The sequence below is a fragment of the Photobacterium ganghwense genome (assembly GCF_003025595.1).
GTDB classification, from domain to species: domain Bacteria; phylum Pseudomonadota; class Gammaproteobacteria; order Enterobacterales; family Vibrionaceae; genus Photobacterium; species Photobacterium ganghwense.
This window is the reverse complement of the sequence record NZ_PYMI01000004.1, coordinates 1-57,671: the sequence shown is the minus strand read 5'-3', so window position 1 is coordinate 57,671 and position 57,671 is coordinate 1. Positions and strand designations below refer to the sequence as shown.

The window sequence follows — 57,671 nt, the reverse complement described above, 5'->3', positions numbered from 1 at the left end:
TAAAAAATCTGGGCAGCAAGAAAAGTTTTAAGTTTACACCTTTTCTATCAATCGGTTATCACTCACGGTTGTGACCTATATCTCGACAAATTGTTAAATGCACTCTTGTTAATATGCTCTTTAATGAATATTGTTATTTGCCTGCTTCGTAAATGTCACCGGGTTGTTCAATCCTGATGTAATCCGATGAAAAAACAGATACCGAGCGAATCGATTAGTTGATGATTCTGACCCTGTCGTCAGGATTGTTTGGTTTGAGTTTGCGGTAAATATGCAATTGAAAGATTTCTGCCATCTTGATGACGGTATCAGTCGTCGATTTGGAACGTGGATGACGCAATACCATTACGTTTCCCTTATTTTTGTTCTGAGTATCGCGTTTGCCTGTTCCTTGTTTAATGGTTATGCCTCAAGGCAATATGTTCGATATTTAGTTGCTTCTGATGTGGAACAGACCTTAAGTTATTATTCCAGCCAGATTACTCACTATCCTGAAAAGCTCAGTCAATTAGCCTCCGTCTTTGAATTTAATTGCCTTGAGCAGGATCGTCGCCAACTTCAGCAATTAACCTATCACGATTATTTGATTCGCCGGATGCGTTTACAGTTGCCGGATGGCCGTCATTGCAACAGCATGGAAAGTATTGAACCGGAAAGACAACTACTTCCTTTGGTGTCTCCGCTCAGAGAGGGCGTTGGGTTGTGGGTGGCGAACGAAGCCCACAGTAACGAACAGTTGCTGGTCGTAGAGAAGCACGTTGAGATAGGCAAGTTGTTGGTATATCTCGAACCGCTGATCTCAGATTCACTCCGAGATAAGTACTGTACCAGTTGTTTGCTGGTGGCGGTGTCCGCTGAATTGAATCCGACTGTGGTGCTGATGCGGGGCGATATCAGCCTGTTACAGACCCCGCCACTGATGAGTTTCCCGTTGATCGATAGACTGACTGTAAAAGTCTATGTTCAGTCCGCTTTAATGGATAGCTATCGCCAGGCTTTCTGGTTGCCGCTGTTTTTAATGGGTGTTTTTCTGGGGGGAGCGATTCTTGCTGGTCACCGACTCATTCAAAGTCGTAAGCTCTCGCTACATGCACTGGTGGATGAAGGTCTGGCGAAGCAGGAATTTATTCCTTTTTACCAGCCTATTGTCGATGTGGCATCAAACACCCTGTACGGCTGTGAAATGTTGGCGCGTTGGCAGCGCCCTGATAATGAAATGATTTCTCCGATGGAATTTATCCCTTACGTCGAGAAAAGTGGTCAGATATTCCCTATTACCGATCAGCTCATCACCAAAGCGGTGAACGAAATCAGTAAACTGAACTGGCAGCAAACACAACAGGTACTCAGCATTAATGTGATTCCAGACCATCTGGAAAGCCATGAAATCATGGAAAAGTCACTGGCGCTTTTGTACCGTTCTCAGATATCACCACGGCAAATCGCATTTGAAGTCACAGAGCGAAAGCAGTTTACGGATTTGGCAATGGCGTCAGATGTGATTGATTTGCTCAGAAGTAAAGGGGTAGACGTCAAGCTGGATGACGTGGGGACAGGGTATGGAGGGTTTAGTTACATTCAGCAACTGAACATCCGGAGTCTGAAAATCGACAAGATGTTCGTTGAGACCATTGGGACCAGTGATATCAAACTGTCACTCCTTGATTCCATCATTGCTTTTGGCCGGGAGGCTGGAATGGAAATGATTGCAGAAGGCGTTGAAACGCTGGAGCAGTCAATGTATCTGGCTCAGCGGGGAGTTAATTTACAACAAGGTTTCTACTTTGGTAAGCCAATGAATTTTCAGGATTTCGCGTATTTCTGTAAGTCGATGGCGGCAAACCGGCGGACAGGGGATGATCCGGTGGAAATGGGTTAAGCCAATAGGCTAATAACAGTCGTCTACATTAAAAATTTTGATTAAAGATTTTGATTATAGTTTTTGTTAGTGAATGGCCGCATCATGCGGCCATTCAAATGGTTGAAGCGCTCGGTGTCTTGTAATAAAACACTGCTAAGCCCTTCGAAATGATCAGCACCCAGAGCGCCGCTCATCACAGATTGATCAGGCGTTTTTTTCGCGCCATTCTTCTGTTAAGCGAGAAATACGTTGTTGCGTTTCCTGCCACATGCGCGATGCGGTGAGTTCGCTGTATTCTCCGGTCGATTTTTTACACAGTGTCTCTAGGCTCGGTACCTGCGTTTGCGGCAGCCCATCCAGAGCCTGGATGGCGCCTTCGCGGTTATTGCAAAGCATGACCATATCGCAGCCTGCTTGCTGTGCCGCGATAGCCCGGTCACCATAACTACCCAGTACGTCTGCACCCTTCATGTTCAGGTCATCAGAAAAAATGACACCATTGAACTTCAGGTCATGACGCAGTACTTGTTTAAGCCAGTATTCAGAACCGCTGGCTGGCGCGCTATCGAAGTGGTCGAAAACGACATGTGCTGGCATCATTGCATCCAGCAGATTTTGTTCAATCAGCGCTTTAAAAACCGTCATATCGTGAGATTTGATTGAATCGCGAGAATCAACAGGCGTTTCCAGATGAGAATCGGCGATCACACCGCCATGGCCCGGGAAGTGTTTGCCGGTGGCTTCCATGCCTGCCTGTTTCATTCCTTTGATAAATTGGCTGGCATAGCGAATCACTTGCTGAGGCTGATCCGAGAATGCGCGATCACCAATTGCTTTACAGTCAAAACCAAGATCCAGTACCGGAGCCAGACTCAGATCAATATCCATAGCCAGTAGTTCGGCTGCCATCAGCCAGCCACCGTCCTGTGCCAATTCCAACCCCTGTGCGTGAGACGCAAATGCTTTGGCAGGAGGAAGCAAGGTAAATTCATCACGGAAGCGTTGTACTCGGCCACCTTCCTGATCGACAGCAATCAGAAAAGGTCGATTTGCTGTTTTGCGGATCTCTTTGGTCAGCGCTCTGAGTTGCTGACGGTCGTGGTAGTTGCGTGCAAAGAAAATGATCCCGCCGACAGTCGGGTGCTGGATAATTTCACGATCTTCTGCATCAAGTTCATAGCCTGAAACATCAAGCATTAAAGGACCCATAAGGTCTCCTCAGGTAAGGCCATTAATGGTTCCCATTATGCCTTAAATGGAACGTGGTAAACATAGTGGCGATGATAAAGGCGATGGCTGCTTTGATTAACTTTAAGTGATGCCGGTCACTTTTAAATGAAAACTAATGATAACAATTAAGTAAAAATGTGATCTGTATTGATGTTGAGGGCGGGTGAATTCATTACACTGCACCCTTAGCAAACATTGAGAGAGTGGGATATGTCTGTACTAGTGGCGATTGCAATTACAACCGGAATCTTATCTGGTGTGTGGGGCTGGGTTGCTGTTTCTTTAGGGCTTCTGAGCTGGGCGGGCTTTTTGGGCTGCACAACGTATTTCGCGTCCCCTAAAGACGGAATCAAAGGGCTTGGCCTGAGCATTGCTACCAATATGAGCGGCGTATTCTGGGCTATGATGATCATCTATCTGTCACAGCTGGCAAGCCTTGAAATTATTGGTTACGTTGTCACTGCTGTTGTCGCGTTTTTGATGTGTGTGCAGGCAAAGAAATCGTGGTTGAGCTTTATTCCGGGGACGTTTATTGGTTCTTGCGCCACATTTGCCGCCTCTGGTGACTGGAAGCTGGTAGTACCTTCACTGATCTTGGGGGCCGTATTCGGCTATACCATGAAAACCTCTGGTCTATGGTTGCAGCAGCGGTTGGCACCCAAAACGAACCTGGCTACGGCAGAGCAAAACTGACTCTCACAAAGAAATAAAAAATATAGAAATAAAGAAATAGAGTTAAAACGATTTAATAATGCCGCCCCGAAATGGGCGGCATTTTTATTTCAGGATAATCACTATCAGGATAAGTGTTTGCCGGAATGTCAGAGGCAAGGAATATGCTGTGCGACAGTGAGTGTCTTAAGCGGCCTGAATACTTTTTCAGCGTCCACCTTATTTGCCAGAACACAAACCCTGAACCCGTCGCTGAGATGTTTTTCAACTTGATTAAACAGGCTTTGTTCGTCATAAGGGGCGCGGTCGGCATCACGGCGACATAAATCAACAAAGATATCTTCTGCTTCTCCGGGAAATAGGACAAATTCCGATTGCTGCATCAGACGTAGGGCCTTGAGAGTCAGGAGTTCGGGATCGTCGCCGGTTTCAATAAGATACAAAGCGCCGCCAGAAGGGGCGGTTGCACATAGCAGGGTTGTAAATACCTCGTCGAGTTCATGTTCACAGTTGGCCAGCTCAACTTGGGGGTGACGAAAAAAGCTCTCCCAGAATTTCCGCCGTTCATCTACCGTCTTGAAGTGTTCCTTGATTCTGTCACGCTGTTTACCCGCATAGTCAGCCAATAGACTGAGATTCTGTGGCAGTTGTGTTTCCAGCTTTTCCCTCAAAAACCGAACCAGAACCGGGGATGCACCGCCGCTGGATACCGCAACTTGGATCGGGCTTCGGTCAATGATCGATGGGGTAATAAAATGGCAGTACTGGCGGTCATCAACCACATTGGCCCAGATCCCCCGGGCTTCCGCATCGGAATAAATGGATTGGTTGAGAGCACGGTTGTTGGTGGTTACCCAAACCTGATCGGCGTGGTCGAGTACTGAAGGTTGGTATACGTCATTATTCCAGTGAATTTTTCCAGCTTGTTCCAGTCGTTCCAGATGCGGGTGCAGTTCGGGGGACGTCACTGTGATATCGGCGTCAGCCTTGAGCAATAAGTCGACTTTCCGGCATGCCACTTCGCCACCACCAATAACACTGATTTTTCTGCCTTTAAGTGAGAGAAAAATGGGAAAGTAGTCCATTAAGTTGATTCCTCATTGAATGGTGGATGTTATTAATTTGCTGATTATTAAGGAGGCTTTTTCTGTTAGCCAGTATAAATTGGTGAAAATATGGCTTACGGAAACATTTGGAAACAAATTAAAATTTAAACCTGTCTCTGAGCTGAAGACATTCAGCTTCTATTAAACCCTCAATTGTTAGTGTTTCCGCACGATTTTTATTCTCCCCTGAATATGGGCATTTTCGCCTGAGTAGTGCAAAGCCTCGGTCACTTCTCTGGATTTATGTTTATTTTATCAATTATATATGGTCGGCAATATGAATAAAAAATTAGTGATTGCAACACTAATCAGCTCAGCCTTGCTTGTTGGTTGTGGTGAGCAATCTACAGGTCAAGCACCAGCAGCTAGCCCACTGGTTGTGGCGCAGCCGGTGACGGTGATTGACTATCAACAGGGTAAACAGTTTGTGGGCAGAACGGAAGCCATTGAAGATGTGGCCATCTCTGCGCAGGTATCCGGCTATTTGAAGTCACGCTCTTTTAAAGAAGGGGAGATCGTACACAAAGGTCAGGTACTGTTTGAAATTGAACCGGCAGCCTATGAAGCTAAACTGGCCAGTGCCAAGGCAGCCATCGCTCAGGCGGAAGCCTCATTGAAACGCGCAAATCTCGATTGGCAGCGAGCAGAGAACTTGTTGCCCAAAGGAAGTATCAGCAAAGCGGAGTATGATCGTCTGACGGCAGAAAAGCTGCATGCAGAAGCGCAATTGAAAGCGGCCAATGCACAGGTAAAAGCGGCGGAGGTGGACTTGTCTTATACCCGAATTTCTGCGCCTTTTACCGGCCGAATCAGTGACAGCAAAGTGAGTATCGGCGATCTGGTTTCACCGGGCTCCGGTATTTTAACTACGTTGGTCAGCCTGGATCCGATACAGGCATCATTTAATGTCAGTGAGCGTCAGCGTCTGGAGTTGGGGATTGACAGCCTTGATGGGGCGGGTCGGGGACAGAACGATGTGGAAGTGGTACTGACTCTGACAAATGGCGAAACATACAGTGAACTGGGTGTGGTGGACTTTATCGGAAACCGTATTGACCTTAAAACAGGCACCATTGCAATGCGCGCCAATTTTGCCAACCCGGATCAGGAATTGTTACCCGGTCAGCATGTTCAGGTATTTTTGCGTGAAAAAGAGCCGGTTAAGCGCATGGTCATCCCTCGCCGAGCGGTGCAAAGCGATCTGGAAGGGGATTTCGTCATGGTACTGGCAGAAGGGAATATCGCTGAACGCCGGAATGTTGTGCTGGGACCTCAAACTGAACATGGTGTGATCATTACCGACGGCCTTGCGGACAGTGATGTGGTTCTGACTAAAGGTTTGCAGCGTGTCAGAAACGGCATGACAGTTCGACTGGAAAACGATGAGGCGCAGGAATAATCATGCTAAGTCGATTTTTTATTCAACGACCTAAGTTTGCGTTGGTCATCTCCATCATTCTGACTCTGGCCGGCCTGATTTCACTGCTGAATCTGCCAGTGGCGGAATACCCGAAAATCAGCCCGCCATCGGTGTCTGTTACGGCGTACTATTCTGGTGCCAGTGCAGAGGTTGTTGAAGAAGCGATTGCCGACCCGATTGAAGCGTCTGTGAACGGCGTAGAGAACATGATCTACATGTCCTCAAAAAGTGCCAATGATGGCTCGTACAACCTGAACGTGACATTTGATATCGGTACCGATCCCGATATGGCGCAGGTGAACGTGCAAAACCGGGTTTCTCAGATTGAATCCAAGCTTCCGGCTGAAGTGCGAATGGTCGGGGTTACCGTAAAAAAACGGTCACCGGATTTGTTGATGGTGCTGAACTTTTATTCGCCTGATGGAAAATACGATGACCAGTTCCTGATTAACTACATCAACCTGAATGTGAAAGATCAGCTGGCTCGTGTTAAAGGTATCAGTGAAGTTAACGTCATCGGTGGTGGCGAATACTCAATGCGGGTCTGGCTGAATCCGGAAAAAATGGCCAACCTGGGCATCACGACTGCGGATGTGAATGCTGCGCTGGCCGAGCAGAACGTACAGGTTGCTGCCGGTAAAGTGGGCGCGCCGCCATACAACAATACCCAGGAAGTGCAGTTCAACCTGGTGACGAAAGGACGACTGGAAAGCGTTGCTGAATTTGAGGACGTCGTTCTGCGCGCCAACAATGATGGTTCAATGGTGTATCTCAAAGATATCGCACGTATTGAACTGGGTAAGAAGTTCTACGACGGCAATGGTAAATTCCGTAATCAACCGGCGTCTATTGTTGCGCTGAATCTGCAATCCGATGCCAACGCACTGGACAGTGGCAAAGCGGTGATGGAACTGTTGGATCGGATGAGCGCAGATTTTCCGGAAGGAATGGATTATGAGACCAGCTACGATACCACTTTGTTTGTATCTGAATCGATCAAAGGGGTTGTCAAAACCCTGATTGAAGCGATTCTGCTGGTTATTGCGGTTACCTACCTGTTTCTGGGGAGCATGCGTTCAACGCTGATTCCTGTCGTGGCCATTCCGGTTTCGCTTATTGGTACTTTTGCCATCATGCTGGCGACAGGCTTTACCATCAATACTGTCACGTTGTTTGGTCTGATTCTGGCGATTGGTATCGTTGTGGATGATGCCATTCTGGTGATCGAGAACGTCGATACCAATATGAAGCGTGATCCAAGCCTGACGCCCCGCAAAGCAACGTTGATTGCGATGAAAGAAGTGACCGGGCCGATCATTACGTCCACGTTGGTGTTGTTAGCCGTGTTCCTGCCGGTCGCAATGTTACCGGGGATCACCGGTATCATGTATCGCCAGTTTGCGCTGACAATCTGTATTTCGGTTGTTATTTCCTCCATCAATGCCCTGACTCTGTCACCGGCTTTGTGTGCGCTGGTCCTTAAGCAAGGGGGAGAAAATAACGCTCGCTGGTTTACGGTGTTTAACCGTGGGCTGGATCGTATCACACATAAATACGGTGTTATTGCCGGATTCCTTGTCAGGAAAACGGCGGTATTGGTGGCGTTCTTTGTGTTGGCGGTTGGCGCAGTGACTTACTTGTCCAACACCACCTCAACAGCGTTTGTACCAACGGAAGATAAAGGCATTCTGCTGGTCAACGTACAGCTGCCGGATGCCGCTTCGCTATCGCGTACCGAAGAGGTGACCGAAAAGCTTCAGGCTATTTTGGATCAGGAACCGGGTATTGAAGGGATCACCGTGGCCAATGGCTATGCGTTCCTCACCGGTGCTGCCGCATCAAATGGCGCTTCACTGTTTATTAAACTGAAAAGCTGGGAAGAGCGCTTGGCAATGAGCGGTGATCACTCATCATTTGCGATTTCAAACCGGATCAACGGCCGCGCAGTATCAGATGTTCCTGAAGCGGTGGTGTTTGCTATGGGAGCGCCAGCGGTGCCGGGAATGGGCGCTGCATCGGGATTCGAGTTTGTCCTGGAAGACACATTGGGTCGCAGTCGTACTGATCTGGCAAAAGTAATGGGAGAGCTGATTCAGCAGGCCAATGCACAACCTGAAATTCAGTACACCTTCAGTACGTTCCGGGCCAATGTACCGCATTTCTACATTGACATAGACCGGGTGAAAGCTAAACAGCTGGGCATCCCATTGACGGATATTTTCCAGACGTTACAAGGTAACCTTGGTTCAATGTATGTGAACGATTTTACCCTGTACGGAAAGAATTTCCGGGTAACGGTACAGGCTGACAGCGATTACCGTGACAGTCTGGATACTTTGGAACGTTTTCATGTCCGTTCATCATCCGGCGAGATGATTCCACTCAGTACCCTTACGTCGGTTGAACAGGTATTTGAGCCTGATGTGGCATGGCGTTATAACATGTACCGCGCAGCGGTCATTCAGGGTAGTCCGGCACCGGGTTACTCAAGCGGCGATGCGATTGCGGCAATGGAACGGGTAGCGGCTGAGGTACTGCCTCAGGGCTATCAGTATGAGTGGACGGGGATGGCCTATCAGGAAGTACAGGCTGGTAATCAGGCGATTTACGCGTTTGCTCTGGCACTGATATTTATTTACCTGTTTATGGTCGCGCAGTATGAAAGCTGGAGTATTCCGCTGGCAATTATTCTGGTTGTGCCTGTGGCAACGTTAGGCTCTTTCCTGGCGTTGGCATTAACCGGCACACCGCTCAATCTGTATGCTCAAATTGGTCTGGTACTGCTGATCGCTCTGGCGGCGAAAAACGCCATCTTGATCGTAGAATTTGCCAAGATTGAGCGGGAAGAGAAAGAACTGGATATTGAGCAAGCATCGGTTCGCGGCGGTAAATTGCGTTTCCGTGCGGTAAACATGACTTCCTGGTCATTTATTCTGGGGATTTTACCGCTGATTTTTGCTTCCGGAGCCGGACATATCAGTCAGAACTCACTGGGGATCTCATTGACTGGCGGGTTGCTGTGTGTGCTGCTGGCGGGTACGTTCCTGATCCCGGGTTTCTTCGCGCTGGTTCAGCGTCGCCGTGAAAAATTCCACGGTGGGTCAACGCGCATTGCTCCGCTGGAGGATGAGTGATTAAACAATCGGTGAAAAAAGCTTGAGACGAAAAGGGTCAGGTAAGGTTTGAGATACACGCCGAATACGGAGGCGATAAATCCTGAGCTATGAATTATAGCCTGACAAGTCCCTGATATTTATCTTGTGAAATATACTGAAAAGGCCAATCAGAATACCTGATTGGCCTTTTGTTTAAGGGGGAAATGTTATCTGGGATGGATGATAAACGGAATAGCGTTGAGCGGTATCTATTAGTGTTGTAAATCATATTTTTATTAATAATCAGCGGGTTGATCTTTGTCGGAAATATCATGCGGGCTTCACAATAAAGCAGTAATTTACTTGGTAATATCTTTTGCCAGTTATTTACCGCAGAAATTAAATACTGTTAAAGAAGATGACCCATTATGGATAATATAAAAACAACACTTCTACCTATTGTGCTTGCTGTTGCCTCAGCAGTCTCTTTTCAAGCCCAAGCTGATACCGCGTCTGTAGAAGCTAAAATTTTGAATGGTCAACCTGCCAGCCAACTGGCTGAAGGATTATTGCTTCCTTGGCAGGCCGCAATGATTACGGTGCCTTTATATTCTGAGGATGGTAGCTCATCGCAGGTATTATCAGGCTGTGGTGCAGTGGTGATCAGTGATCGCTTATTAGTGACTGCAGCTCACTGTATTGATCCTATGATGAGTACAACAGTGGTTGCTGGTACTGAACAACTTCCCAATTCTGTAGGTGCTGCTGATCAGATTGATTCAAAATATAAGTTCACTGTGATTGGTGGTTGGGTTCATCCTTCTTATGACCCAAGTATTAATTACGATCACGACGTGGCGGTATTACAGGTTGATCGTTCAATGGCATCCGTCGCCAAGCCGATAAAAATCGCGACGCCTGCCGAGCAGGCCGTTGCAAATGCGCAATTTGCTAACACCTGGAATGCGACCGGTTGGTCTGAAGCGAACTTGATTGCCTCTGGTTGGGGACGGACAGAACCCGATTACAACCAGCCTGATGAGCTGATGGTTGTGACTTTAGGCGGAATTCCGGCTGAACAGTGTGATACCTCTTATCCGTTTAGCTCGGACTCACACTTTGTCTGTGCCGACAGCAATGATCCTGCGGTGAAAAAAGATGTCTGTGCCGGTGACTCCGGTGGCCCGTTGATCTGGCAAAACCCAGAACGTGCCGGTGACAGTGATTTCGGGTTGCGTGTTATCGGTGTCACCAGTAATGGAGCCTATTGCGATTTGAAAAACTCTGGTCATCCTGATGCCCAATTGAATGGCTTGTACACTGAGTTGGCCTCATATTATGCGGATATTGAAGTCGTGACCGGCGTTGATTTTGATCTGGAGCCGACACCTGAATTTGCCGTGAACCCATTTGAAAAAATCAGTGAAGGGCAATCAAAACTGACACCGAAAAGTTCGGGTTCAAGTGGTGGCAGCATGCCACTTTCAGTGTTGGCTGGTTTAGGTCTGCTGGGCTTTTTACGTCGTCAGCGTCGCTAACTTCTGCGCTTATCACTGAAGTAATATTGTTATACGTAAACGGGTTTATCACTGCCTTTGTGATAGTCCTTAACCATAACGGTCTACAATAGCGCGGTATTCATAGCTATTGTGCCAATGATAATAATCTGCCCCCGAGGTCTTGGTTTCGGGGGCTTTTTTATGCGTGATTGCAGACTCATTAACAGTGGATAACAGTCTATAGTGGGTAACAGTCTGTAGAGGATAAGAGTCCGTCATCCAGACAATGCAAGTACGGATTATACGGGCTAGATTTGTGTCTTTTCTGATCCTCTGATACAACACTTAAAAAGCAGCAGTGAAGTGAAACTGAAAGCTGCTATTCATTTCAAGTAATTATCGATTAAGATTTATTACTCATCTGAGCAATCGCCTCTCATTGATTATCATAAGGAAAATGACATGTCAGCACCTCTTTTGACTTCTCCTGTCGTCCCCGTATCATGGCTGGCAGAACATTTGGACCACCCCGATGTTGTAGTGTTGGACGCCAGCTGGTTTCTGCCGGGTACAGAGCGAAATGCGATGGCTGAATGGCAGCAGAAACGGATTCCGGGGGCACGTTTTTTTGATTTTGATAAACAAATTGCTGATCCGGATTCTCACTTACCGCATATGTTGCCTTCACCTGCATTATTTGCTGAAGAGGTCGGTAAACTGGGTATTACGCCAGACAGCATTGTGGTTGTTTACGATACTCACGGCATTTTTTCCTCGCCAAGAGTGTGGTGGATGTTCCGCGCTATGGGGCATCAGTCAGTGGCGGTGCTTGACGGTGGTTTACCGGTCTGGGAACAGGCTGGGTATGCGTTGCAGACTTGTCCACCGGAGTATGCTGAACCCGCTGAATACCTGGCTGTATTTCAGCCTCAATGGGTGATTGATGCCGACAGTTTGCATGCCCGTTTGAGTGATACCAGCACACAGGTTTTCGATGCCAGACCCGCAGCCCGTTTTTATGCGCTACAGCCTGAACCACGGGCAGGGATCAGAAGTGGCCACATGCCAAATGCTAAAAGTCTTCCGTTTTCGCAGCTCCTTGAAAATGGGCAGTTTTTGCCAAAAGAGCAATTAATGAAGCGGTTTGATGTGCTTTGTGAGCCAGAGCAGCATCTGATTTTCAGCTGTGGCTCAGGGGTGACAGCATGTATTTTGGCGCTTGGAGCGGAGTTGAGTGGCCGGAAAAAGCTGACAGTCTATGACGGCTCCTGGAGCGAATGGGGGAGTAACAATAAGTATCCTGTTGAGGTCTGAAGCGCTTCTTCATCAAAAAAGAAGGCACTCTGTTGAGTGCCTTTATTGTCTCTGTGCCGTTTTTTCAGTGACTATACAGTGACTGCGTTTGGTATGAGAACCAATACGGCAAGGAAATCAGTTCACAGCTGACGTGTGAGTAACCGGCACGTAACCACGTTGTTCAAGAATTGTTTGTCCCGGTGCTGAAACCAGGTAATCAACAAACGCCTTAGCTGACTTTTTCACTTTTGCTGGTTTGTACAGCATAAGAAACGGGCGAGAGATTTTATATTGTCCGTTTTCCAGATTAGCGAGTGTTGGTGGTACACCTTCAAATGAAAGTGCTTTCACTGAGTCGTCAACAGAGCCCAGTGAAACATAACCAATGGCATGTTTGTTTCGTGATACGAGGCTTTTCACGGTACCGTTGGTGTTAACCACCAGCACCTGAGGATTGATATCAGACACGGTTTGACCACCGATCTCCTGAGTCAGCCCCATAAAATCTTCAAAGGAAAAACGAGAACCCGAGGCATTTTCACGGCTGACAACCGCCATTTTCAGGTCGGGACCACCCACATCTTTCCAATTGGTAATTTCACCGTGATAAATTTTTTCGATTTGCGTTTTGGTCAGATTGTTCACCGGATTGTCTTTATTCACTACCAGCGCAATGCCGTCATGGGCAATAGTGACGGTTTCAATATCCGGATTGATTTCTTCTGTTTGCAGGTAACGCGAACTCATCCCCAGATCTGCCGCATTTTTCTTTACTGCGTTGATACCGGCTGACGAGCCGATGCCCTGAACAGCAATCAAGGTATCTGTATGCTCAGAAGAATACGTTTCAGCCAGCACTTCAATGACATGACTGACAGAGGTTGAGCCGGTAACGGTGATAGTCTCTTTGGCTTGTGCGCCAAATGCTAAGGCGGCGAAGAGCGCACAAAGGGTAGTTCTGGTTAACATTTCTGATCTCCACATTTACACCAGAAGAATATGGCCGCCAATGCTATTACGAAAATATGACAATTATGTGAAAAACGTTGATGGTCAGCGAAAAAAGACAAAAAACAAGCCGATTACATAATCGGCTTGTTTTTGATTTCAAAGGTATTTTTTGTGTTCCTTTTCCTGATACATGGCCCTGTCAGCCTTCGCCAGAATGGCGTCAGGATCGGAAAGGTTGCCTGGATAATACGGCGATAAACCAACACTTAATCCAATGTTAAATGTTACGCGTGTTGCCTGAGTGTGGTCATAAAGTTGATTCAGCCAGTCTTGCGGACTGTCCTTAGAATCTTCAGGGAGTAAAACCACAAACTCATCACCACCAATCCGGTAAATTTTGCTGCCGGCGGGCGCAGTTTGTATCAGTGCCCGAGAAATGGTGCACAGCAATTCATCCCCTGGCTTGTGGCCAAGGCGGTCATTGACCTGCTTGAAATTATCAATATCAATATAAGCCAGAACACCGCGTCTGTTTTCAATCGCCATTCTGTCGAAGCAGCGGAACAGGGCACGTCGGTTCATCAGGCCGGTCAGATCATCTTCTAAGGCCAGTTGGCTGAGTTCGCCTTCCAGCTGTCGGGCAATCTGAATTTGCTTATTCAGCTTGATAATCAGTTCCTTCCTCTGATTGATCAGTTTGATGAAGCAGAAACAGATCAGAAACGTCCCAATATGCATAAACACATTGTCAGTGGAGACAATAAACCAGTGACTTTTCAGTTCCGGTATTTCATCCAGCAGATCAGACACCACACCTGTCGCATAGGTACCCAGCGCCAGCATCATCCACGGACGCATTTCACTGCCGAAATCTTCCCGCAGCAGCAAAATAATGAGTACCAGTGTCAAAATGGAAATCACAATTTCCAGCTGTGCATTTGCCAGAATCAGTGCCGAACTCAGTATTCCGACACAGACATACATGGTTAAGCGGGTTGGCAGTTGAGAGAGTGTACTCATGCGTTTAAAACATCTCTTTGATGGACCGGGGTATAGTTACAAAGCCATTCGGAAGATACAAGCCATTCACATACTTATCCTACGAAATCTCAATGCAACTGGATGAATGAGCTTCATTTAATCATTGTTTTGAGTGGTTATTGACCCATTAAACGCTATTTTTGAGGAGAAAATCTCATTTTTCAATACCGTGCATTTTGCGTATTTTTGAGACCTTTAGCAGCTTTTTGGTTGCTAATCACTATTTACTCATTAATTTTTTCACAAATGTGTTATCAAAATCTCATTAATGCAATCATAGATTGTGGTCTGGAGCTGAGAGGATCTCTTTGATATATAAGGCTTGTAACAAAATATTTCAGTTAACAATATTGTAACATCGGGGTGTTTGTGTCTATTCTAACAGTGAGTGTGAAAGCACATGGACAGTCGGATGTAGAGGTCGAAATATGCTGACAATGGCAAGAAGTGCTCAACCAAATAAAGCGCTGGTTTCTGAAAGGATTCAGAAGCTAATCAAGGCGCTGTCTAATGGGGTCTATGAGCGTGAAGAAACGATCAAACTCTGCCTTCTTGCTGCCTTAGCCGGCGAGAGTGTCTTTTTGCTGGGTCCTCCTGGTATTGCGAAAAGCTTGATTGCAAAGCGTCTGATCCAGGCTTTCGATAACAGCAAGTTTTTCGACTATCTGATGACGCGTTTCTCAACGCCGGAAGAAGTATTTGGCCCGTTGTCGATTCAGGAACTGAAAGATAATGGCAAGTATGTTCGCTTGATTGACGGTTACCTGCCTACCGCGCAAGTGGTGTTTCTGGATGAAATCTGGAAAGCCGGTCCGGCCATTCTGAATACATTGCTGACAGTTGTGAATGAGCGGACCTTTAAGAACGGCCAGGATATTCTTCCTGTCCCCATGCGTTTGTTGATTACCGCGTCCAATGAGCTGCCGGAAGAGGACAGCGGTCTGGAAGCGTTATATGACCGAATGCTGGTTCGTGTGTTTGTTAACCGCATTCAGGAAAAGCAAAATTTCAAAGCCATGCTGATGGGAGAAGGTCCGTCGATTCAGGAACTGGAACCAGGTCTGGCTATCACTGATCAGGAATACGAAGACTGGCAGCAGCATATCGACGATATCAAGCTGTCAGATGAAATCTTTGAAAAGATTTACCAGCTGAAATCCATGATTGAACAGCGCTCTGAAGAGAGTGCCGGTGAAGCGGCTGACAGCGAACTGTATATTTCGGATCGTCGCTGGAAAAAATCAGTGCGCTTATTGAAAGCCAGTGCTTTCTTTAATGGTCGTGATGCCATTAATCCGCTTGATTTGCTGCTGTTGCAAGATTGCATGTGGCACAGTCCGGAATCCCGTCATGTGATCCGTGAGGTTATTCGTCACTTTGCGACTCAGAAAGCTTTCAATCAGGAAGCGGCCCAAACCAATGCCACAGAAGCGCAGAATCTGATTAATGACGTCCACAATGAGATTGCGCGTGAGCTGTGTGTCACGTTCAGTCGTGAAACCATGATGCGTAAAGAGTGGTTTAAATACGATTTTAGCGGTGCTCGCCGGTACAACGTGAATAACAACCCGCGCATGATCAAACTGGTGATGCTGCAACAAAACCCTTCAGTGTCTGAGCAGGAAAACGGTGACAGCCGCTGGGTATATGTTGACGGGGATGAATTTGAGAAAAAGATCAAAACCGGTCAGTGTGACATCTATGGGTTTGTGAACAAAAATACCCATCTTTGCCGCCTGCAGTTTGAGGTAGATGCGCAGCAGCGACTGGTCATCAAAGACATCGCCAACCGCGCAGTGATGGTCGGTATTGCCGGTGAGAAGGGGATTTCTTCGCAGCAACAGCAGTTGTGGCTGAGCAAAGCTGAGCTGGCATCTGCCAAGGCGATTGATGCCGAGCACAGCCTGAAAATTTCCCGGAGCAGTTTCCATGGTGCGCTGCCGCACAGTTTTATTGACCCGCAGCTACCTGCACAGATTGAACAAAGTCTGTCTCAGGCGACAGAATCGGTTCATGAACTCAAACTGGTCATTGAGAAAAGCGCGTTTCGGGTGACACACCTGTCTGAGTATTTCGCGTAAGGTAAGGAGTGCCCATGCCGGTAACCGAAGGATTAAATCTTGCGATGATGCTGACAGAGTCCGGCATCATTGATAATGCAGTTAATGAATTGATGATGCGCCCTCAGCTGATCATGGCTGCGGAATCGAATCCGGGCATCAAAGCTGCCATGAAAAGTCAGATCATGAAGTGGCGGGGGCAGGTGCATCAACGAATCACCAAAGTCAGTGTGGAAGAGCGTTTCCATCAGGAAATCGAGCTGTATCAGACGGCCAGTAAATGGGATGCCGAGTACTTCACTGAACACGTTAAAGACGTAGTAAAGAAGCTTGAAGGACATTCGGCTTTCTATTTCAAAGCGAAAACACTGCTGGAACGTGAGTATCAGAAACACAACCCGATGTTTCAGAGCTATTTCTGTAACCAGTGGTATCAGCATTTGACTCAGGCACTGACAGAGGCGCAATTGGCTGAACTTGAGCAGCACAAAGAGCAGTTGCTGGCGGATCTGTATCAACGCATTGAAACCATGCGTCACATGGAAGAAGTGACGGGTGAAGGTGACGAGAAGAAAGCGGGGCGTTTGTGGGATATGGCTAAAGCCAAACTCACTAAAACGGATGTCTCGACCCTGAAAGCAATGGCTGCGTTTCTGAAAAAGAACAGTGGGCTGCGTGAAATCGCTGAAAAGCTGGGGCGTATGGCAAGTGAAGTGGACGACCCGAACAAAGAGCGGGTACGTTCAGAAGACCTGAAAATGGTCGAAGAGAGAAGTGACAATGTCACTGATGACATTGTCGGTATTCACGAAAGTGATGATCTTTCGAAATTGCTACCCAACGAAGCCATGTTCCTGGCTTATCCGGAACTGGAAGTTGTTTTCTATAAGCATCTGGTCGATAAACGTCTGATGAATTACCGGGTGCAAGGGGCGCAACGTAAGCTTCGTCGGGTGAAGGCTTACAAGCGGCAGACCAAACAAGTTGAGCAGGAAAAAGGGCCTTTCATTGTCTGCATTGATGCGTCCGGCTCGATGAACGGTTTCCCGGAACAGTGCGCAAAAGCGCTGGCGTATGGCCTAATGCAGATTGCACTGGCAGAGGATCGAGACTGTTATGTCATTATGTTTTCGACTCAGCAAATCACTTATGAACTGACCCGTCAGGACGGGCTTAGTGAAGTGCTTAACTTTTTATCTTACTCGTTCCACGGCGGCACAGATTTAGGGCCGGTACTGGATCAGTCAATCGAGCTTATGCTGTCTGAAAAATACCAGAATGCAGACTTGATTGTACTGTCTGACTTTATTGCCCCTTCGCAACCTGAAGCGATGATGAAGCGAATCCAGAAACTGAAAGATAACCGAAACCGATTCCATGCCGTGAATTTTTCGAAATACGGCAACCCGGAATTAATGACGATTTTTGACCATTGCTGGTCTTACCATCCGTCGAAACTTGGGCGCCTTCTGAAGTGGCGATAAGCCAGTTGGGTAAATCAGTACTCAATACAGGCATGTATTAAGGCACCCACATGTAACCATGTTCCACCGTCACCTTCTCAGGATTCATGCCCGATTAGGTGGCATCACTAACACTCTCCTTAGTTGTTTACTAGTTGTCTTGGCTTTGGCGACCATTTGGTCGCCATTTTTTTGCCTGTTATATGGGGTATCCTTGGGTTCTTTTACATCCTCCGGGCGCTTTACTGCTCAGCAAAGTAGGTATTCAACGCCTGTCGCCATTCCTGACTTTTACGAATTTTGAGCAGTGCCCGGTTGAGTTGTTCTCTGTAAGGGCTGTTGTTTTCAATAACCAGTCCGTAGTTTTGCTTTTCAAACTGATAGGGTAAAACGGTCAGCTCTTCGTATTTGCCTTCTTCTTTATGTTTTTTAATCAGATACTTTAAGACGGCGGCATCAGCCACGATGGCATTGACCTCGTTGTTGTTCAGTGCCATCAGCATACTTTCAATATCGGGGTAAGCGCGGTGAACAATGCTTTGGTTGGTCAGGTAAAACGATGAGGTGGATGCCTGTTTGGCTCCGACTTTCAGATTGGCCAAGTCGTTGGGTCCATTGATATCGCTGCTCAGCAATCCGAGGGTAAATGTACTGGCAAGCATGGCGGTAATACTGGCAATAAAGAATGTGGTGAAAATGGCCAGAAAAACAGTCAGGACACGCCCGGGTAAGGTTCTAAACTCGAAATAATTGAACGGGCCTTTTGTAATAAACAATAGGCCAAGGATAAAACCTTCGATGAGTTTAGCCCGTTTGGTATTCATTGAATAAAGCTTGTCGTTGACTCTGTTTTCCAGCAGATAATAGATGCCGCCGACAATGCAGGCGGCGACAAACAAGAAACCCAGAACGATTAACAATTTGGTATTCGTTAACAAGTTTTTCATGGTCGCGGCGTAGCCTTGTTTTTTGACCGCAATGGCGAGGTGGGTTTCATAAAAGGAATGCGAAAAATCGATCAGCTCTTCGCGTTCAGGCGTAATTGAAATGCAGGAAACGCCTACATTCAGTTCACCTCTGGCGACACTTTTTAATATATCGGGCAGGTTATGACGAGTGATTTCATAGTCAATTTTCAGTTCTTCCGCAATCTTCTCCCATAGCAGTATGCTAAGCCCGCTAAACGTCCTGTCTTTATTGATGATCACAAATGGCGGACAGTCATAGCTCCCCACTTTCACTTTTTTCAATACGATCTGACTAAAATCACTAGGTTGCTCTAAAGCTCGTTGATCTAGATTTCCTTGGCCTAAAGTCTCTTGCTCTAAAACACCTTGATTCGATGCAGCCAGAGTGACTGGTGAGCTGCCCAGACACAATAATGTCAATAGTGCATTCAAGATCAGTCGGTTGAGCCATGAGTGTTGGGGCTTATTCATATTCTATCCCTTCTCATTTTTTCACTTTCTTATCTTCTCACTGATGGCGATGTACACCTCACATGCCATCAGTATAAGCATCATTGAAAATTCACTCATTCGTCATCTTTTTGTGAATTGCGGCTTTTTGGTGCGGGGTATCGCAGCTGACACTGAGTGCTGGTTACCAATGGACTATGCTTATAGCCAATTGGTAACTATCTGAAATCTGACTGTGATAAGTACCGGTACCCTGTAACTTGCCTGAGGTTAAGTTCTCTCGCTCCATAAGCGGGACTAGTCTGGGTACGAATCCGGTTTGGGAGGGTGTATGAGAGTCATCGCTTTCTGCGCCGCGTTGTGTCTTTGGCTGATGAGCCATGCAGCAACGGCACAAAATGTCTGGATCATCGAGATCTCAGGCGGTATAGGGCCTGCGACCAGTGATTATGTCACCCGGGAAATTGAGCATGCCCGAGAAGAGCAGGCCGCCTTCATCATTCTGAAGATGGATACTCCCGGCGGGCTGGACACCTCAATGCGCGACATTATCCGCGCCATTACCACTTCTCCGGTTCCTATTGCCACCTGGGTTGGCCCGGCAGGGGCCCGTGCGGCCAGTGCCGGTACATATATTCTGTTAGCAAGCCATATTGCCGCGATGGCACCCGGAACTAACCTTGGGGCGGCGACCCCGGTGTCACTGACTGGCCCCGGTGGCGGTGACGATTCTGATAACAATCCATTCTCGCCGAAAAAAGAAGATAAAAAGCCGGAAGACGGAAAAGATGAATCGGCGGCTGAACCCCAGGAAGACAACAAGGTTTCAGCTAAAACCGCAATGGAGAAGAAAGTGATCAATGATGCCAGAGCCTATATTCGTGGTTTGGCAAAATTGCACGGCAGAAACGAAGAGTGGGCGGAAAAAGCCGTTTCGGAGGCGGCCAGCCTGGATGCTGAAAGCGCTCTGGAGCAAAACGTGATTGACTTTCTTGCCACTGATCTTGATAGCCTGATCAAACAGGCCAATGGGCGTACCGTTACCGTTAACGGATTGCCCGCCAAACTTGAACTCGAAAATGTGGCCTATGTTGAGCGGCATCCGGATTGGCGCTTTGAGCTGCTCTCGGTCATCACCAATCCGAATGTGGCTTACATTCTGATGCTGATTGGTATCTATGGTTTGTTGCTGGAATTCTACAACCCCGGAGTCGGGTTGCCCGGTGTTCTGGGTGGGATCTGCCTGTTGCTCGCGATGTATTCGCTGCAAATGTTGCCGGTCAGCTATGCCGGTCTCGGGCTTCTGTTGCTCGGTATCGCCTTAATGGTGGCTGAAGCGTTCAGCCCCAGTTTCGGTATTTTGGGATTGGGCGGGATTGTCGCGTTTGCGCTCGGCTCTGTGATGCTGATGGATACTGAAACGCCCGGGTACCAGATTGCGGTTCCACTGATTGTCGGGTTGACTGTTGTGTCTGCCTTGATGACCTTTGTGGTCCTGACTCTGTTACTCCGAACCCGACGAAAACCGGTGACAACTGGCGTGGAATGCATGATAGGTGAGCAAGGTGTGGTGGTCAGTGGCTTTCCCGGTGTCGGCAGGGTGCTGGTGGACGGAGAAATCTGGCAGGCAAACTGTGATGAGCGTTTAGAGAAAGGTCAGAAAGTGACAGTAAAACGTATTGATGGGCTGCACCTTGAGGTGACTCGGCTGCCACCGGAACAACATGTTGAGAAGGAATAAACGGCTATGATTACTTACTCGTTTGCAACCGTTATAGTGCTGATTCTGGTTCTGATTATCAGTATGTTCAAAGTCTTGCGGGAATATGAGCGTGCCGTCGTGTTTCTGTTGGGGCGCTTTTATCAGGTGAAGGGACCAGGGCTTATCATCATCATTCCAATCATTCAGCAAATGGTACGTGTTGATTTACGTACGATTGTGCTGGATGTGCCGACACAGGATTTGATTACCCGCGATAACGTGTCAGTTAAAGTGAATGCCGTCGTTTATTTTCGCGTCGTCGAGCCGAAAATGGCGATCAACAATGTTGAAAATTACCTCGAAGCGACCAGCCAGCTGTCGCAGACCACACTGCGTTCTGTGCTGGGGCAGCATGAGCTGGATGAGCTGTTATCTGCACGTGATGAGCTGAACAAGGATCTCCAGTCAATTTTGGATCAGCATACTGACAATTGGGGCATTAAAGTGGCCAATGTGGAAATTAAACATGTGGATCTGGATGAAAGTATGGTCAGAGCATTAGCGCGTCAGGCAGAAGCAGAGCGTTCACGTCGTGCCAAAGTGATTCATGCGACCGGTGAGTTGGAAGCATCTGCCAAGCTGAAAGAAGCTGCAGAAGTGCTTAATCAGGCCCCCAATGCAGTACAGCTTCGCTATATGCAGACGTTAACGGAAATATCCAATGATCGCACCACGACTATTGTTTTCCCTATGCCGATTGATTTACTGGACAAAGCCGCGAGGATGATGAAAAAGTCACCTGAATGCCAGAGTGGTGGTGGGGATACTAAGACCGACTCAGATATCTTAGATAGCAGCAATCAAATGGATTAATGCCCAGAAGGTGACGGTGTCACTGTTTTGAGCGTGATGTCAGAAATGGGTCTACCGGTGTCATGTTCTTTGCGATTATTTTCTTTATGATGTTTGATTGCCCAAACCGATAATGCAATGAGCAAGTTTCCCGCAATGTCTTTTTACTGTTCAGAAATCATGAAATAAAAACGACTAATTTGCACGAGCATGAATACTGGTGGCTGATTTAAGGTAGAATAACTGGTTTTTCGGGGCGCTCTTTTAAGAACGGCCTGATGATAGTGGACAATGTCCTTTGCCTTGGGACAGTTACCGGCATTTAGCCCGAATATTGATAGTAATATGACGAAAAATTTCTACAGTCAGGCGGATAAGCCTGGACAGACAACTCAGCGCAAAACGTTTAAACAACCACGTCGCCCCAAGGCGCATCAGGGCAAACCATCTTCATCGACTGATTCAGAATCACCTGTGGATAAGTTACCACGTCACAATGGGTCGGGATCTCGATCGGCAAATAGCCGTAACAATACTCGCGATGAACGCGATGAACGCCATACATACGATGACGTCGGCTCATCGTCGAAACGTCGAGCATCACGTCACTCTTCGGTTAGCAAACCTAAAACTTCAGCGGTAAAGTCGGGCGACACGCAACTCGGCAAAACGGCAGAGCGACGCAAAAACAGTGTAAAACCGGCTTCAAAAAGTCAGGGTAAACCACTGTCTGGTCATCGTAAGTTCGCCAAGACTGCCTCAGGTTCGTCGCCGGAAAGCAAAGGGAGTAAAGGGAAAAATGGCCACGCAGGGGAAAAAGGTAAGGCTGTCAAAAAAGGTCTTCATCCTCGAAACCCACATCGTGAGCGCTATGATTTTCCGGCGCTGATGCAAGCCTGTCCGGCACTTACTCCCTTCGTATCGGAAAATCCGTTTGGTGATCTCTCGATTGATTTTTCTCATCCGGAAGCCGTAAAGGTGCTGAATAAAGCACTGTTGAAGCACTTTTATCAAGTCGAGCATTGGGATATCCCTCAGGGGTATCTGTGTCCACCCATTCCGGGACGAGCCGATTATCTCCACTACATTGCAGATTTGCTGGCTGCATATAACGATGGAACAATCCCGAAAGGCAAACAGGTTCGTGGTTTGGATATTGGAACCGGTGCGAACTGTGTCTATCCCATGGTCGGGCATCGCGTTTACGGCTGGCATTTCGTGGCCGCTGACATTGACCCACTTTCAGTGAAATCGGCTCGTTTCATCGTGGAATCTAACCGTTCTCTGGCGGGGGGCATTCAGTGTCGTCTGCAAAAGAACCCGGATAATATCTTTACCGGTATGATCAATGAGAAAGACGGGTTTGATTTCACTATGTGTAACCCGCCGTTCCATGCGTCACAGGAAGAAGCGACGGCAGGCAGTGCGCGAAAAGTTAAAAACTTGTCAGCAAATGCCCGTAAAAAAGGGACGCCACCTAAAGCAGCTGCGATGCAGTCTGCGTCCGGTCAGCAACCTGTGCTGAACTTTGGGGGACAGAAGGCAGAGTTGTGGTGTCCGGGGGGAGAAGCAGCATTCATTCGTAGAATGATCACTCAGAGCGTAGATGTTGCATCTCAATGCTTTTGGTTTACCACGCTGGTTTCGAAAAAAGACAATTTACCGAGCATTTATCAGCAGTTGAAAAAAGTCGGGGCCGTTGAAGTGAAAACCATCGACATGTCTCAGGGACAAAAAGTGACTCGTGTGGTGGCATGGACGTTTCTAACGCCTGAGCAGCAAGCCAGTTGGCGTCAGACCCGTTGGTCGAAATAAAGGGGATAGCTCAATTTCGGTGAGATTGAGCAAGCAACTTATTTATGGCGTAAATACTTTTATGATGTAAACACTTTTATGGTGTAAACACTATGAGGCCGGATTTGAATCCGGCCTTTGTCTTTTATTACGGAGCGAGTTGGTGTAAATCCAAGAGGTAAACAGCACCTGTATATGCAGTTTTACAGGCCTGTTTACATGTTCGGGTAACTCGGGCCGCCTCCGCCTTCTGGTGTGGTCCAGGTGATGTTTTGCGACGGATCTTTAATGTCACAAGTTTTGCAGTGCACACAGTTTGCAGCATTAATCTGGAATGCCGGTTTTCCTTCTAATTCAATAACCTCGTAAACACCTGCCGGACAGTATCGCTGGCTGGGTTCACCAAACGTTTCCAGATGAACTTTGATCGGAATGTCACTGTCAGCCAGCTTGAGGTGACATGGCTGATTTTCCTCGTGCTGTGTGCCTGACAAATACACGGAAGAGGGCTTGTCAAAACTCAGAATGCCGTCGGGTTTCGGATAGGGGATCGGGGTGTGTTTAGCCAGAGGTTCCAGGCATTCATGATCGGCTCTTTTATCTTTCAGGGTCCATTTGAACAGTTTTTTCAGCCACTTTTGTTCGATAGTTGCCAGTGCGCCGCCAACCAGCGTACCAAACTTGTGGACTTCAGCGCCAAAGTTGCGTGATTCATGCAGCTCCTGGTAAAGCCAGGAATCCAGAAACAGGCGATCATAGCCTGGTGTTGTGTGGGACAACCCTTGTTTCAGTTCTTCAAATACCGCCTCGGCGGCCAGCATGCCGGATTTCATGGCGGTGTGGCTGCCTTTTATCTTGGCCATGTTCAGCGTTCCGGCATCACAGCCCAGTAACACACCGCCGGGGAATTGCTGACGAGGTAGCGATGAAAGGCCGCCTTTGGCAATTGCACGGGCACCGTAAGCGATCCGGTTTCCGCCCACAAGATACCGGCTGAATACCGGATGATGTTTCATTCGCTGAAACTCATCGTATGGGCTGAGGTAGGGGTTTTTATAATTCAAATCTGTAATCAGACCGACGACAACCTGATTGTTTTCCATGTGATACAGAAAGCTACCGCCATGGGAATGACTTTCACTGAGTGGCCAGCCGACGCCATGAATGACTAGCCCAGGCTGATGATTTTCGGCAGGGATTTCCCATAACTCTTTAATCCCCAAAGCGTAGTGCTGTGGCTGTTTCCCGTGATCAAGATGAAATTGCTTTATCAGCTCTTTTCCCAGATGACCTCGCGCGCCCTCAGCGAACAGCGTGTATTTGGCGTGCAGCTCGATGCCTGGCTCAAACGTGGCTTTGGGCTCACCGTTTTTGTCACGTCCCATGTCCTGAGTGGCCACACCACAAACCATGCCTTGCTCGTTGTATAAGATTTCACTAGCGGGAAAGCCGGGATAAATCTCCACGCCCAGTTGCTCGGCCTGCTGTCCCAGCCAGCGACAGAAATTACCAAGGCTGATCACAAAATTGCCAATATTCTTCATGCTATCCGGCATGAATGATTCGTCCATTGTTAAATGGTTGAATTTATTGGTTAGATAACAGAGTTTATCGTCTGTTACTGCGGTATGTAAGGGGGCATCCATTCGTTCCCAATCCGGAAACAGTTCGTCTAGCGCTTTGTGCTCAAAGACGGCACCGGACAATATATGGGCGCCGACCTCTGCCCCTTTCTCTACGACACAGACGGAAAGATCCTGCTCATTCTCATTCGCCAGTTGCATCAGCCGACAGGCTGCGGCCAGTCCTGCCGGGCCTGCACCAACGATGACAACATCAAATTCCATTTTTTCACGAGTATTCTCTGAACTCATAAACGACATCCTTTGCGTATCCGGTGTATTTGAGTCTTAGTGGTATGAATAAAATATAGTCCAGTTGACGTAAACGTAAACTAAGCTAGTCTCAAAGAGTAATAACTTTTTGGTGTAACTCTGGTGACAGCGGAGTCGGGTCAGCGAAATAGATAGCCGACAACAGGCAACCCGTTTTCTTGTGTAAGTAGTTGTAGAAGAAGCTCCGTATCGTTTTACCACTTTGAAAAAGGAAGAACGTGTGAAAGTACTTGTTGCGATAAAACGCGTGATTGACCCTTACGTAAAGGTAAGGCTGAAATCTGATGGATCAGGGGTTGAAACTGCGAATGTCAAAATGGCGATGAATCCTTTCTGTGAAATTGCCGTTGAGGAAGCGATCAGACTTCGTGAGGCAGGCCATGTGAGCGAGGTGGTAGTGGTATCTGCCGGTGAGGCAGTATGTCAGGAGCAGCTTCGGACTGCATTGGCGCTCGGGGCTGACAGAGCAGTCCATATTGAAGCAACGGCCAATCTGGAACCGCTATGCGTGGCGAAATTACTCAATGCCGTTATCGCAAAAGAGCAACCACAGCTTGTATTGCTAGGTAAACAATCCATTGATACTGATAACAATCAGGTCGCGCAAATGCTATCGGCGCTGACCCATTACCCGCAGGGGACATTCGCTTCAAAAGTTGTTGTTGACGGTGACGCTGTCACGGTTACCCGAGAGGTGGATGGTGGTCTTGAAACGCTCAATCTGTCTCTGCCTGCCATTATCAGCACTGACTTACGTCTTAATGAACCTCGCTACGCCTCTCTGCCTAATATCATGAAAGCGAAGAAGAAGCCGCTTGAAGTCGTGAAACCGGATGAGTTGGGTGTGGCTGTTACACAGCACCATGAAGTGTTGGATGTCTTTGCGCCGCCTCAGCGTTCGGGGGGCGAGAAAGTCCAATCAGTAACAGAACTGGTCGATAAACTGAAAAACAGCGCGAAGGTGATCTAATGGCAGTGTTATTAATTGCAGAGCATGATAATCAAGTCCTGGGGCATGACACACTGAAAGCGATGGGGGCTGCAGGCAGTCTTTCTGGTGGTATTGATGTGCTGGTTGCCGGTGTCCATTGTCAGAAAGTGGCAGAGCAAGCTTCCCGTATTGCGGGGGTGCAGCGTGTGCTAGTGGCGGACAGCACCGTTTATGAACATCAGTTGGCTGAAAACCTGTCGGCGCTGGTGGCTGAAATTGGCGGGAAATACACCCACATCGTGGCAGCTTCTACGACTTTCGGTAAAAATCTGTTGCCACGTGTCGCAGCGTTGCTGGATGTCGGCATGTTGTCAGATGTTATTGCCATTGAATCTGATGATACCGTTGTGCGCCCGATTTATGCCGGTAATGCGCTGGCTCGAGTGAAATCTAACGACGCCGTCAAGATACTTACGGTGCGTGGTTCCGCATTTGATACGGCTTCTGAACGATCTGAAGGCATGGCGGAAATCGCCAGTCTGGATATTGAAATTGCCAATGATGTGTCCCGTTTTGCCGGCCGTGAGTCTGCCAACAGTGCACGTCCGGAATTGTCCGCAGCCCGTATTGTGGTGTCGGGAGGCCGCGGCTTGGGGAATAAAGAGAATTTTGCGTTGATCGAGAAACTGGCGGATAAGCTGGGCGCGGCGATCGGTGCCTCCCGTGCGGCGGTGGATGCCGGTTTTGTATCGAATGATCTTCAGGTTGGACAAACCGGTAAAATTGTTGCGCCGGATCTGTATATTGCAGTTGGGATCTCTGGCGCTATTCAGCATCTGGCCGGGATGAAAGATTCAAAAGTCATTGTGGCCATCAACAGTGATCCTGAAGCGCCAATTTTCGACATTGCTGACTATGGACTGGTCGGCGATTTGTTTGAGATTTTGCCGCAATTGATTGATGCAGTCTGATCCCCAAACGACTGCGGATAACTGAAGCGGACACCTGGGAAGGCTAATCCGTTAAAACTTGCCAACCGTACTGTTCTGCCATAGAAAACAGTACGGTTTTTTCTTTTTCCTGCTCACTCACCAGCCAGTTTATGAAGTTTGTGACCGCGTCACTTTCTGCGCTGGTCTGCATTGCATGGGTCTGGTAGTAATATTCCCAGTCGCTGTTGGCGACAATCACGGCAGACTGCGGAAGCTTCAGAAAGCCTTGCTGCAGTTCGTTGACCACCAGCATTAAATCCGTGATAGCCACACCTTGTCCGGCCAGACATGATGTCAGTGCCATATCAAGGGTGTTGAATGTTATGCCGGCATGGTTCACGGCGTTTTTCAGATGATTTCTTGCCAGCCAAATTTTCCAGTCACTCTGATCGGAGGTCGGGTGGAGGCGGGGATAGCGCAGCATTTCTTTAACGGTTAATGGGGTATCTGAGTGTGTCAGCAGCCCGGAATAAACCGAGGCCAGATACTCTTTGCGGATGAAATGATAAGAATGTTGGCTGTTCGGCGTTTTTTGCACGTTAAAGATAGCGATATCGTAATCATCTTCATCCAGATTCATCTCTTCACTGCTATGTGCCAGGCTGGATGAAAGGACAATATCTAAATCCGGATAGCGTGCTTTAAAGGAATGCAAACGTGGTATCAGCCAACGCACGGCGAAACTCATTGCAACTTTCACCCGAAGTGTGCTGCTTTCCTTCATTTTCAGTTGCTTCAGTACGCGATTCAGTTCGCTGTACTGACGGGTCAGAACCTGAGCGATTTCCTTGCCTTCTTTTGTTAGTTCCAATGCCCGGTGATGACGAATAAAGAGAGAAAAACCAATGTGTTCTTCCAGCTGTCTGATCTGACGGCTGACCGCGCTCTGGGTAACATTCAGCTCTTCTGCTGCCAGCGTAAAACTCAGATGCCGCGCCGCTGATTCAAAAACTTTCAGGCCATTCAGCGAAGGAGGTAACAGTGTGTGTCGGCGCTTCATCGTCAATCTCTTGTTATTGGGTTGCATCTCGGGTGCCAATGTCGGTTTGCATGAGTTTTTAGAATGCTAACGTACTATAAATGTCGTTTGAAACACAATTCATAACACTCTACATTAGCGGTTAATTATCACTTTTGAGGCTTTGTCAGCCTGTTTTCCCCTTTGTAGGTATAGAATGAAGAAATTAATCAGCCTGGCGATACCGCTCATTATCTCGCAGCTGGTAGCGCAATTGCTGGTTTTTACCGATGTCTGGATGATGGCACAGTTGAGCATCATGGCGATTGCCGGTGGTGGCTTGGGTGCTGCGGTGTATTCCATTGTTTTTACTGTGGCGGGCAGTACTGTCGGGTGTGTCGCGAACCTGATTGCCATTGCCTATGGTAAAAAGCTTAAATCGTCGGAGAAAGGCGAAAGAGACATCCGGGTCGCACTGAAAAGCGGAATTTTACTGTCACTGCTTCTGACACTTGCGCTTCAGCCGCTCTTCTTCCTGATGCACGATTTGTTGCTTGCCGCCAAACAGGACCCTGATGCAGTTGTGCTGGCTGTCGATTATCTTGATGCGTTGAAATGGTCAATGTTGCCAACCCTGATGCTGCTGGTACTGCGTAGCCTGGTGAGTGCATTTGGTGATACCCGTTCAGTGATGGTGATGTCGTTGGCGACCGTCATCCTGAATGTGCCAATTAGTTACCTGTTTGCCTTCTCGCTGGATATGGGACTGGCTGGTTTAGGTTACGGCACGGCGCTGGCGGCATTTCTGGTCATGCTGGGTTACGGCTATTGGGTATTTACGCGTAACAAATATCGCCACTACAACCCGTTTACTTTGCTGGAAGAATACAAGCCTGGGATCATGGTGCCGCTGCTAGCAATCGGTATTCCTATTATGATCGCTACCATGCTGGAGCACGCGCTGTTTTCCGGTGCGGCGTTGCTGGCCGGTACACTCGGGGCGGTATCGTTGGCGATTCACCAGATTGCACTACAATGTCTGAACCTGTCGTGGAACATTGCCTTCGGTCTTTCGCAGGCGGCGTCTATTTTGGTCAGTCAGCATGTCGGGCGTCAGGAGCCAGCAATGGTGAAATACTACGCCAAGCAGGGGATGATTCTGGTGACATTGACCAGTGCCGTCATTGGCCTGTTGGTGAGCGTGAAGCCGGAATTTCTGACGCTGATTTTCAGCATCGAAGGGGATTCAATGGCATCTGAACTGGTTGCGGCACTACCGGGAGTGATGATCATGGTTGCCATGTGCTTTGTGGTCGACGCATGGCAACTGGCAGCAATCAGTATCCTGCGTGGAATGGCAGTCGTGAAGGCACCCACCGTCTCATCGGCGATCGGATACTGGTTCATTGGTCTGCCTTCTGCATGGTTACTAATGAATTTCATGGGACTTCGCGGAATTTGGGCCGGTCTTGGGATTGGACTGGCGGCCACTGGCTTGATGCTGATGGTTATTCTGTTACGTGAGCTACGTAAGCTGACTTCAAAGCATTCGGCTTACCTTTCTCATTCAGATGTGGCTCATGTTGAGCTCTCTCTCGTAGAAAATGCGCTGGAGTCGGATTTGCCTGAATCAGCCGAAAAGAAAAAAGCGTCGGTACTGCTGGGCTAAAGGTCTGTTTTTTGACACTGCGTGGCCAAATGGTTGTACGGACATATTCTGTACAGATTGCGATGATGGTTGATCCCCTTTATACTTATTCTGTACGGAGAGCTTCCGTACGCATGATAGCGGAGGTAACCATGGCAACAGCGCGTTTAGACCTGCGGTTAGACGAAGAGATTAAAGCCAAAGCAGAAAAAGCATCCGCTTTGCTGGGGTTGAAGAGTCTGACCGAATATGTTGTCCGGCTGATGGATGAAGATGCAACGCAGGTTATTGCTCAACATGAAAGCATGACGGTACAAAATGATGTATTTGATCGCTTTATGGACGCCTGTGATAAAGCAGAAGCGCCTAATCAGGCTCTGCGCGATGCCGCGGCATTCACGGAAGAGAATGGATTCAAGTGAGCTGGTCAAAAACATTTGTTGAACTGGACAAGCATGTTCACGATCGAGCTTCATTTGACTGCGGTGAAGCTGAGTTAAACACATTCATTCAGACTCAGGCATCAAAACATATGCAGGCAGGTATCAGCCGTACCATGGTGTTACCTGCCAGCCTGCCGTTGCTCAATCAAAAATGGCCAATTTGCGCCTTCTATAGTGTCGCCCCGAGTTCTATTCGGCGTGAGACCTTGCCAGTATCATTGGCTAAAAAGCTACCTAATTATCCCATTCCGGTTTTCCTGCTTGCGCAATTGGCGGTTCACCGGGAATATCACGGCCATGGTTTGGGTAAAGTTAGCCTGATTCGGGCGTTGAAATACCTGTGGGAAGTGAATGCCCATATGCGGGCTTATGCGATAGTGGTGGATTGCCTGACGCCTGCGGCGGAAGCGTTTTACACTAAGTACGGTTTTCAGGTGTTGTGTGATCACAATGGCCGAACCCGAATGTTTATTCCGATGAAAACCGTTGGTCAGCTTTTTAGCTGAGTGCTGATATCAAACATAAAAAAGCCGGTACACGAGGTACCGGCTTTTTTATGGCCATCGGTCTTCTGACTGTGGAATTATTCAGAACGTGCTGTTAACGCAGACGAAACACATCGGTTTGCTTGTCTCTTTGTACATCAGCAAAACTGCGAATGAACGGGCCATGCTGTCGAACTTCTGCCGGTAAACGGGCAATCATCTCTTTTGCTTCTTCTTTCGTGGTAAAGTCACCATAAATCACGGCATACCAGCGGTATCCCTGGCTGTGTTTCCAGTTAACCCAAACCGGCTGCTGACCTGGGATATGGCGGATATATTTTTTCACATCGCCCTGACGTTCTTCTGTTAACGCGAGAACCTGGATCGTAAACCGGTTCGGGTTGAGGTGACCATAGGCTTCCTGAGTGGTCATTGCGCCAATGCACTGGCTCTGCGTATGAGTGGTTTCAAAAGTGGAACAGCCTGACAGCACTAAAACCGCCAAAAGCGCAAAAAACTTTCGCATTACAAACTTCTCCTGAAAAGTCTCTGTGTTGTTATTGTTCTGTCTTCATACCTGAAAGGTGTCATCGTTGATGACATGATCTGACATTATTAGGCGTCAATTTTTACCGGTCTGATAAACCGTGTTGTGATATCTCGTGACTTACCGAACAATTAACCAGCATAAAACACCTTGTTTTGATTAAGGTTTATACGTTGTTCTTGTCATAACGCATTTCACAGGTGACGAGTCTATCCCATTCTGATTATACTGTATATAAATACAGTATCTTTTGAGAGTGTAAATGATGGGTGCAGTGCCTCTGTTTATCGAATCGGTGAAATGCGGCTTTCCTTCTCCGGCGGATGGACACCAGGAGGAGTTGGACTTAGACAGCTATCTGATTCGCCATCCAAATGCGACATTTCTGCTGCGGGCGTCAGGCGATTCCATGATGGGGGCCGGTATTTATGACGGCGATTTGCTGATTGTTGATCGGGCTGAAACTATCGTACCGGGACGGATCGTGGTGGCGCGAATTTATGATGAGTTTACCTGTAAGCGATTGATCAGGCATGACGACGCCTGGTGGCTTGTGGCAGAAAATCCGTCATACCGACCGTTTCCGTTACCAGAAGATGCAGAGATTTTTGGTGTCGTGACGCGCAGTATTCATAACCTGATGGGGTGACGGTGATGGCGGAATTGGACGGCTATCGGGATCAGGTATGGGCGTTGGTTGATGCCAAAAGCTTTTATTGTTCCTGTGAAAAGCTCTTCGACCCCAAGCTGGCAAATAAACCCGTGGTGGTGCTTTCCAATAATGACGGTTGCTGCGTGGCAATCTCTGAGGAAGCCAAAGCCCTAGGGATTCAGCGTGGTGCGCCCTGGTTCAAAATCGAGTGTGAGGCCAGACGCAAAGGCGTTGAAGTGCGAAGTTCGAATTACACACTGTATGCCGATATGAGTCGGCGGTTTATTGAAGAACTACACCGTTTTTCACCCCACGTGGAGCAGTATTCCATTGATGAAGCGTTTGTCCGGCTGGATGGGTTCAGGCTGGACGGTTTAACCCGCTACGGTCATGACATCCGGAAAACAATTGAACGGCACATTGGGCTACCTGTCAGAGTCGGTATTGGCGCGACCCCGACTTTAGCCAAACTGGGTAATCAGGCTGTTAAGCGGTATGAGAAGCGGGTAAATGGGGTGATCCAAATTGATACTGATCATCGTCGACGCTGGTTACTGGAGCGCACTGATATTCAGGATATCTGGGGCATAGGAGCCAGAACGGCGGCCCGGCTGCGTACCACCGGGATTCAGAATGCGCTGGAATTATCGGAAAAAAGTGCTGCGGATATGCGTCGACTCTGGAATGTGGGGCTCGCGAGAACCGTGTTGGAGCTGCAGGGGGTCTCATGCATTGCGCCGGGTGATATTGATGAGAAACGTAAGCAGATCTTGTCAAGTCGTAGCTTTGGTGTCGGTATCAGCGATCTGGAATCGTTGCGTTCTGCGCTGGCTTTCCACTGTCAGCGAGCCGGTGAAAAGTTGCGTCGGCAAGGGAGTCAGGCTGCAATAGTCGGGGTATTCTTACGCACGAATCGCTATAAAGACTTACCCCAGCACAACAGAAGCAGTGCAAGACCGCTGCTTTGTCCGAGTCAGGATAACGGCCAGTTTCTCAGCAGTGCACTTGAGCAACTTGAACAGATATACCGTCCCGGTTACGAATATCAAAAAATTGGCGTGATCCTGGATGAATTAACAGATGCCAACAATGATCAGTTTCAGCTGGATATGTTTGATTCCAGTGCTCTGGCGGAAATGAAGCGCCGGGATCTGATGGCATTGACGGATCAGATGAATGCCCGGTTTAAAAATGGCATCAAGCCAGCGTCGGTGATCAGTACCAGTAACTGGCACATGCGACAGGCATTTCGATCAAATCGGTGGACGACAAGGCTTGACGAGCTTCAAGTTGCGAAATGCTGACGTTGCTTTTTCTATCAGAAAGATGTTGCACTCACTCCAGAATATGTCTGAATGCGGGTGAGTTATGCCATAAACTGGCATATGGTTCGCGCCATCTACTCAGGAAACTCATACGACAGGGAAATAAGTCATGCGCGTGATTGCCACCTGCTTTAAATGGCTGTTGTTGCCGGTGGTCGCATTCACCAGCGGTTGTACCTCTTCTTTAGAGCGCGATGATGTGTTGGCCTACAAGGTCAGCCATCCGCTCAATCTCCAGCAATATTATCAGTCCGACTGGTACCGACCAGATAAGCATGAAATCGAAGAAATTCGGGTTATTCAGCCAGACGGTTATCTCAGCCGCGGTGTTCGTTTGTCCGTAAAAGACAGTGATAATACCGTGTTCTATCTGGGGGGAGCCCCGTATCGCGATCAGCAGGATGATGCTGATATTCTGGGACAGTTGGCGTTTCTTGGCCTGAATGTGGTGACGTTTCGTCAGCGTGGTATCGATGAACATGGTTACTGGCCAACATTGGCTCAGTTAAAAACTGATACCGATATGTTGTACCAGAGCATTAAACAGAGATATGAGCATGAATATTTGATCCTGCATGGCGCTGCAATGAGCACATTCTGGGTGGCAGAGATTGCCGCACAGCAAAATAGAGAAGCGGGTGTTCAGCAGGCATTGGTGGTGGAAGCGCCGGTGACGACGGTTAATGAGCTGGCGACGGACGGCGATAAATGGACATGGTTGAGAGAAAAGCAGGTTGCTGAAGATCTGGCGTCTTTGGATAACTATCAGACACTGGCCGAATTTGACGGCCCTTTATTGGTGCTGATTGCTGGAGAGGATACGCAGGTACCGGCTGAGTTGTCTGCACGATTTTTTGCCGCGCAGCGTTCCTGGAAAAAATCAGTCGCCGTGATTGAAAATACTGATGAGCACTCGTTGCTGCACTCGGATGACGCATTAGCGGCTTACACCCAGTTTGTGAGAAAGCATGGCTGGGAAAATACACCGGATACAGTGAATTGATCGTTTGCGCTGTTTTGTATGTGAACCGTTCTGTTTGCCACGTGTGGATTGGGTTTCTTCTCGCCTCTCTTGGCATTAAGTGTGCTTTAAGAGTCGGCATGATGATAAAGGGATACCATAGGCCAAGGAAAGACGATAGGACAGGGATCCACAAGGACATGATTAAAGCGAGAGTCGGCAAGGATACTTGTATGGCAAGGATGCTTATATAAAAATGTATGTCTTTCTTTTTCTCATATAACTAAAACCTCTTTGATAGAGTGAAAGCGAATTTCTCAATGCGTTGTCTTTGCACATAATTTCCATCAGAGATAACGCAGAGAAAGGCGCACAATATCGTGATACACGTTTGGTTAAGTATTGTTTTCGGATTATTGGCTATGTCGGTGGCGACGACAGGTGTGATCAGTGCGGTTTGTGTCATGCTGGCTTTCTTCATCGTGATATTGATCGCAGCGCTCGGAGACAGGGCAAGATCATCAGGAAAATAGTCTGAAAAATAACTGGCAAGTGAATCTTTTTCTTAATATGTAAAGCGGCTGATGGCTAATGTAAGAAAGTGAAAAACGCGAGGAAAAACGCGAGAGGACGAAGAAGATTGCCTTCAAAAAAACGGGCTACTGAAGATCAAAAATAGCCCGTTTTATCAGAGGATAAGTATCAGAAGACAAATGGCCCGCTAAAGATATAGTCCTTGAAGGTAAGCCTCAAAGGTAAGTCTCAAATGCTATGTTTCAAAATTATGTCTCAATATCTATGCTTCAAAAGCCACGCCTAAGAAGATAAGCCCACCCATTTATCAGAAACTACACGGCGAACTGGATGTAGCAGAGGGAGCCGACACCAATACCCACCCAAAGCAATACACCTAAAAGAAGCGGTTTTAATCCTGCCGCGCGCAATTTCTGAATAGTGATACCAGAGCCAATCAGGAACAAGCAAACCACAAGCAGTCTTTTTGACGCTGAGAATATCCCGTCATAAATTGGTTGCAGACTCGGCACAAAATGCGCGAACACAATCGCGGCACAGTAAAACAGAATGAAATAAGGCACGCCAATTTTCTTGCGGTTACCTTTGAACAGCATCGCACTGAGCAGGGCTACTGGAATGATCCACAAGGCTCGGGCTAGCTTCAGTGTCGTCGCGGTCTTTAGCGCTTCATCACCATAGGCGCCAGCTGCTCCAACCACGGATGAGGTATCATGAATGGCAATGGCGGCCCAGGTGCCGAAAGCCTGCTGACTCATATCCAACGCATGGCCGATAACCGGGAACAAAAACAGGGCGATCGCATTAAGAACAAAGACCGTAGCCAGCGCCAGCGAGGTTTGATCATCTTTAGCATTGATGGCCGGCGCGACAGCGGCTATAGCGCTGCCGCCGCAAATGGCTGTTCCTGACGCAATCAAGTGGCCGGTTTTAGCTTCCAGGCGCATAGTACGGGTCAGAAGATAACCGAGTAATAAGGTGGCAAAAATCGAAGTAACGATCAGGCCCAAACCATTCTGACTGGCTTCGATGGCCTGATTTAGGTGAATCCCGAACCCCAGCCCGATAATGGAGTAAGAAAGCAGTTTTTTGGTAAAAGCAGCAACATTAAACCGGTGAGGCACTAATCCAAATGTTGCCAGTGTAAACCCGAGTACCAGGGCAATGGGGGAACTGATGATGGGCAGCAGACAGAGTAAGGCAACAATATAGAAAATGGCGTCAGATTTGTTCGACTGCGAGAGAAAAGTGCGAACTGTTATCATAGCGTAGTCAATGCGTAGGGTAATAAAGCGCACAGTATAAGGAGATTTTGTGTTAAGAAGAATTATAAAAATCTGATGCCAGGGTTAAGGGAATCTGAACATTGGCTTTTGATTGCTTTTTACTTAAAGTTATTGCCTGGAGCAAAAGTTTATTTTTTGACCCACATTCCTGAAGGGTCCTGATAGTAATGTCCCGGTTCTGTTTTTTCCATCGCTTTTTTATGCGCCAAATGGCCGACCTCACGCACCGTGAGCCCGTGAGTGACGGCGATCTTCTGGTATTGTTCCTGTCGAACACGGTTAACCGCATTGACCAGATCCCTGATGGCGGGTGACGGTCGTGATGTAACAGGCGCGACAAAACCTGTATTGGCCTCACCAATGAGTCCCTGATCTTTTGCCTGTTGCAGGTCAAGCGCGTAGGCACTCAGCGCGAAAAACATCGAAATGATAAAAATCAGTATGTTTCTCATGGCCAAATCCCTGCCCACTCAGAAAACCTTATCATCTTTGAATAACTCATCAATTTCCTTATCGACTTTAATACGGATTTCGTGTTCGATTTTAACATTCAAATTCACTTCGATAGGTTTATCTGACGCGGCAACCTGAACGGTTGGGGTACAGCCGGGAAGGCTGATAAGCAGGATGAGTCCGAAAACGACCACAAACAAAGGTATGTAAGAAAGCTTCAATTGGATGTCCATTGGCTACAACCTTCAATCGGGCGATACAACTTCCTCAATTCAGTGAAAGAGTTAAGTGATAGCGCAGCCCAAATTTGAATACAAAAACAGCGCAACATAAAACGCTAGTTATCCACACCAATCTGCTTTAAAAACAAACTTTCCAGCTTAGAAGAATTAATGACACTGAGTGTCTTGAGTAGTGCCGGAATGTTTTCCTGAATGTTGAGGTTCAAATTAACGGGTTGGCCGGACAGCACGTCCGGATTATGCCCTTTGAACATCGCACTTACATCCAGATTTCCTTCTTTAGAATAGTCTAGAAGAATGGTGAGATTGTGGTAGTTATAATTTTTGAGAATCTTACTCACGACCAAGAGACTATTTTCGCCTGCGTTTTCTACATTCCTGTCTATATTTGAGCCTTCCTTGTATTTCAGTACCCCCCCCGGATATCGTGCATGCAACTTGCCATGCTCGATAACGGGTTTGCCATTTGAAAAACTGAGGGGCAAAGTGCCGTCGAGAATGCCTGTCATGACAATATCTTTTCCATCCACGGCATCTATCAGCTGATTCAGCCTGATACCATGAATCAGGATAGGGATAGCGGGAATGGTTTTCAGGCTGTTACTGGTAATCTGGTGGGTGCTGACAGAGCCGCCGAGTGTATTGGCATTGGCTCTGTCTAGTCGGTAGAAAGATTTTTCAGTGTCCAGCTCAAAAACGGCATAGAGGTTTTCCAGCAATACTCCCATGTTGAGGTAACTGGCGTGCAGGCTAATAGGTTGCAAAGAGCGGAATCCGTTCGGCGTAAGCTCCGCGAGCAGGGACACGCTCAGATCGGCAAAATGAGTATTACCGACGTAACCGCCGAGTTCACTGGCATAAAGACCAAATTGTCCTTGCCACTGATGTGCCTGTGCGCGTTTGGGCGGTCGGCTTCTGTTGTTCAGGTGTGCGTGATTCGAAAAATGGGCATCAAAACTCAGCGTACCGGAATGCAGGTCATAATCGATTGGCAGACCGGGCAGGTAATGTTTTTTCAGAGTCAGCTTAGGGCTGAAATGGATTGAGTGACGCTGTAACGTGATGTCTGTGTTGTGCGTTGGAAAGTCATGCTGGATGAGAAAGCGCGCCAGCTCAGCATGCCTGCCATTGAGGAGATTGGCTGAGATATTCACTGTATCGGGAACAAACGATACGTTTCCTTCACTGCGAATCATGGGAAGACGCTGGCCATTTTGGCTCAGCGTGATTCCGGCTTTGTACTGGGATGTCAAACTGACTGGTTTTTGATCGTCAGCCCGGAGAGTCGATTTCGCATTGGATCCGCGGGGCTGTCCTTTTGGCTTTGACGGGTGTGTGCCTTTGGGTCGGTAGGCAAGCTGTACTGCATTGAACTCGGCATTAAACTCACCGTCGTACTTCTGGACCGGTAGCTGGCTTTTGTCATCAGGTTTACGTCGTTGCTGACGTTGAGAAGGCTTGGTGAAAATTGTGGAAGTCGTGGCGTTGGTCAGATTATCGGATGTACCGCTTCCGGAAACTTCGGAAGCATTACTGGCCGTGTCCTCGGCAATGATTTGCTGACCGATCCAGCGGGCAGATACTGTCAGCGGAGAAGTCTCTGCGGAAGAAAGTGTGAGTTGCTGGGTTTCATCATCACGAAAACGCTGACTTAGTGTAAGGGCGTCTGCCTGTGCCACCACATTGTCCAGCTGATTTTCCAGCCAGACTTGCTTACGCGGCAACAGTATGTGTTTAGCCTGCAAAGTCGGCTGTTTCAGCACCATTGTCAGGGCGTTGTCACTCCATCGGCTTTCGAGTGTCGACTTGAAGGTCACGTTTTCTACCGTAACATCTTCTGTCGGATATAAGGCCTTTATTTCAGCCGCTAGCTGGCTGATTGAGTGACATTGTAACGTGCCAGGTTGACTGAGTTGGCTTGGCTGATGTGGTTGTTTTTGCTGAGTTGGCGAAATGGGTGTCTCCCGGATAGCTGATGAAACCAAAGAGGTTGTCGTATGAAGTGGCTTAGACGATTCGCCTTGTGTGCGGAGAGTGACCGCGCAGATTAGCTGATCAAAGACAAGATCGAGTTTATGGCCAAACTCTGTGTTGCTGAAGGACAGAGATTCATTTTGCGGAGCCAGGCTCAGAGAGAGCGTATCGCTTTGATAGTTGACATCAAACAGTAGTCGGCCATCAGTATTGAGTAACAGTGACTGTAGCGGTTTTTGTCTGACTTTCGTCAGGAGAGAATGCTTAAGCGCCAGCGCGCCCAGATTCACGCGAATGGCTTTCGGTAGTGTCAGAGAGAGTCGATAACTGGCCTTTTCGACTTCTCGGAACAGTTGAATGCCGGATCTGTTCGATTGAATAGGATCTGAAGGGTTCTCATCTGGTGTGTTGTCCGGATCCTGGTCAGATGCTGGGGGGATCTTTTTGCGTAGCTGAAGATCCGTCTGGACGGCAGATAGGGTGATGGGTTGATCCAATGTGGCGTCAGGAAGATCAAACAGCTTGAGCTTCTTGGTCAACGCCGCGGTCTGTTTGACATTGGCTTCGCAGAACAGCGACTTCGGTAGTGGGCTGATAAATGAAATATCTCCCTGACACGAAAGCCGATGGCCCTCTGGCGACGTCATTTCGCCTGTCAGATGGGCATCATTGGGGCCGGTATGCTTGATCTGAATACCGAGATCATATGGATCGGGCGCCAGCGCTTTACCGTTTAACTGGAATGTGGCTTTATGCGCGGGTTCATTCATCAGATAACGCGGTGTTTCAAGGTCCAGCCGGGCATCGAGAATCAATGAGCCGTAGGTAAGCTGGTTCACTTTCAGTGTCTGCAGAGGCAATTGAGACAAACCTGAAATCAGTTGTCCCAGATGCAACCCTTCATGAACCTGTTCGGGAGGCTTAATAAATTCCGGTAATTGTTTTGGGGGGGCCAGCATGAGCTTATCGGCCAGTATCTGAATACTGGTGGTGGGCTGCTGCAGGTTCATCATCACCGAAATATCACTGCCGGATTGCAAGACGTCGGCATCAACGGTTTCCCAGCCAGGCAGGACTTTCGCCAGATGCACCGTCAGTGGTGTTTTAAATGGTTGCCAATTGAGCGAAAAATGTCCCTGTTGTAACACCAGCGGATAAGGATAGTGTCGGATATCATGTGGGTGAATCAGCGTTAGATTTGCCTGGTTTACCATGCCTGTCAGAGCCACATAGGGAGAGGTTGTGAGAACCAGGCTCACGCCCTCCAGATGCTGAGGCACTTCATTGTCCCCATTGATAGTCAGCAACATATCGGCGGTTTCGGCCTGAGCACTGAACACATACGGCTGGGTGAGGTCGGTCAGAACGAATGCCGTATCCTTCAGCGTTATTGGACCAAAAGACAGATTTTGTTGCGCCAGTGCCGCCTGGATCTCGGGTGCAAGTCGAATGGTGAGGTTGGGCGAGAACAGGCGCCATGACGAATCGGCGATTGGGCTCTCATCATCGACAAAATGCTCCAGCGTCAGCTTTTCTATTGTCAGCAATGTTTTGTTGATGGACAGACTCAGTTTCTTAATAACGATGGTCTTGCCCAGTGAGATACCGGATATGGCGTTTATTTCGACCCCGCGGGATGCCAGCCAGGGAGGGATAAGAATGGCTGGTATCACTATGATACAGAGCATTAAAAAAATCCCATACGCAAACAGGCGTACCTTGCGATAGCGCCCATTACGTCGCCTTCCAGGCTTAGGCATCGCTTTCTTTGGGATCTTTTCCATTAACCGATTCGCGCAGCTTCCAGACTTTAACTATCTTTACTAAGCATAATCCGTGCTCAGCAAGTTGGAAATTTATCGCTTGAATCAAACACTTTGCTGAAATCGATATTGCACAATTTTCTCCTGATCACAAAAGGCTTTAATTGGTAGAGTAAAATTTTGTGATCTCTCGAAGTTTATGAAATAGCATGATTTTTTTATTGTTTTTTTCTACTGGTTTTCTGCAGATCTGGATAGTTGCAGTGGTTGGAAATGGAACATTCCTCCTTGATGTGTAAGGTGGTTGGTTTAATCAACTAAACATGCTGTCAGGCCATATTGATTATTGGTCGTAAAACTGAGAGAAAGGTGAATAAACAACCACAGTAAACACAACAAACATAAAAATCATCAGGAAGTGATTATGTCAGATAGCGTGCCAGTACAGCCAGTGGCTGAAAACAGCAGAAAATCCTATACACAACTTATCAAATCTTTAGGGCCGGGTATCATGATGGCGACGGCAGCTGTGGGGGGATCCCATCTGGTTGCCTCAACCAAAGCCGGCGCCATTTATGGCTGGCAGCTCGCCGGACTTATCCTGCTGGTAAACTTATTAAAATACCCATTTTTCCGTGCAGGTGTTCAGTACACAATGGGAACGGGCAACAGTCTGATTCAGGGTTATGACACCATGGGGCGGGGTTATCTTTGGGTGTTTACCGGTCTGAGTGTTATCTCCGGTATCGTCAACACCGCAGCCCTGTTACTTTTCAGTTCCAGTCTGCTGGGGTACTTTCTTCCGGTGACGCTGTCACTTCCTGTGTTATCAGGTATCGTGGTGACTTCGTGCCTGATCATTCTGGCCGCCGGGCACTATAAGGCGTTGGATGGGCTTTCGAAAATTATCATGAGTGTGCTGGTCATTGCCACCTTGTCTGCGGTTGTTATCGCAGCGGGTAAAGGCAGTGCCGCACCAGCAGATTTTCAGGCGCCATCTGCATGGAGCATCGCTTCTATCGGCTTTATTGTGGTGATGATGGGCTGGATGCCAGCACCGATTGAGATTTCCTGTCTGACCTCACTGTGGCTGAAAAGTCAGTGCAAAGAGCAGCAGGTGACAGCGCAGTCTGCTTTGTTCGATTTTAATGTTGGCTATATCGGAACGGCGATTCTGGCTGTTGTCTTCTTATCACTAGGTGCATTGGTATTGCATGGCACAGGGACGGAACTGAAAACCTCAGGGATTGGCTTTTCCCATCAGTTGGTGAGTATGTATGCCTCAACAATCGGTGAGTGGTCTCGTTACCTGATTGCACTGGTCGCTTTCTTCTGTATTTACGGCAGTACTATTACCGTTATTGATGGTTATGCGCGCTCTGTTGCCGAAGCTCAGTTATTGTTGCAGGGGAAACCGGTTGGACAGCGTAAATATCACAATGCCTGGATGGTCATTATGGCTGTGGCGGCAATGGGGATTATTCTGTTCTTCAGCTCTGCATTGATGCCGCTTCTGGACTTCGCCATGATTCTGGCCTTTATGACCACGCCGATTTTTGCCCTGCTGAACTACCGGTTAGTGTCTAAAACGGATTTGCCAAAAATACTGCAATGGAGTCGCAGTATGAAGGTACTGTCTTGGATTGGCCTGACTTACTTGTTTGGCTTCCTGGCGGTATTCATCTGGTGGAAATGGCTGATGTAAGCTTGCGATAGTTATTTATTGATGACATTTATTTAAGCAACCCTTTGTTTAAGAAACAATTTGATTAAGTAGCAACAGAAAAAGGCCGGATACCAACAAGATGACTGATGAAATCTGTCTGTGTATCCGGCAAATCACCGTTAATGTGAAACTGCGTACTTGAAATCGTATGGGTTACCCGAACACCGTCGGGCTGCTGAGTTCAGATTTTTCTTCCTCTACCTATAAAGTGCATTTATATGGCATGGGCGTGCTGCCTGATGGTTCACTGCATGAATCGCCGAAGCCAGAGATTGCAGTGCACTTCAGATATCCCCAATTAGCATTGCTTGCCGTACCTTGCCTGGTACGTTCTCTAACGCCTGCTACTGACTGAACCGGTTTACTGACGTGATCCACAGCAATCGCATAAATAGATATCCGTTCCTGTATCCAGTAAATAGCTGCATCCGCTGACTGGATGACCTACTCTGGCTGGTGGCCAGGGGGACGGACTATGTTTCAGATACCGTAAGCTGTCAGTCAGTGATTAAAAACATCAACCTGAATCAGACATTAAACTCAGACATGAATAAGCTTGGCTGAATGTGAAGCAATGTAGAGTATTGTTTGGACTGTGTTATTAGCTCAGATCAATTTTTGGCGTTTAATTTGGATGACATTCAAATGCTTAGTCATAATTTTGATTAATGCATCACTTTGGTATGAAATTTCTCGGGGATATAACACATGATTTTGAATACATATTCTTTTGACTGAATGGTTAATAATGATGTTATGTTTAAGTGGTTGCCAGCCTTGAACGGTCAGATAGAAGAATCAGCCGGATATTAGAAACAGACAGACACAAGGAACAGCTAGCTTTCATCGCCAGCAACGGTTTAATATCAAGAGAAAGAATATCAAGCATTTACTGGGAGAATGCGTGAACAAACTATTATCATTTGAAGCTTTGATGGTGCTGGACGCGATTGATCGACGTGGTAGCTTTGCAGCAGCATCGGAAGAGCTGGGTAGAGCGCCTTCATCACTCAGTTATCAGGTTCAGAAACTGGAACAAGATCTGGATTTGGTTATCTTTGACCGTTCCGGCCACAAAGCGGTGTTTACCAAAGCCGGTAAGTTATTGCTTGAAAGAGGGCGTTTACTTCTGACGGCTGCAGACGAGATGATTTCTGATGCCAGCGCACTGGCCCATGGCTGGGAGCTGGAACTGACTATCGCATATGATGGTGTGATTAAAGTCGATACCTTGTTTCCAATTGTCGAAGCGCTGGCTGAACGAAGTAAAACAAAGATCCGTTTTCGTGAAGAAATTCTGGCCGGCGCATGGGAGGCATTGGCGCAGGATCGTGCAGATCTGTTGATCTCACCTAACCCGAGTGTGGCACCGCATGATGTGAAAATTCAGCCATTGGGGAAAATGGACGCCGTGTGGGTTGCGCACCCGGATCATCCAATCCATAAACATGATAATCCTTTGGATCCTGCTGTTCGCAAACAATATCGCGGGATTGCCGTTGCAGATACGGCCCGTCACTTGCCGCCGTTGACCCACAATATTTTGGATGATCAGCCGCTGCTTACAGTTACTTCGATGCATGACAAACTTCAGGCACTCAAAGCGGGCCTGGGTATTGCAACCATGACATATAGTTACGCGCAAGAAGCCATAGATAAAGGCGAGCTAATGGTGATAGGTGATAACCCGGTGTTTGAGCTGGATATTGTACTGGCCTGGAACCGTAGCCGGATGGGTAAAGCGAAGAGTTGGTGTATCCAGTACATTGAATCAATGTGGAAGAAGCAACAGCACTAGTTTTTGTCGGGGTGATAACTCCGGTTTGCCTTATATCCAGTGCTTAGCTGGCTCGGATCGGCAGGGAAAACCATGCCGATCCTTGATGAGCAACGAAGTATCGAGTTTCTGTGTTTCTGTACGATCTTGATGTATCGACAGGTAGGTCAAATGATCAAAAGAAGCTTAAATCACCAATAGGAGAGCATGATTTACTCCAGCGGTAACAGCATCTCAACAATCCCGTCTTCCATTTGCACGTCGATCTCAAAACCCACTTTCTGTGCCAGCATGATCATTCCCCGGTTTGAAGGCATCGTAATACCAGTCATTCGCTTTAAGCCTCGCTCACGACTGTAACGAATGATCTTATTCATTAAAATGCTTCCCAATCCGATCCCCTTCAGATCTGAACGAACCAGAATGGCAAACTCGGCTTCAATGTTGTCAGGGTCGGATAATGCACGAGTCACACCGATGATCGACGGCACGGCTTCACCGTTTTTATTGATCTCTTCGCGAACCGCGACAAAAGCCATTTCCCGGTCGTAATCAATCTGGGTGAAATTGGCCAGCGCTTCGTGATTGAACTCACCGACGTCAGAGAAAAAGCGCTTGTATAAATCGTCCATAGAGACCCGCGAAATGAACTCGGCATGCATAGGTTCATCTTCAGGCAGAATCGGGCGCAGAAGGATCATGCTGCCATCTTTGAGGGCAACCTGTTCCTCGTATTCTTTTGGATACGGCCTAATGGCGAGTCGACGCTGGCGATCCCCTTCAAATTCACGCAGGGTCATGGAAGCGTCGATAACCGTCATTTCTTCTCCGGCAGCCAGCAGTGGGTGAATATCCAGATCCTGAATTTCCGGACAGTCGATAATCAATTGTGAAATTTTCACCAGTAGCTTGCACAACGCTGGTATATCTATGCGTTCCGGTAGGTTACGTTGACGAATCTTGCCGGTTTTAATGGCATTTATCACCATATAGCGCGCCAGCGCCATGTTGAGTGGCGGAATCCCAACAGCGGCATCCTTGTGGATGTCCCATTCAGCGGCATCTTCACCCAGTAAAATGACAGGCCCGAAGATAGGGTCATCGTAGACAGAGATTCGCAGTTCCTGTGCGCCCGCACGGCGAGCCATACGTTGTACCAGCAGGCCATCAATACGTGCATTAGGGTATTCGAGAGAGACGCGATCCAGTATGGCCTGCGCACCGTTAGCCACTTCAGCGGCGGTACGCAAATGCAGTAATACGCCATGTACTTCGGATTTATGACGAATGTCCGGTGAGCGAAGTTTTACCGCGACCGGATAACCAATTTGTTCCGCGATGTAAGCAGCTTCAGCCGGGTCATCGGCAATCCACGTCGGGAGTGTCTGGAAGCCGTAACTTTCCAGCACCGGACGTATTTCATGTGTTTCCAGCTGGTGGATACCCTGCGCCAGCAGGTGGTTAACAACATCCCTTACGTGTTTCGGGTTGGCTTGAATTTCACCGAAGGAAACCGGGGTTTCCATCAGTTGTTTCTGGTTTCGACGGTATTCCACCAGGTGCATGAAGGCTGAAACGGCACTTTCCGGTGTCCGATAAGCAGGAAAACCGGCATCGGTAAAAATCCGGCGAGACTCTATCGCTTCGTCTTCCCCAGACCAGTTAGTCAGAATATTAAATTTCCGTTTTCTTGGGTGCTGATTAATCACCTCAACCAGTCTTTTGGCGGTATTGTTTCCGCGGGCAATGGCGGATGGTGAGTGCATGATCAGCAGGGCATCGAAGTCATCGCTGTCCAGCAGGATGTTAATGGCTTTCTCGTAGCGCTGAATGTCTGCGTCACCAATAATGTCTATTGGGTTGGCCTTTGACCAGGTTGAGGGCAGGACTTCAGATAATTTCGCGATGGTTTGTTCGCTCAGCTGCGCCAGTTTACCGCCGCGGTCGGCCAGCGCATCAACAGCAAGGATGGCAGGGCCACCACCATTGGTCAGAATGGCCAGACGCTCACCACGTAATGGCACGGAGTGGGCAAGGGTTTCGACCGCAGCAAACAGCTCATGAGTGTTGTTTACCCGGAGCATACCGGAGCGTCGAATTGCTGCATCGTAAACGGCATCTAATCCCGCTGGCCCACCGGTATGCAATTGTGCCGCTGCGCTACCAGCTCGGGTACGACCGCTTTTTACGACCAGAATACGGCGGTTACGGGCGGCGGCTCGTGCTGCAGACATAAAACGGCGGGCATCTTTAACCGAGTCGATATACAGCAGAATGGCTTCTGTTTTGCTGTCGCGACACAAGTAATCCAGCAATTCAGCGAAATTCACATCGCAAGCGTCGCCCAGAGAGAGGAAAGTCGAAAAGCCGATATTTTTGTTTTTAGCCCAATCGAGAATGGTGGTGCAAACCGCCGCCGATTGTGAAATAAACGCAATATTACCCTTATGGGCTGAGATCGGAGAGAAAGACGCATTCAGATTCAGCCAGGGTAAAATAAGCCCCATGCTGTTCGGGCCGACAAGGCGCATGTTGTATTGTCTAGCAACCGCGTACATACGTTCTTCATCGGTTTCACCATCATGGAGGATTTGATTCATTCCTGCGGCCAGCACGATGGCAGCTTTTACGCCTTTTTCTCCGAGCTGCCTGATGATTTCTACGTTACGATGAGCATTGGTACAAACAATGGCAAGGTCTGGCACCCGAGGCAGGCTGTCTATGGTCGGGTAGGCCAAAACACCAGCAACCGCTTCGTACTTTGGAGTGACGGGCATGATGGGGCCATGAAATGAGCCTGATAATAAGTTTCGGATGACGACATTACCGGCGCGATTGGGATTATCAGAAGCGCCGATAACGGTGATTGATTTCGGTTTGAGAAGCTTATCGATTCCTTCCATGGCACCACTCTCCAGACAATTTCAGATGAGTGTAACGAATGCCGTCAGGAGTGTCTGACTAAAGTGCAGGAGCTGTGATCAACGGCAAGATATCTGGGTACTGTCAGCCTCTCATATCTATGAATATGCACAATAAAACAGGATCAAACTGCTAATGTATATTTGGTCGCCAAGCTGAAAATTGACTCGCTTCTCTGGAAAACACCTATCAATAATATCTGCCAATAAAACCTCTCGATAAAACGTCTTAGATACGCAAGAGAGCAGGATTACACTTCATAGCGGGATTTGTCCCCAATGTCGTAGTGCAGGGGCATACGCCATTTCGAAAAAGCCGCGACAGCCAGTAAGATAGCTCCAGCCATGCTGCAGGCAATCATCAATTGGGGAATGCTTAGCACTAAGCCGGCCCAGAATCCGGCCAGAACCAATGGGGTGATCAGCAGCACTTTCAGCTTGAAGCAGTAATACTCTTTGACCGCTAAGGCGCTGAAGGCAAACAAGGCCGCTCCCAGTCCCAGCGGAGCCCACAAGCCAGATAATTGCCACAAGGTGGCAAACAAGGCACTGCCGAGGATAAGCCAGCGGAAACGTTTGTCATAAATATGGACGGTGGTGGTTGCTATTAAAGCCGCCATAATCAGGCCGGTTGCTGCAAAATCGTTTTCCCAGGCGGCAACTGACATTAATCCGCTACCGGCTGTCAGCGCCGAACGATATAAAATAACGGTAAGCTTATCAATCGCATCCAGTTGGCACTGAATTTGTGGGTCAGCCATGGTAAAAGCTCCTAGAAAAGTGGTCCTGATACGTATCACGTGCAGTCAAAAGTCCGTATGCTGCAGTGGAATTTAACGTTACTTATTGATCTATCTTAAAGTTAGGGTTGAATGGGGCAAAATACAGCGGCAGAATAGTGAAATTCCACAGACTCTGGCCATATAACATGAAAAAAATCGCCGTATTCGCTGCAGCCGTTGTTCTTACCGGTTGTGCATCTGAGAATCAATCCACCCAGATTGTTGTATCGTCGGTTATCGAAGATACCCGTTATGATTTAACTGCCGAAACACAGCAAACCACTCCGATTAGAAAAGAGGATCTTGTTGTTCATCGTGCGGTTCAATTAAGCAAAGCGGCGGGTGTCATTGAGCAGGCGGCAGAACAGGAACGTACTAGCAGCACTGCCTTATCAGGATATACCATTCAAATATTGGCACTAAGGAAGGACGATGGACTACCTGATTACGCCAGTAAATTGCCATCTGGGCAGCCTGTTTGGTTAAATCAAAAGCAGCTCGATGGTGCTCCTTGGTTTACGTTGCTTTACGGCCGTTACGCAAGTAAAGAAGCTGCGCATAAAGCGTTATCTTCTTTGCCTGATTCACTTCAGACTTTTGGCCCCTTCATTCGCCAGCTTGATAGCATTGAAGATTCCGCTGCTTCATCAACGATGACACGCCTGAATTAATTTATTTTTTAAAGCCGCTTTAGCGGCTTTTTTGTTGTTTCAGCGGCCTGGTAGCCTATAAGCACCTCCACTGGACTGTCTCGCAACAAATCAGATTTATAAGCCCTCATTCATTAAAACAATTATTTATAAAAGGCAGCTTCCGTCACCTAAGCGATGGTGTATACTTATGACTATTGTTTCAATAGTTCTTGTAATATTGAAGTTATGAATACTGAACAAGCAACCACCCTTTTTGATTCTCTGTCATCAGGCGTACGCCTTGATGCCTGGCGTTTACTGGTTAAAGCTGGTTTTGAAGGCAAAGTGGCGGGAGAGATGGCCCGTGAAATGGACATCGCTCCGAATGCATTGTCGTTTCACCTTAAAGCGATGTTACATGCTGGGCTGGTATCCGTTGAACAGCAGGGGCGATTTCAGCGATATCGTGCCAATATTCCGGTGATGATGGATCTTATTGCGTATCTGACGGAAAACTGTTGTGCCGGAGAAACTGACACGGAATGTCATCCTGACAAGCTATCAGCCTGCTGCCCTGACAATCGTTCAAAACGTAACTGAGGCGCACTGACTTGGGAACAAGATCTTAGGTCTTTGGAATAGAAAGACGTTTGTTACAACGTGGGTTCAAGTGAAGCCAATGCCTAAGGGCAACTAACAACCGAATGAAAAAGATATAACGAGAGGATGACAATGGGCATTTTTGAACGCTTTCTGAGCGTGTGGGTCGGCTTGGGTATGCTGGCGGGGCTGGCAGGGGGTATGCTGTTTCCTGACGTATTTTCGCTGCTGGGTGATATGCAGTACGCGCAAATTAACCTGGTTATTGCGGTACTGATCTGGCTAATGATTTACCCCATGATGATGCAGGTCGATTTCTCTGCGGTTAAAAAGGTGCATCAGCGTCCCAAGGGGTTGATTATCACTCTGACAGTGAACTGGTTGATTAAACCGTTCACTATGGCGCTATTGGCCGTGTTTTTTATCAGACATGTTTTTGGGGACTGGATTTCGCCCGAGATCGGTGAAGATTACATTGCCGGTATGATTCTGTTGGGAGTCGCGCCATGTACGGCAATGGTGTTTGTCTGGAGTCAGCTGACTAAAGGCGATGCCAATTACACCTTGGTTCAGGTGGCAATTAATGACTTGATAATGGTGGTTGCCTTTGCTCCGCTTGCCGCGCTTTTGCTGGGTGTGACAGATATAACAGTGCCGTGGGACACGTTGATTCTATCCGTTTCACTGTTTGTGGTCGTCCCGCTGTTAGCTGGCGCGTTGACACGTCGTGTTGTACGTCAGCAGGAAACATTAAATCGTCTGTCTGCCGGGTTGAAACCGTTTTCAATTGCGGGATTGGTCGGTACTGTGATTCTGCTCTTTGGGTTTCAAGCTAAAACCATTCTGGCGAACCCGGTTGATATTGTTTTAATTGCGATTCCTTTGCTGCTGCAGACGTATCTGATATTTGCAATCGCCTATATCTGGATGAGAAAGTGGAAACAACCGCATGACGTAGCAGCGCCGGGGGCAATGATCGGTGCATCAAATTTCTTTGAACTGGCTGTTGCCGTCGCTATCAGTTTATTTGGGGTACATTCAGGGGCAGCACTGGCCACGATTGTTGGGGTTCTTGTTGAAGTGCCGGTGATGCTATCTCTGGTTGCCTATGCAAACAAGACCCGAGGCCAGTTTGCTGCAGTGTAAAGCTGGCTAACACCCAGACCCAGCAGACCCACCAATCCGTTGAACAGCGAGAAGCATCGCATCTATTATGCTACTGGAGAGCATATGGGGCGATGCTTTTTTTATGAGGTTTTGGACTTTGGGTTTTGGGCATTGCTCGATTTAAACAGGGGAATTATAGCGTTGAACTTCCCATGAGTGGTTAAACCGAGCATGATTGCTGGTAAATTGAGCTGATGAATGTCATTTCCGTGAAAGATATGGCGCTAGTTACCGATAGAAGGTGCAATAGCCGCCTTTTTTTTATTACTATTAGAACTAATTGAAAAAATGCACCACTCAGCGACTGAGTGAGAAGTGCTATTCGTGATTTAAAACTGGCACCTGTGGCCAGCGATAACAACAAGGGATGATAATGAGTTCAATCCACGTATTACTCCTGTGCGGTGGCGGAAGCTCCGAACATGAAGTCTCTCTCGTATCTGCTAACTTCATTGAGCAGCAACTCCAGCAGATTGACGCCATTACCTACACCCGTGTCGAAATGAAAAATGATGGCTGGTACAACGCTGAAGGCGTATTGTGCCGTTTGAATCTTGATCAGACATTGGTTGAGGGTGAAGTCAGCCGTAAAGTGGATTATGTCATTCCTTGTATTCATGGCTTCCCGGGGGAAACGGGGGATATCCAGTCTTTCCTGGAAATGGCAAAATTGCCATACCTGGGCTGTGGTCCGGAAGCGAGTACGAATTGCTTCAATAAAATTACCACCAAACTGTGGTTTGACACGTTGGGTATCCCGAACACGCCGTATATTTTTCTCAGTGAGAATAACGATGATGCCTACCATCAGGCTGAGCAGGCGTTGGATAAGTGGGACAAACTGTTTGTCAAAGCCGCGAGCCAGGGGTCATCAGTTGGCTGTTACCGTGTAACGAATCGCGATGAATTGGGGCAGGCGATCAAAAATGCTTTCACCTTCTCTAAACAAGTACTGATTGAAAAAGCAATTAAGCCTCGTGAATTGGAAGTTGCTGCGTACCAATACGGCGACGAACTGATTATTACAAAGCCGGGTGAAGTCACTTGTCCGGAAGATCAATTCTATAGCTACGAAGAAAAGTACAGCGCAGACAGTCATTCCAGTACGACAGTAGAAGCCGCTAATCTGAATGATGAACAGCTGGATCAGATTCGTGAGTATGCTCGTAAAGCGTTCATCCACATGAAGCTGAAAGATTTGTCGCGTATTGATTTTTTCCTGAGTGAAGATAACGAGATTCTGCTTAACGAAATCAACACATTCCCAGGGATGACGCCTATCTCAATGTTCCCCAAAATGCTTCAGCATTATGGACATGACTTTAAGGCATTTCTGGAACAGGCAATTAAGAACGCGGTGCAATAATCAGTCAGAGCCGGGGGAATTCCCGGCTTTTGCTCATTTTTAATCGTGAGAATTGTGAGCGAAACGGGCAACAGCTGCATCAGCTCCGGATTGCATTGGTTATAATCAGTTAAACTGGTTAGCAACCTGAGTGGTACATGGATGCCTATCGGATTATAAAGCCATGCTAACAGAAGAAGAAAAAAAGGCGCATTTTAAGCGTTTACAAAACAAGAATTACCGGGCCAGTTTGCGCTTAGAAGGGATTCATCTGGAAGGGGAAACCCATGACCCCGAATGCGTATTAAAGAGTGAATCAGAACAGATTGCAGACTTGACGTTACGGTATGCGAGATAAATATGATGTTGATCATGACCCTGATTGTTATCCTGGTTCCAGCGTCTTAATCAACCTGTTATCCATTAAAGATGAAGATGAACTTGAAGCCGCTGAACGTGACTTCACACGAGTTCGGGCGGAACACTTTGAGCCTGAATTCAATAACTTCACTCTCGATTACCTCCAACAAATCCACCGAATTCTGTTTCAGGATTTGTACCGCTGGGCAGGACAACCCCGCCAGGTCGACATTACCAAAGGTGAAACGCGTTTCTGTCACTGGCAAAACATTATAAGAGAAACCAACAAGTTGTTGCAGTCTTTGGCTGAAGAAGGTTATCTCTGCCGACTACCTCTGGATGAGTTTATTGAACGCATTGCCCATTATTACTGTGAACTCAACGTTATACATCCTTTCCGGGAAGGGAATGGGCGAGTGCAGCGGATATTTTTCGAGATATTAGCGATCAATGCTGGCTATGAATTATGTTGGGAAGGAATCAACTTGTCGGAATGGGTTGATGCTAACCAAGCCGGTTATTTTGGTAACCTTACTCAGTTGAAAGGCCTTTTTGCACGAATTACTGTGCCTATTGATCGACAAGTTGGTTACCAAGAACACTGGACGGATGCACCGAAGGAAGAGTAACTGGGAAAAACGTTGCGAACCATGTTTAGTCACTATGTCTAATGCACTATAACTTTTTATCTGTTTATGAATCTAATATATCCCCACATTGTAAAAAGCCAGCTAATAACAACTAGCGTTCCCAGGGCTTGGGCTTAATATACTTCGCGATTTCTTTGTCATGCCTGTCTTTGTTACCGACATACTGAGCCGGCATTGCCGGGCTTTTCCAGCGGCCTTGTTCTTGAATATCTTTTATTGAGCATCCGGATTCAGCGAGATCTTGTGAGGCTCCAACCCGAGGAGACTGGCCGGAAAACAGAGAAGACTCTGGTTGTCCTAATTCGTCACTGGCTCGACGAAAAACACGATAAATCGAGGAGTGATCCAAAGGGGAATCTCCAATGTTTCCATGGCGATCTATCCGGCGAAAAACAAAACCATTGTCTATCATTCCGGTCACTAACCACCGTTGCAGAGCTTTTGACGCGACAGAACTCAGCGCAATCACGTCATTTTTGATGCACAAATCAATCATCCCGTTTGGATGAATTGACAAATTTTCAACGGAGAGATTCGCCAGTTCGCTACGCTTTAACATAGCCTCAAACATCACAGCCCAAATTGCCAAATCTCGAATATCTTTAGGCTTGGTCGATAGTTCAAAGCGTAACAACAGAGACTGCAAATGCTCATCTCGAAATGCCGATGCGTTTTGATAATCATCGTGTTTCTCTAACTGCTGCTTTTTCATTTCAAGCCGAATTTCAGTTTGTGCACAAGGGTCGGGTAGTGTGTGACAACGGTGCACTAATGAAAGTGTGACAAGGTAACGTTTGAGACTGGCGAGTTTACGCGTCTTCGCCATTTGCTCGATGTAGCGATGAACTGTATCTGCTTTTGCTGGCAAAGCTGGAACCTTATGCTCAATACAGAAAGCAAGAAAGCTGTTCCAGTCATTTTTAAACGATACTAGGGTATTTTTTGCATATTGGCCCCGAGTCAGTTCGTTCAAAGGTTCAACACTTTCGAGAGGCTGGCGAAATATAGCCTGACTGTGTTGTGAGGTGAGTTCATCAGAAATTGGGGTTATCTGTTTTGCCATTATTTCACCTTAGCTAGCGCACCATAATTTTAAGAGTATATCATTCGGATTTATGTCTCGCGCTATCTACTATATAATTAATTCCAGATAACAATTATTCGTCTATCAATGACACACCACGTAGTTTGTTGGTGTTTTCATTCTGGTTGAATATGAGTGCAGTAACTCGCTGTGATGCCGGAATGTTTGTTAGGCTCCGAGTGATGAGGCAATAATGAAAAAAAGAGTATTCCATCGCGGCCACACTATTGAAAATGCGTCTGGCCATCCGGATGATTGGAAATGCATCATTGGGGGGCAGTCAGTTTCTTCGAAGCTGACATTAATAAAGAAGAGTATCGATTGGTGGTGTGAAACAAAGACCTTTATGCCACCTAACAAACTGGTAGCAGGGCAGAATAATCCGGCCCGACTCACTCAGACCAAAGTTGAAGAGTACAAGGGCTTCAAGCTAATGAACGATTCCGGAGAGAATAATCAATGGTACGTCATTATTGGTAGCCGGTTGTTGAAAGGCACCCCGGCTGCAATAAAACAGCACTTGGATATCGTGATACAGAAACGCCAGCAACTGCAAGCTCAGAACAAATGACTGTTAACAAAAAACGCCCTGATCGGGGCGTTTTTTGCAAACGGTCTGCGTGTAAAGTAGAGGTTAATCATCGCTATCTGATTTATCGACATCTACCAAGTAGTCGCCACTTAACCAGTTTCTACCTATCAACAATTTATATTCCAGCTTACTGCGATCTCGCAGGTTAACCGCAACCTCTTTGTGTTGGCCGTTCCAGCCCAAATCCATTTTTACCGCGTATCGACGTTCCACACCCTGAGCATTTCTGATTTTGCTGACTTTAACAATTTTTCCACGGTACTTTGCTTCTTCACCTTTTTCGTTTATTGAGGTGAATTCAACCGTGTGGCCTAGGTGATCACGCATTCTGTCGCTCTCACTCTCTTCACCAATCACTTTAATGTCTTTAGCGTGAATGGAAGTGGTTGCAGCACCAGTATCGATACGAGCAAGATAATCTAAGTCCAATCCGTGCACTTTAATCGTTTCTACTTGCCCCACAACAGATTTGTCTTTGACACTTTTGGCTTCTACAACAGACAGGCTGCTGCCCACACCAACCAGCGACGCTAACAAAACAACAGGGATAAACAGTTTCTTCACGAAAACTCCTAAGCGCTTGGTTCAAAACAAGTATTCTTACAAAACAAGAATGAACGTTATATGAATAACGGCCAACTATCTAGGAATCTTAGTTAATTTTCAGCAAATTTCGAATTTCAGCGCAGCTCTCTGATGGATTTTTAAACTGATAGACCTGAAAACCTAATTGACTAGCGGACGTTAAATTTGCAGGGTGATCATCGATAAACAATGATTCGGAGGGTTCAAGATTAAAACGTTGGACAAGCAACTCGAAAATCTCAGGTTCGGGCTTGATTAAAAGCTCTTTACCGGATACGAGACCACCATCAAATAGAGCATACAGGCCATGTTTTTCATTCAATTTTTCAAAAAACGCACTGCACATATTGGTAAGAAAATAGGCGTTAAAACCCATAGTAATCACTTGCTGGACCAACTGATAAGACTCATCAATCAAGGTCAGGCTGGTCTGTATATGTTCAATGAAGTCTTCAATTCTTGACTCATCCAATCCGGAACGTGAAGCAAACTTATGTTGAGCTTCGGCCATGAGCATAGTGCCACGGTCTAACGCTAACCAGTCAGGGTGATGGATAACATGGTTTAACAGACGTTCTTGTTCGTCCGTATCGTCCGTAAAAGTGGCCACAATTTTGCGCGGATTCCACTCAAACAATACGGCACCAAAGTCGAAAATAACGTTTCTGATCATAACTGTTTCCGTTACAGTGTCTAATACTGATAATATTCGCGAACGGGTAATGCGCAAATGGGATCATTGAAGATATTACCTGGTTCACAGATCCAACAAATGACGAGATTTTCCCCATGAATGACAACAGCCGCTTGGTGTTTTCGACAGAAACCGGCCGCATCAAAGAAGAAAAGCAAGCTCCAGAACGTCCTAAAGGTGACGGCATTGTTCGTATCCAACGTCAAACGAAAGGACGTAAAGGCAAAGGCGTGTGTATTGTCACAGGTTTGGATATGGAAGACGCCCAACTCAAGCTTCTGGCTGCGGAACTAAAAAAAGTATGTGGTTGCGGAGGTTCAGTAAAAGATGGCACCATCGAAATCCAAGGTGATAAGCGTGATGTCATCAAAGCAACGCTAGAGAAAAAAGGCCACACGGTCAAATTGGCTGGCGGTTAATATCAGCGCAAACGAACAAGCATCTGAGAACCCCAAGTTTAGTTTGGGGTTCTTTTCTAAGATAATTTGTTCAATGGAGCGAACCGTAAACGAAGTGATTAGCCGAGTTCGCTTAATTGCAAATTATATACTTTATGGTAAATCAGCCAATACTGTTAAATCCCAGCCCCATACCAATTACTCATCGTCAACGAATGAGAGAGGTGAGGCGAACTGAGAAGGACATTGCTGCCACATAGCATGTGATACTAATCCCTAGAAGCGTATTTAACATAAGGTACATAATGCGCACTGAAGCTTCGGATTGTTAAACGCCAGAATCCCAGCCATACCAAGGGCTAAACCCCTAAACCCTTGGCGGCTTAACTTTGCCGTGATGTCATTCCAAATCTGCTGCGCCTTGTAATCCTTGGCCTTGTCCGCCGCCAAAAAGATTAACGCCTCGTGCGGGTCGATATTTGCATTCTCAGCTAAAAAAATTGCTTCAGTATCAGTTAGTTGTCTTATCCCACTGCGAATATTGCTTAGCTTCTGTTTGCTAATACCTAAATCGTGGGCAATTTGTTTGTCTTGGAGGTAGTTTTTAGCTTCTTTGTAAGCATCTAACAGTTTATTCGCGTACATGGTCAGACTCCTTTTTTCCCCAGTTTAGAAGATTAGTATCCAAAAATCGTGTCTTGAAGTCCTGATTGGTCAGGACTATGGTATCCACAAATCGATACTCATAGGCACTGAGGCACACATGGCTGCTCCCCAACACATGACAGTTTACTTTGATGATGAGCCAGGTGTTGGCGTGAATGCCTATTTTGAGTTTGGTGCTCAGTACTTCCGTTCGTTCCATGAACTGCGTGTGTTTTGTGATATTGAGCTTGGCGGTTTCGTGGAGTTCGTCGAGATCACCGATGCCAATTACCCAACATTGAAAGCTCAGGGGGTGTTCGATGTTATCTGAACAACACTTCACTGACATGGCCAATGCTGAACGCCCCGTTCTTATTGACCATCTGGCTTTCAGTTTCAAGTTTACGGAGTTGCGACACTGTCACAAATCAGATTTGTCCTCTGTCGCGTGGTGCAAGTTGCCAAAAGCGACTTACCAAACGGTGACCAATCAGCAACTTCGTGCGATTGCGTTAACCCGCTATCAGGACGCGGTGCGTGAAGCGTTGACCGACCGACTGGCCACGTTCCTGTTTCACGTTATGGGTCTGACATGTTCGCCGATGCGCGGTCGTGGCCTGCACGGTTATGAAAATTCCTGCGTGTTGCTGGACAAAACTGGCAAGGTCGAATGTGGCCTGCTGGGGATTGGCGGCAATAACGAGACGGTGTTCGTCCAGATTAACGGGCGTGGCTGTAAGTACGTGTTCGAGCAGATTGATACTTTCCGTCTGCATTGGTGGCTTACCCAAATTTTGCATGTGTTCACCCTATCCCGCTTGGATTTGGCGGTGGATGACTACTCGGGCTGTTTCGACTGCAAGTATGCCGAAATGGCTTGGCGTGAAGGTGCGTTCCGCACTTCGGTTAGAGGTATGGGACCAAAGATGAACCCGCACCGGGTCATTGCTCCCAACGGCGATTTACTGGAAGAAGCCACGATAGTTGGCTCTCGCCAGAGTGCTGTGTATTGGCGTGTATATAACAAGAAACTGGAACAAGGGCTCAACAAGCTGGCTATCAGCTGGTATCGCAATGAAGTTGAGCTTAAGAAATGCAACGTGGATGCCCTACTGAATCCGGCAGCCTCGTTCGCGGGTATCTGTGCCTTCGCGGCGTCTATTG

The 57,671-nt window shown here is 47.5% G+C and carries 49 protein-coding genes; 31 read left to right on the top strand and 18 right to left on the bottom strand.

The window, feature by feature from the left end; all coding sequences use genetic code 11:
* The first annotated feature begins 271 nt into the window (after positions 1–271).
* Positions 272–1,879, top strand: a complete 1,608-nt coding sequence (locus tag C9I92_RS14575; protein ID WP_248827385.1) for an EAL domain-containing protein — start codon at positions 272–274, stop codon at positions 1,877–1,879.
* Between the two features lie 186 nt (positions 1,880–2,065).
* On the opposite strand, the gene nagZ is transcribed toward C9I92_RS14575, so the two are convergent.
* Positions 2,066–3,070: a beta-N-acetylhexosaminidase gene (gene nagZ, locus C9I92_RS14570; protein ID WP_047885777.1), complete on the bottom strand. Its 1,005-nt coding sequence runs from the start codon at positions 3,068–3,070 to the stop codon at positions 2,066–2,068.
* A 231-nt stretch (positions 3,071–3,301) separates the two neighbouring features.
* Between nagZ and C9I92_RS14565 the strand changes: the two genes are divergently transcribed.
* Positions 3,302–3,784, top strand: coding sequence for a DUF1097 domain-containing protein (locus C9I92_RS14565; protein WP_047885776.1), 483 nt, complete (start codon positions 3,302–3,304; stop codon positions 3,782–3,784).
* A 128-nt stretch (positions 3,785–3,912) separates the two neighbouring features.
* Here the strand turns inward: C9I92_RS14565 and C9I92_RS14560 are convergent, their stop codons facing one another.
* Positions 3,913–4,848, bottom strand: a complete 936-nt coding sequence (locus tag C9I92_RS14560; RefSeq protein ID WP_047885775.1) for a precorrin-2 dehydrogenase/sirohydrochlorin ferrochelatase family protein — start codon at positions 4,846–4,848, stop codon at positions 3,913–3,915.
* A 298-nt stretch (positions 4,849–5,146) separates the two neighbouring features.
* Here C9I92_RS14560 and C9I92_RS14555 point away from each other — a divergent pair, with 298 nt between their 5' ends.
* The 4 genes from C9I92_RS14555 (at position 5,147) to C9I92_RS14540 (ending at position 12,197) form a co-directional block, all read left to right on the top strand.
* Positions 5,147–6,268: an efflux RND transporter periplasmic adaptor subunit gene (locus C9I92_RS14555; RefSeq protein ID WP_047886310.1), complete on the top strand. Its 1,122-nt coding sequence runs from the start codon at positions 5,147–5,149 to the stop codon at positions 6,266–6,268.
* A 2-nt stretch (positions 6,269–6,270) separates the two neighbouring features.
* Positions 6,271–9,423 carry an efflux RND transporter permease subunit gene (locus C9I92_RS14550; protein ID WP_047885774.1) on the top strand — a complete coding sequence of 1,051 codons (3,153 nt, stop codon included), beginning with the start codon at positions 6,271–6,273 and terminating at the stop codon, positions 9,421–9,423.
* Positions 9,424–9,812: 389 nt separating this feature from the next.
* The gene (locus C9I92_RS14545; RefSeq protein ID WP_047885773.1) at positions 9,813–10,922 is read left to right on the top strand and encodes a S1 family peptidase; all 1,110 of its coding nucleotides are present in this window, start codon (positions 9,813–9,815) and stop codon (positions 10,920–10,922) included.
* A 423-nt stretch (positions 10,923–11,345) separates the two neighbouring features.
* The gene (locus tag C9I92_RS14540) at positions 11,346–12,197 is read left to right on the top strand and encodes a sulfurtransferase (protein ID WP_047885772.1); all 852 of its coding nucleotides are present in this window, start codon (positions 11,346–11,348) and stop codon (positions 12,195–12,197) included.
* A gap of 117 nt (positions 12,198–12,314) precedes the next feature.
* Here C9I92_RS14540 and C9I92_RS14535 read toward each other — a convergent pair whose 3' ends face one another.
* Positions 12,315–13,148, bottom strand: coding sequence for a phosphate ABC transporter substrate-binding protein (locus C9I92_RS14535; RefSeq protein ID WP_047885771.1), 834 nt, complete (start codon positions 13,146–13,148; stop codon positions 12,315–12,317).
* A 138-nt stretch (positions 13,149–13,286) separates the two neighbouring features.
* Positions 13,287–14,150 (bottom strand): GGDEF domain-containing protein, encoded by an 864-nt coding sequence (locus tag C9I92_RS14530; RefSeq protein WP_047885770.1) that lies wholly within the window; start codon positions 14,148–14,150, stop codon positions 13,287–13,289.
* A gap of 449 nt (positions 14,151–14,599) precedes the next feature.
* Between C9I92_RS14530 and C9I92_RS14525 the strand changes: the two genes are divergently transcribed.
* Both C9I92_RS14525 and viaA read left to right on the top strand, forming a co-directional pair.
* Positions 14,600–16,252, top strand: coding sequence for an ATPase RavA domain-containing protein (locus C9I92_RS14525; RefSeq protein ID WP_047885769.1), 1,653 nt, complete (start codon positions 14,600–14,602; stop codon positions 16,250–16,252).
* Between the two features lie 14 nt (positions 16,253–16,266).
* Positions 16,267–17,715, top strand: coding sequence for an ATPase RavA stimulator ViaA (gene viaA / locus C9I92_RS14520; RefSeq protein ID WP_047885768.1), 1,449 nt, complete (start codon positions 16,267–16,269; stop codon positions 17,713–17,715).
* Positions 17,716–17,936: 221 nt separating this feature from the next.
* Here the strand turns inward: viaA and C9I92_RS14515 are convergent, their stop codons facing one another.
* A complete protein-coding gene (locus C9I92_RS14515) occupies positions 17,937–19,133 on the bottom strand; it encodes a transporter substrate-binding domain-containing protein (protein WP_084712590.1) in 1,197 nt (398 codons plus the stop codon).
* 310 nt (positions 19,134–19,443) lie between these two features.
* Here C9I92_RS14515 and C9I92_RS14510 point away from each other — a divergent pair, with 310 nt between their 5' ends.
* The 3 genes from C9I92_RS14510 (at position 19,444) to rlmF (ending at position 23,481) form a co-directional block, all read left to right on the top strand.
* The gene (locus tag C9I92_RS14510) at positions 19,444–20,853 is read left to right on the top strand and encodes an NfeD family protein (protein ID WP_047885767.1); all 1,410 of its coding nucleotides are present in this window, start codon (positions 19,444–19,446) and stop codon (positions 20,851–20,853) included.
* A 6-nt stretch (positions 20,854–20,859) separates the two neighbouring features.
* On the top strand, positions 20,860–21,687 hold the full coding sequence (locus C9I92_RS14505) for a slipin family protein (RefSeq protein ID WP_047885766.1): 828 nt from the start codon (positions 20,860–20,862) through the stop codon (positions 21,685–21,687).
* Positions 21,688–22,392: 705 nt separating this feature from the next.
* A complete protein-coding gene (gene rlmF / locus C9I92_RS14500; protein WP_242551982.1) occupies positions 22,393–23,481 on the top strand; it encodes a 23S rRNA (adenine(1618)-N(6))-methyltransferase RlmF in 1,089 nt (362 codons plus the stop codon).
* A gap of 194 nt (positions 23,482–23,675) precedes the next feature.
* On the opposite strand, the gene C9I92_RS14495 is transcribed toward rlmF, so the two are convergent.
* Positions 23,676–25,334 carry an electron transfer flavoprotein-ubiquinone oxidoreductase gene (locus C9I92_RS14495; protein WP_107193874.1) on the bottom strand — a complete coding sequence of 553 codons (1,659 nt, stop codon included), beginning with the start codon at positions 25,332–25,334 and terminating at the stop codon, positions 23,676–23,678.
* A 241-nt stretch (positions 25,335–25,575) separates the two neighbouring features.
* On the opposite strand from C9I92_RS14495, the gene C9I92_RS14490 reads away from it, so the two are divergent.
* Together C9I92_RS14490 and C9I92_RS14485 are read left to right on the top strand one after the other, a co-directional pair.
* A complete protein-coding gene (locus C9I92_RS14490; RefSeq protein WP_047885765.1) occupies positions 25,576–26,325 on the top strand; it encodes an electron transfer flavoprotein subunit beta/FixA family protein in 750 nt (249 codons plus the stop codon).
* Complete coding sequence (locus C9I92_RS14485; RefSeq protein ID WP_047885764.1) at positions 26,325–27,257, top strand: electron transfer flavoprotein subunit alpha/FixB family protein; 933 nt, start codon at positions 26,325–26,327, stop codon at positions 27,255–27,257. The genes C9I92_RS14490 and C9I92_RS14485 overlap by 1 nt, the downstream gene beginning before the upstream one ends.
* Before the next feature lie 43 nt (positions 27,258–27,300).
* Here the strand turns inward: C9I92_RS14485 and C9I92_RS14480 are convergent, their stop codons facing one another.
* Positions 27,301–28,278, bottom strand: a complete 978-nt coding sequence (locus C9I92_RS14480; protein ID WP_047885763.1) for a LysR family transcriptional regulator — start codon at positions 28,276–28,278, stop codon at positions 27,301–27,303.
* Positions 28,279–28,453: 175 nt separating this feature from the next.
* On the opposite strand from C9I92_RS14480, the gene C9I92_RS14475 reads away from it, so the two are divergent.
* The 3 genes from C9I92_RS14475 to C9I92_RS14465 all read left to right on the top strand — a co-directional run bounded on the left by C9I92_RS14475 (position 28,454) and on the right by C9I92_RS14465 (position 30,833).
* A complete protein-coding gene (locus C9I92_RS14475) occupies positions 28,454–29,905 on the top strand; it encodes an MATE family efflux transporter (protein ID WP_084712588.1) in 1,452 nt (483 codons plus the stop codon).
* 131 nt (positions 29,906–30,036) lie between these two features.
* The gene (locus tag C9I92_RS14470; RefSeq protein ID WP_047885762.1) at positions 30,037–30,306 is read left to right on the top strand and encodes a type II toxin-antitoxin system TacA family antitoxin; all 270 of its coding nucleotides are present in this window, start codon (positions 30,037–30,039) and stop codon (positions 30,304–30,306) included.
* A complete protein-coding gene (locus tag C9I92_RS14465) occupies positions 30,303–30,833 on the top strand; it encodes a GNAT family N-acetyltransferase (protein ID WP_047885761.1) in 531 nt (176 codons plus the stop codon). Before C9I92_RS14470 ends, C9I92_RS14465 begins: the two co-directional genes overlap by 4 nt.
* Positions 30,834–30,927: 94 nt before the next feature.
* Here the strand turns inward: C9I92_RS14465 and C9I92_RS14460 are convergent, their stop codons facing one another.
* Positions 30,928–31,338 (bottom strand): SPOR domain-containing protein, encoded by a 411-nt coding sequence (locus C9I92_RS14460; protein WP_047885760.1) that lies wholly within the window; start codon positions 31,336–31,338, stop codon positions 30,928–30,930.
* 286 nt (positions 31,339–31,624) lie between these two features.
* Between C9I92_RS14460 and C9I92_RS14455 the strand changes: the two genes are divergently transcribed.
* The 3 genes from C9I92_RS14455 to C9I92_RS14445 all read left to right on the top strand — a co-directional run bounded on the left by C9I92_RS14455 (position 31,625) and on the right by C9I92_RS14445 (position 34,339).
* Positions 31,625–32,008, top strand: a complete 384-nt coding sequence (locus C9I92_RS14455; protein WP_047886305.1) for a LexA family protein — start codon at positions 31,625–31,627, stop codon at positions 32,006–32,008.
* A gap of 5 nt (positions 32,009–32,013) precedes the next feature.
* Positions 32,014–33,315 (top strand): Y-family DNA polymerase, encoded by a 1,302-nt coding sequence (locus C9I92_RS14450; protein ID WP_107193873.1) that lies wholly within the window; start codon positions 32,014–32,016, stop codon positions 33,313–33,315.
* A 130-nt stretch (positions 33,316–33,445) separates the two neighbouring features.
* Positions 33,446–34,339, top strand: a complete 894-nt coding sequence (locus C9I92_RS14445) for an alpha/beta hydrolase (protein WP_047885758.1) — start codon at positions 33,446–33,448, stop codon at positions 34,337–34,339.
* Positions 34,340–35,145: 806 nt separating this feature from the next.
* On the opposite strand, the gene C9I92_RS14440 is transcribed toward C9I92_RS14445, so the two are convergent.
* The 4 genes from C9I92_RS14440 to C9I92_RS14425 form a co-directional block, all read right to left on the bottom strand.
* Positions 35,146–36,096, bottom strand: a complete 951-nt coding sequence (locus C9I92_RS14440; protein ID WP_047885757.1) for a YeiH family protein — start codon at positions 36,094–36,096, stop codon at positions 35,146–35,148.
* A 149-nt stretch (positions 36,097–36,245) separates the two neighbouring features.
* Positions 36,246–36,569: a YdbL family probable chaperone protein gene (locus C9I92_RS14435; RefSeq protein WP_047885756.1), complete on the bottom strand. Its 324-nt coding sequence runs from the start codon at positions 36,567–36,569 to the stop codon at positions 36,246–36,248.
* 18 nt (positions 36,570–36,587) lie between these two features.
* Positions 36,588–36,803, bottom strand: coding sequence for a YnbE family lipoprotein (locus C9I92_RS14430; protein ID WP_047885755.1), 216 nt, complete (start codon positions 36,801–36,803; stop codon positions 36,588–36,590).
* A gap of 104 nt (positions 36,804–36,907) precedes the next feature.
* The gene (locus C9I92_RS14425; RefSeq protein WP_047885754.1) at positions 36,908–40,474 is read right to left on the bottom strand and encodes an intermembrane phospholipid transport protein YdbH family protein; all 3,567 of its coding nucleotides are present in this window, start codon (positions 40,472–40,474) and stop codon (positions 36,908–36,910) included.
* A gap of 499 nt (positions 40,475–40,973) precedes the next feature.
* Between C9I92_RS14425 and C9I92_RS14420 the strand changes: the two genes are divergently transcribed.
* Entirely contained in the window at positions 40,974–42,254 is a 1,281-nt protein-coding gene (locus C9I92_RS14420) for an NRAMP family divalent metal transporter (protein WP_047885753.1), read from the top strand.
* A 955-nt stretch (positions 42,255–43,209) separates the two neighbouring features.
* Positions 43,210–44,073, top strand: a complete 864-nt coding sequence (locus C9I92_RS14415) for a LysR family transcriptional regulator (protein WP_047886304.1) — start codon at positions 43,210–43,212, stop codon at positions 44,071–44,073.
* Between the two features lie 191 nt (positions 44,074–44,264).
* On the opposite strand, the gene C9I92_RS14410 is transcribed toward C9I92_RS14415, so the two are convergent.
* Both C9I92_RS14410 and C9I92_RS14405 read right to left on the bottom strand, forming a co-directional pair.
* Entirely contained in the window at positions 44,265–46,955 is a 2,691-nt protein-coding gene (locus tag C9I92_RS14410) for a bifunctional acetate--CoA ligase family protein/GNAT family N-acetyltransferase (protein WP_047885752.1), read from the bottom strand.
* Positions 46,956–47,224: 269 nt separating this feature from the next.
* Positions 47,225–47,734 carry a DUF2301 domain-containing membrane protein gene (locus tag C9I92_RS14405; RefSeq protein ID WP_047885751.1) on the bottom strand — a complete coding sequence of 170 codons (510 nt, stop codon included), beginning with the start codon at positions 47,732–47,734 and terminating at the stop codon, positions 47,225–47,227.
* Positions 47,735–47,901: 167 nt separating this feature from the next.
* Here C9I92_RS14405 and C9I92_RS14400 point away from each other — a divergent pair, with 167 nt between their 5' ends.
* The 6 genes from C9I92_RS14400 to C9I92_RS14375 all read left to right on the top strand — a co-directional run bounded on the left by C9I92_RS14400 (position 47,902) and on the right by C9I92_RS14375 (position 52,488).
* Positions 47,902–48,426 (top strand): SPOR domain-containing protein, encoded by a 525-nt coding sequence (locus C9I92_RS14400; protein ID WP_053061859.1) that lies wholly within the window; start codon positions 47,902–47,904, stop codon positions 48,424–48,426.
* Positions 48,427–48,633: 207 nt separating this feature from the next.
* Positions 48,634–48,987 carry an ArsR/SmtB family transcription factor gene (locus C9I92_RS14395; RefSeq protein ID WP_084712585.1) on the top strand — a complete coding sequence of 118 codons (354 nt, stop codon included), beginning with the start codon at positions 48,634–48,636 and terminating at the stop codon, positions 48,985–48,987.
* Positions 48,988–49,119: 132 nt separating this feature from the next.
* Positions 49,120–50,133, top strand: a complete 1,014-nt coding sequence (gene arsB / locus C9I92_RS14390; protein WP_047885750.1) for an ACR3 family arsenite efflux transporter — start codon at positions 49,120–49,122, stop codon at positions 50,131–50,133.
* 394 nt (positions 50,134–50,527) lie between these two features.
* The gene (locus C9I92_RS14385) at positions 50,528–51,520 is read left to right on the top strand and encodes a D-alanine--D-alanine ligase (RefSeq protein WP_047885749.1); all 993 of its coding nucleotides are present in this window, start codon (positions 50,528–50,530) and stop codon (positions 51,518–51,520) included.
* A 163-nt stretch (positions 51,521–51,683) separates the two neighbouring features.
* Positions 51,684–51,857, top strand: a complete 174-nt coding sequence (locus tag C9I92_RS14380; RefSeq protein WP_084712584.1) for a YhfG family protein — start codon at positions 51,684–51,686, stop codon at positions 51,855–51,857.
* Positions 51,847–52,488 carry a putative adenosine monophosphate-protein transferase Fic gene (locus tag C9I92_RS14375; protein WP_047885748.1) on the top strand — a complete coding sequence of 214 codons (642 nt, stop codon included), beginning with the start codon at positions 51,847–51,849 and terminating at the stop codon, positions 52,486–52,488. The genes C9I92_RS14380 and C9I92_RS14375 overlap by 11 nt, the downstream gene beginning before the upstream one ends.
* A 112-nt stretch (positions 52,489–52,600) precedes the next feature.
* Here the strand turns inward: C9I92_RS14375 and C9I92_RS14370 are convergent, their stop codons facing one another.
* Complete coding sequence (locus tag C9I92_RS14370) at positions 52,601–53,572, bottom strand: tyrosine-type recombinase/integrase (protein ID WP_047885747.1); 972 nt, start codon at positions 53,570–53,572, stop codon at positions 52,601–52,603.
* Between the two features lie 214 nt (positions 53,573–53,786).
* On the opposite strand from C9I92_RS14370, the gene C9I92_RS14365 reads away from it, so the two are divergent.
* Positions 53,787–54,164 (top strand): DUF3319 domain-containing protein, encoded by a 378-nt coding sequence (locus C9I92_RS14365; RefSeq protein ID WP_047885746.1) that lies wholly within the window; start codon positions 53,787–53,789, stop codon positions 54,162–54,164.
* A gap of 63 nt (positions 54,165–54,227) precedes the next feature.
* On the opposite strand, the gene C9I92_RS14360 is transcribed toward C9I92_RS14365, so the two are convergent.
* Positions 54,228–54,749, bottom strand: coding sequence for an ATP-dependent zinc protease family protein (locus C9I92_RS14360; protein ID WP_053061858.1), 522 nt, complete (start codon positions 54,747–54,749; stop codon positions 54,228–54,230).
* A gap of 88 nt (positions 54,750–54,837) precedes the next feature.
* Positions 54,838–55,443, bottom strand: coding sequence for an HAD family hydrolase (locus C9I92_RS14355; protein ID WP_047885745.1), 606 nt, complete (start codon positions 55,441–55,443; stop codon positions 54,838–54,840).
* Positions 55,444–55,559: 116 nt separating this feature from the next.
* Between C9I92_RS14355 and yciH the strand changes: the two genes are divergently transcribed.
* Positions 55,560–55,883, top strand: a complete 324-nt coding sequence (gene yciH, locus C9I92_RS14350) for a stress response translation initiation inhibitor YciH (RefSeq protein WP_047885744.1) — start codon at positions 55,560–55,562, stop codon at positions 55,881–55,883.
* 267 nt (positions 55,884–56,150) lie between these two features.
* On the opposite strand, the gene C9I92_RS14345 is transcribed toward yciH, so the two are convergent.
* Positions 56,151–56,507, bottom strand: coding sequence for a DUF3693 domain-containing protein (locus C9I92_RS14345; protein WP_107193872.1), 357 nt, complete (start codon positions 56,505–56,507; stop codon positions 56,151–56,153).
* 118 nt (positions 56,508–56,625) lie between these two features.
* Between C9I92_RS14345 and C9I92_RS14340 the strand changes: the two genes are divergently transcribed.
* Positions 56,626–56,838 (top strand): hypothetical protein, encoded by a 213-nt coding sequence (locus C9I92_RS14340; protein WP_107193871.1) that lies wholly within the window; start codon positions 56,626–56,628, stop codon positions 56,836–56,838.
* Positions 56,828–57,671, top strand: an 844-nt coding sequence (locus C9I92_RS14335) for a replication initiation factor domain-containing protein (protein WP_211320521.1), incomplete at its 3' end; no start/stop codon positions are given. The genes C9I92_RS14340 and C9I92_RS14335, both read left to right, overlap by 11 nt.

Bases quoted from the DNA above. Each gene is read 5' to 3' on its own strand.
- C9I92_RS14435 (WP_047885756.1), bottom strand. From the start codon at position 36,569: ATGAGAAACATACTGATTTTTATCATTTCGATGTTTTTCGCGCTGAGT.
- C9I92_RS14355 (WP_047885745.1), bottom strand. From the start codon at position 55,443: ATGATCAGAAACGTTATTTTCGACTTTGGTGCCGTATTGTTTGAGTGG.
- C9I92_RS14400 (WP_053061859.1), top strand. From the start codon at position 47,902: ATGAAAAAAATCGCCGTATTCGCTGCAGCCGTTGTTCTTACCGGTTGT.
- C9I92_RS14375 (WP_047885748.1), top strand. From the start codon at position 51,847: ATGCGAGATAAATATGATGTTGATCATGACCCTGATTGTTATCCTGGT.
- C9I92_RS14405 (WP_047885751.1), bottom strand. From the start codon at position 47,734: ATGGCTGACCCACAAATTCAGTGCCAACTGGATGCGATTGATAAGCTT.
- C9I92_RS14385 (WP_047885749.1), top strand. From the start codon at position 50,528: ATGAGTTCAATCCACGTATTACTCCTGTGCGGTGGCGGAAGCTCCGAA.
- C9I92_RS14485 (WP_047885764.1), top strand. From the start codon at position 26,325: ATGGCAGTGTTATTAATTGCAGAGCATGATAATCAAGTCCTGGGGCAT.
- nagZ (WP_047885777.1), bottom strand. From the start codon at position 3,070: ATGGGTCCTTTAATGCTTGATGTTTCAGGCTATGAACTTGATGCAGAA.
- C9I92_RS14415 (WP_047886304.1), top strand. From the start codon at position 43,210: ATGGTGCTGGACGCGATTGATCGACGTGGTAGCTTTGCAGCAGCATCG.
- C9I92_RS14560 (WP_047885775.1), bottom strand. From the start codon at position 4,848: ATGGACTACTTTCCCATTTTTCTCTCACTTAAAGGCAGAAAAATCAGT.
- C9I92_RS14380 (WP_084712584.1), top strand. From the start codon at position 51,684: ATGCTAACAGAAGAAGAAAAAAAGGCGCATTTTAAGCGTTTACAAAAC.
- C9I92_RS14425 (WP_047885754.1), bottom strand. From the start codon at position 40,474: ATGCTCTGTATCATAGTGATACCAGCCATTCTTATCCCTCCCTGGCTG.
- C9I92_RS14480 (WP_047885763.1), bottom strand. From the start codon at position 28,278: ATGAAGCGCCGACACACACTGTTACCTCCTTCGCTGAATGGCCTGAAA.
- C9I92_RS14420 (WP_047885753.1), top strand. From the start codon at position 40,974: ATGTCAGATAGCGTGCCAGTACAGCCAGTGGCTGAAAACAGCAGAAAA.
- C9I92_RS14530 (WP_047885770.1), bottom strand. From the start codon at position 14,150: ATGAGTACACTCTCTCAACTGCCAACCCGCTTAACCATGTATGTCTGT.
- C9I92_RS14565 (WP_047885776.1), top strand. From the start codon at position 3,302: ATGTCTGTACTAGTGGCGATTGCAATTACAACCGGAATCTTATCTGGT.
- yciH (WP_047885744.1), top strand. From the start codon at position 55,560: ATGAATGACAACAGCCGCTTGGTGTTTTCGACAGAAACCGGCCGCATC.
- arsB (WP_047885750.1), top strand. From the start codon at position 49,120: ATGGGCATTTTTGAACGCTTTCTGAGCGTGTGGGTCGGCTTGGGTATG.
- C9I92_RS14575 (WP_248827385.1), top strand. From the start codon at position 272: ATGCAATTGAAAGATTTCTGCCATCTTGATGACGGTATCAGTCGTCGA.
- C9I92_RS14515 (WP_084712590.1), bottom strand. From the start codon at position 19,133: ATGAATAAGCCCCAACACTCATGGCTCAACCGACTGATCTTGAATGCA.
- C9I92_RS14505 (WP_047885766.1), top strand. From the start codon at position 20,860: ATGATTACTTACTCGTTTGCAACCGTTATAGTGCTGATTCTGGTTCTG.
- C9I92_RS14550 (WP_047885774.1), top strand. From the start codon at position 6,271: ATGCTAAGTCGATTTTTTATTCAACGACCTAAGTTTGCGTTGGTCATC.
- C9I92_RS14430 (WP_047885755.1), bottom strand. From the start codon at position 36,803: ATGGACATCCAATTGAAGCTTTCTTACATACCTTTGTTTGTGGTCGTT.
- C9I92_RS14340 (WP_107193871.1), top strand. From the start codon at position 56,626: ATGGCTGCTCCCCAACACATGACAGTTTACTTTGATGATGAGCCAGGT.
- C9I92_RS14540 (WP_047885772.1), top strand. From the start codon at position 11,346: ATGTCAGCACCTCTTTTGACTTCTCCTGTCGTCCCCGTATCATGGCTG.
- C9I92_RS14545 (WP_047885773.1), top strand. From the start codon at position 9,813: ATGGATAATATAAAAACAACACTTCTACCTATTGTGCTTGCTGTTGCC.
- C9I92_RS14495 (WP_107193874.1), bottom strand. From the start codon at position 25,334: ATGAGTTCAGAGAATACTCGTGAAAAAATGGAATTTGATGTTGTCATC.
- C9I92_RS14450 (WP_107193873.1), top strand. From the start codon at position 32,014: ATGGCGGAATTGGACGGCTATCGGGATCAGGTATGGGCGTTGGTTGAT.
- C9I92_RS14525 (WP_047885769.1), top strand. From the start codon at position 14,600: ATGCTGACAATGGCAAGAAGTGCTCAACCAAATAAAGCGCTGGTTTCT.
- C9I92_RS14455 (WP_047886305.1), top strand. From the start codon at position 31,625: ATGGGTGCAGTGCCTCTGTTTATCGAATCGGTGAAATGCGGCTTTCCT.
- C9I92_RS14510 (WP_047885767.1), top strand. From the start codon at position 19,444: ATGAGAGTCATCGCTTTCTGCGCCGCGTTGTGTCTTTGGCTGATGAGC.
- C9I92_RS14535 (WP_047885771.1), bottom strand. From the start codon at position 13,148: ATGTTAACCAGAACTACCCTTTGTGCGCTCTTCGCCGCCTTAGCATTT.
- C9I92_RS14460 (WP_047885760.1), bottom strand. From the start codon at position 31,338: ATGCGAAAGTTTTTTGCGCTTTTGGCGGTTTTAGTGCTGTCAGGCTGT.
- viaA (WP_047885768.1), top strand. From the start codon at position 16,267: ATGCCGGTAACCGAAGGATTAAATCTTGCGATGATGCTGACAGAGTCC.
- C9I92_RS14410 (WP_047885752.1), bottom strand. From the start codon at position 46,955: ATGGAAGGAATCGATAAGCTTCTCAAACCGAAATCAATCACCGTTATC.
- C9I92_RS14475 (WP_084712588.1), top strand. From the start codon at position 28,454: ATGAAGAAATTAATCAGCCTGGCGATACCGCTCATTATCTCGCAGCTG.
- C9I92_RS14395 (WP_084712585.1), top strand. From the start codon at position 48,634: ATGAATACTGAACAAGCAACCACCCTTTTTGATTCTCTGTCATCAGGC.
- C9I92_RS14445 (WP_047885758.1), top strand. From the start codon at position 33,446: ATGCGCGTGATTGCCACCTGCTTTAAATGGCTGTTGTTGCCGGTGGTC.
- C9I92_RS14365 (WP_047885746.1), top strand. From the start codon at position 53,787: ATGAAAAAAAGAGTATTCCATCGCGGCCACACTATTGAAAATGCGTCT.
- C9I92_RS14470 (WP_047885762.1), top strand. From the start codon at position 30,037: ATGGCAACAGCGCGTTTAGACCTGCGGTTAGACGAAGAGATTAAAGCC.
- C9I92_RS14555 (WP_047886310.1), top strand. From the start codon at position 5,147: ATGAATAAAAAATTAGTGATTGCAACACTAATCAGCTCAGCCTTGCTT.
- C9I92_RS14440 (WP_047885757.1), bottom strand. From the start codon at position 36,096: ATGATAACAGTTCGCACTTTTCTCTCGCAGTCGAACAAATCTGACGCC.
- C9I92_RS14345 (WP_107193872.1), bottom strand. From the start codon at position 56,507: ATGTACGCGAATAAACTGTTAGATGCTTACAAAGAAGCTAAAAACTAC.
- C9I92_RS14370 (WP_047885747.1), bottom strand. From the start codon at position 53,572: ATGGCAAAACAGATAACCCCAATTTCTGATGAACTCACCTCACAACAC.